Raw genomic sequence first — 56,083 nt, 5'->3', positions numbered from 1 at the left:
TGGTAGGCGCGCAGGCTCTCGGCCTCGTCCTCGTAGGAGGTCTCGTGGCAGGCGATCGGCACCGCCGCGATGCCGGCCGTCCACAGCTCGGGCTGGGTGCCGAGGCCGAGCAGCGTGAGGTAGCCGCCCCAGGCGGTGCCCGTCAGCAGCATTCTGGCGGGGTCGGCGATGCCGCGCTCCACGACGTGCTCGCGTACGGCGGCGACGTCGGCCAGCTCGATGTGGCCGATGTCGCTGTGGAGCGCGTCGCGCCAGGCCGAGCCGTAGCCGGTCGAACCGCGGTAGTTGACCCGCACCACCGCGAAGCCGGCGTCCACCCAGGCCGCGACCTCGGGGGAGAAGGCGTCGCGGTCGTGCGTCGTCGGGCCGCCGTGCAGCAGGAAGACGGTCGGGAACGGCGCGGCGCCGGACTCGGGACGGGAGACCAGCGCGTGGATCCTGCCGCCGGGGCCGGGCACGTCGAGGTCCTCGACGGGCACGCTCGGCGGTGCCGAGGGGCCGCTGGAGTTGAGCACGACCTGGCCGTTGCTGGAGCGGATCACCGGTGGCCGGGAGGCGCTGGACCAGGAGTATTCGACGTTGCCGCCGGGGCGCGGGGCCGCGGCGTCGATCACGCCGTGGGGCGTCTCGAGCAGGGTCAGCCCGCCGCCCGCGAGGTCGTAGCGGTGCAGATAGCTGCGGGCGCGGTTGTCGCGGAGGATCAGCAGGCCGCGGCCGTCGTCGTACCAGCTGGCGGTCAGCTCGCCGGAGTCCTTCATCCAGATCTCGCGCTGCTCGTCGGTCGCCGGGTCCCAGACCAGGGGCGCCTGACGCTGACGGCGCTCGTGCAGGGCGAGCATCCGGCGGTCGCCCGGCACCGGGGCGAACTTGAGGCCGATCACGCCCTTGTCGGGGCCGTCGTAGAGCTCGCCGACGACGTCGCCGTTCGGGCGTACGACGCGGAGCGCCGGATGACGGAAGTCGCCATACTCGGCATGATTTATCGCGATAAGTGAGCCGTCGAGGGACATGTCGGCGACCCAGGCCGCCTCGGCGTGCTCGTACAGCAGGCGAGACGGTTCGCCGGGCCGTACCAGATGGATCCTGAACGAACCCTCGCTGGCCAGGCTGATCGCCGCGTGGCCAGCCATGGACAGGGCGATGCCGCCCGGCTGGCCGGGCTCCAGGTCGGGAGCGACCTGCTCGTCGGGGCCGCCGGTGAACGGCTGGCGCCACCACGTGCCGAACTCATCGCCCTCGGTGTCGGCGAACCAGTAGATCCACTGGCCGGTGGGGTCGATCGCGGCGTGGGCCGTGCCCTTGGGCCGGTCGGTCACCTGGCGGTTGGCGCCGCTGGCACGGTCCCAGGCGTAGACCTCCCAGGTGCCGGTGGCGTTGGAGCGATAGATCGAGCGGTTCGGGGCCAGCCGTGCCCAGGAGGGCAACGTCATGCGCGACGCTCGGAACCTGGCCTGCCAGCGTTCCTCGGCCTTCATCCGGCGCGCCCCCCTCCCTCTCGCCCCGCCTCCGGGCGTGGGTTGCCGTCCAGTATTGCGCTTGTCTCGCGGAAATACTCCGGGAATGTGGGGGAATTTCGGACTAAATGCCCCATCATTAACACGAGTCCCAGATGTCCGTCAAGGAACAGCCCTTGATCGCGGCGGGGCCTCGAAGATAGACAGGTGGAACGCGGCCTTGGCCGCCACTTTTTCCCGCTTTTTCACGGCATCCCGTGACAGATAGTTCGAAATCCGCTCCGCCAGCTCGGCCGCCTCAGTGTGCCACGCGCTCGGTCCCATCCCCACCACACCGGCGACCTCGTCGGGACCCAGCTCCAGATCGAACTCGACCGTTCGCCGCTCGGTCTCCTCGAAGCCTTCCAGGCTCCTGGCCAGCCGCCGCTCCTTCTCCTCATCGACGGAGAGCAGCCCCAGCTCCTCGACGAGCGGGCTCAGATGCGCCTGAGCGGGTGTCACGACGACCACCGCGCCGCCAGGCCGCAGAATGCGCCGGAACTCGGGACCGTTCCGCGGCGCGAACACGTCGATCACCACGTCGGCCACCCCGTCCCTGATGGGCAACGGCCGCCACACGTCGGCCACGAAGGCGCCGGCCCTCGGATGCGACCGAGCGGCACGCCGCACGGCGTGCTTGGAAACGTCGAATGCCATCCCGATGCCACGGTCCACCGCTCTCAGCACCGTCGCCAGGTAGTAACCGGTCCCGGCTCCGGCATCAACGATCACGGGCTCCGGCGCGTGATCGGCGTCCTGCCACGCCGTCCCTGCTCCACGAGCCACTGCGGCACTACGGTACGCCTTCTCGGCCGCCGCGTCCGGCAGTGCCGAGAACCTATCCCTACGGAAAGCATCGTCTTCCCGGCCATTGGCGCCGAATATCCTCAACCGCACACTCTCGGCGAGCGCGTCGGCGAGCGGAGCGTAGTGTCCGGTTCCCAGGAACTCGGCCCGCGCCGCCACCATTGCCGCGCTGTCAGCCGTTCCCGGCGTCCGCGAGCCGACCAGGAGACTCACATAGCCCTGCTTGGCCACGTCGTACGCATGGCCTTCGGCGCAGCGGAGCGTGTCACCCGCCGACCACATCTCACGGGCGCAGACGGGGCAGGCCAGGTATTTGATGATGTCAGCAAGCATGCGCCCATTGTCATGGCCCGGGGGACCTGACGCGCCAGGGGGTCAGGCGCCGGCCTCAAGCAGGAAGGCCGCGTTGGAGGGCGTCTCGCGGAGCTTGCCGACCAGCAGCTCCAGCCCCTGCTGCCGATCGAGCGCGCCGAGCATCCGGCGCAGCTTCCAGACCACCTGCCGCTCGCCGGCCGGCAGCAGGATCTCCTCTCGGCGGGTGCCGGAGATGCCCAGGTCGACCGCGGGGAAGAGGCGTCGTTCGGCCAGGTCGCGGGCCAGGTGCACCTCCATGTTCCCGGTGCCCTTGAACTCCTCGTACAGGCTGTTGTCCATGCGCGACCCCGTGTCCACCAGCACGGTGGCCAGGATGGTCAGGGAGCCGCCGCCCTCCACGTTGCGCGCGGAGCCGAAGAAGCGCTTCGGCGGGTACAGCGCGGTGGCGTCGATGCCGCCGGTGAGCACGCGGCCCCCGCCGGGGGCCAGGTTGTTGTACGCGCGCCCGAGCCGCGTCAGCGAGTCGAGCAGTACCACGACGTCCTCGCCGTTCTCCACGAGGCGCTTGGCGCGTTCGATGGCCAGCTCGGCGACGGCGGTGTGGTCGCGGTCGGGGTGGTCGAAGGTCGAGTAGAAGACCTCGCCCTGGATGGAGGCGCGCATCTCCGTGACCTCTTCCGGCCGCTCGCCGACGAGCACGACCATGAGGTGCGTCTCCGGGTGATTGCGCGCGATGGCCGCCGCGAGCGCCTGCATGACCATGGTCTTGCCGGCCTTGGGCGGGGCCACGATGAGCCCGCGCTGGCCCTTGCCGATGGGCGCGAACAGGTCGATGACGCGGGTGCTGAGCGACTCGGTCTCGATGCGCAGGCGTTCGGTGGGATGGATCGGGATCAGGTCCGCGAAGTGCGGGCGGTACCGCCAGTCGGCGGTGCCGTTGACGGACTCGACCTCGACCGGTTTGCCGCCCGCGACGGTGGCGACGACGTGGTCGCCGGGGCGCAGGCCGAGCTGCTTGACCCGGTCGGGCGGCACGCGGACGTCATCGGGGCCGGGCAGGTGTCCCGCGCGGATGAAGGCGCCCTTCTCCCGTACGTCGAGCAGGCCACTGACCTGCCGAATGGGCGCACCGGAGCGCGGTTTGGGAATGGTTTGAACAGACATGATGAACCCTCCTCGAGGGCACCGCCGAAGAAAGCCGGCGAGTGTGAAGAATGAGCCGGGCCCAGGAACACCGGGCGGGCTATGGGGGAAGTGGCGGAGCTGGAAGCTCAACGCCGCTGGCAACGTATCACACGTTCCGGCCCATACAACACCTAGCCCGCTTGGGCTATTCCCGGGGGGTTCTCGGCTCTTCCGCCTCGCCGCCGGGGGCGCGGCGTAACAATGTTCTCCTCGGTGCCGGAGTGCTGCGAATTACCCGCAGCAGGTGTGCACGACGACACAGATCGCCCATCAACGCACCGGCAACCTGTCAAGTGAGATGCAGGGCCGCTGCAATCCGATGAGGCTTTCATAGAACCACGAACTCCTTGGGGGATCACGATGAAGACCAGCACCCGTTGCCCGCGGTGTCACAACGAGCTCGACGAGGGCCCGATCATCTATCGGTGCGCCCACTGCAGCCGCGCCGTCTACGCCGCCGACGTCGAGAACGAGTACGTTCCGCGCCAGCGCGTGGCCGCCTAATCTGGGCGAATGCCACACAAGCCGCGCACGATCTCCGGCGTCGAAGTGACGCCTCTCTGCGACGCCGTGGGTCCCATGGGCCCGGCGATCCGCCGCCCGCTCACCGAGATGTTTCCGGGGGGAGGGCTCGCGGACGAGCCGTGGATCCTGCACTTCCACTGTTACCTGCTACGTGACCGGGCGGGCCGGGTCACCCTGGTCGACACCGGCATCGGCGCCGCGGACTCACCGGCGTCGACTTGGGCGCCGGTGCCGGGGACACTGCCCGGTGAGCTGGCCGCCGCCGGGGTCGAACCGGCCGACGTCGGCACCGTGATCCTCACGCACCTGCACAGCGACCACGCCAGTGGCGCGGTCGCGGACGGCCGGCCGCTGTTCGAGAACGCCAGGTATGTTCTCCAGCAGGCCGAGGTCGACGCGGCCCACGGCGCGATGCTCGACCAGATCGTCACTCCCATCAAGGGCCAGTTGCAGGTGGTCGACGGCGATTCCCAGGTCGCGCCGGGCGTACGCGTCCAGCTCACCCCGGGGCACACCCCAGGCCACCAGGTCGTCCGGCTGGGCGAGCTGGCGATGACCGGCGACCTGGTGCTGCACCCGGCGCAGCTGGCCGATCCGAGCGTCCGTTACGTCTACGACGACGACCCGGCGGCGGCCGCCGCCACCCGCGCCGAGGTGCTCGGCGCGCTGCGGGCCGAGCGCGCGGTCCTGGCCACCGCCCACTTCAGCGACCCGTTCCTGGACCTCAGCTTTCCGTAGGAGGGTCCTCAGGCGGGTACCGGCTGGTCGGCCAGCAGGTCGGCGGGGAGGCTGACGAGAGCGGTGAGCCCCCCGTACGGCGAGACGTCGAGCGTGACCTTGATCCCGTTCCTGGCCGCCAGCCTGGCCACCACGAACAGCCCCAGCTGGTCACTCTGCGCCAGGTCGAACTCCGGCATCTCGGCCAGCCGCGTGTTGAGCTCGTCGAGCTCGACCCTGGTCAGGCCGAGACCGCGGTCCTCGACCTCGACGGTCACTCCATGCGGGGTGATCGTGGTCCGCAGGTCCACCCGGGTCTGCGGCGGCGAGAAGAGCGTGGCGTTCTCGATCAGCTCGGCCATCAGGTGGGCGACGTCGGTGACCGCCGAGCCGACCAGGGAGACGGGCGGCGGCTGCAGCACCTCGACCCGCGGATACTCCTCGACCTCGGCCACGGCCGCGCGCAGCACGTCGTGGATCGGCACCGGGTTGCGCCAGCCCCGGCCGGGCGCCTGGTCGGACAGGATGATGAGGCTCTCCGCGTGCCTGCGCATACGGGTCGTGAGGTGGTCGAGCTTGAACAGGTCGCCGAGCGTCTCGGGCTCCTCCGCCCCGCGTTCCATGCTGTCGAGCTGCAGCAACTGGCGGTGGAGCAGCGTCTGGTTGCGCCGGGCCAGGTTGACGAAGACCTGGCTGACGCCGTGACGCAGCCTGGCCTGGCTCAGCGCCGCTGTCACGGCCGTGGCCTGCACGTTGTTGAACGCCTGCACGATGTCCAGCACCTCGCTGGTGTCGGTCTTCACCTCCAGCGGCGGCAGCTCGTCGGGCGTCGGCGCGCCGACGTTCGTACGCAGCCGCTTGACCAGCGCCACCAGGCGTACCTCAGCCAGCTCGGTGGCGGCGTCGCGGAGCCCGGCGAGCTCGCGTACCAGGCGGCCACGGAAGCGGAGCGACAGCAGGATGGAGGCGAGGACCGCGAGCAGGCCGACACCGCCCGCAACGCCGATCTTGATCAGCACGTTGACGGCAGCGGGCGTGACGCGCTGCGTGATCTCCCGTACGGCCTGGCGTTGGTTGCGATCGACGGCCATCCACAGGTTGCTGGCGTCGACGGGCCAGGTGGCCGCCGTGGCGGGCAGGCCGTTCGTGGTGGCCTGGCCCATGATGGCGTCCTCCGCGCGCATGAACTCGCGGTAGGCGGGCGAGGAGACCAGCTGCTCGTACGGCCCGCGCAGCTCGGAGTCGAGGTGGGACAGCGCCTGGGTGTAGAGCAGGCGCCTGGTGGCGACCATGCCGGTGAACTCACGGCGCTCAAGGGTGGTCGCCTTGCCCCTGTCCAGGACTACGGCGATGATCGCCCGCTCTCTCGACAGCAGGTCCTTGGCCTCGCCCAGCATGGTGACGGCGCGGGCCTGCCGGTAGAGCGTCATGTCCGGCATGAGGATCATCGCGTCGTACATGCGGAAGGAGGCGTCGGCGATCTGGCTGTAGCCGTCGATCACGTCGAGCGGGGCGGGGTTTCCGCCATCGACCTGGCGGCGGATCGCGGGTAGCGCGTCGAGCCGGTCGTACAGGGCTCTGAGCTGCACGGCCATCCCGGACGAGATGGCCTGCTGGTCGCCTGCCAGCTTGCGGAAGTCCGCGACGGCCTTGTCCGTCCGGGCGCGTTGCCTGGCCAGCTGGGTGGTGCCGCGCTTGGTCGTCAGGAACTCGACGGAGGCCAGCCGCTCGTTCTGGAGCTCGACGTTGATCTGCTCGGACGGGTCGGCCAGGTTCGTCACCAGATCGTTGATCTCCAGCAGGCGCAGGCCGTCGCCGCCGGTCAGTGTCGCCGCGAAGGCCCACAGGCCGACCAACGACGTGAGCGGGACGATCAGCAGGATGAGGAGCTTGATGGCGATGGGACGGCCACGCGTGGGGGGCATGCGACCTCCGGAGGCATGATGAGATCGCCTCGCAGAGTACACCCCCTTTTACCGGGATTTCTGGCGACGGCTCGGCGCGAGGGCCCTGACGCCCCCGCGCCTGCCGCGCTCAGGGCTACCGCCGCCTGGTGTTCTCGGCGCCACCGGCCACGAGCCGGTCGGTCGACTCGGACTCGTTCACAGGCTCGGCCCGGCGTGCGTGCTCAGGCGCGCGCACCTGCTCGGGGACGCGCAGGTTCTGCGTCTCGCGCATGTCCGGCTCACGCGCGTGCTCAGGCTCGCGCGTGGCGGCGTGCTCGTGCTGCAGCTTCCGCTCCAGCTCGCGCTTCTCCTCTTCGAGCCGGGCCACCCGGCTGGAGGCCTCGGCGCTCGCCACGCGCTTCTGGCGGCGACGCTTGGCCGACCGGCGGGAACCGGAGCTGATCATCGCGATGCCCAGCAGCAGCACGGCCGTGGTCACGGCACCGGCGATGAACATGCCGAACGAATTGAATTCGAACGTGTAGCCGAACAGAATGTACCTGGAGGTCTCCTCGGCGGCCACCAAGGCGATGGCGCCACCGGCGAGCAGGACCAGGAGTAGACCCAGCAAGATCATTTCAGCTCACTCCCTGTCGTCAGAGCGAGTCTCTACTGCCCCGGCTCGGGCGGACTATGCCCCGCGATCGCCGATCCGGCCGGGGTTCCCGGTCATCATGGAGATCATGAGACCTGAGCCCGGCCAAGTGCTGCACTTCTCCGAGGACCCGACGATCGAGCTGTTCGTGCCGCACGTGGCGCCGACCTCCGCCCTGCGCGAGCCGTACGTCTGGGCGGTCGGCTACGAGCGCTGTCCCGACTACTGGTTCCCGCGGGCCTGCCCGCGGGCGATGGCCTGGAAAACGGCCGGCACCAGCGAGGCAGACGCCGACCGGATCATCGGCGCGGGCTGCGGCGACCGGGTGCACGCCATCGAGTACGGCTGGCTCAAGGCCCTCATGGACGTCGGCCTTTACGCCTACCGGCTGCCCGCCGGCCCTTTCCGCGCCATCGGCGACGACGGGCACGCGCTCGTGGCCGAGGTGCCGGTGAAGCCGCTCGGCCCGGCTGAGCCGGTGCCGGATCTCTTGGACCTGCACGAGGAGGCCGGGATCCAGCTGCGCGTGCTGGACAACCTCTGGCCGTTCTGGAACGAGGTGACGGCCAGCACGCTGGGCTTCAGCGGGATACGGCTGCGGAACGCTCGTCGATGAGCGCGGCCAGTTCGGCGGCCGACATCGAGCCGGGCGGCAGCTTCTCGCGCGCGTGGCGGTTGGCCTCGCGCTGGAGCACCTCGTTGGCCGGGGTCGGGATCCCGTACTCGCGGCCGAGCAGCACGATCTCGCCGTTGAGGTAGTCGGCCTCGATCGAGCCGCTGGACCTGGCCAGGCTCTGCCAGGAGGATCCCCCGCCGCGTTCGATGCCCTCGATCGGCCGGTTGTCCACCTTGTTGCCGCGGACCTCCGCCTGCTCGCTCGGCGTGGCGTAGGGGATGCCCGCCTCCTCCAGCACGGCCATGCCCTCGGCCCTGGCCTGCTCGGTCAGCGCCTCGCCGCCGGAACCGCTCCGGCAGACCGCGTCGACGGCGTTGTTCAGGTTGCCGAGCAACTTGGCGTACTTCCAGCGCATGACGTCTGGTGCGTCGAGCCCGTACATGCCGCTCTTGTTGAGGTCGGTGACGAGCTGCCGGGAGATTTCATCCACACCCTGTGGATAACGTCCGACATGCAGCATGCCCGAGTACGGGTGGCCGAAGGCCGCGACCGTTCCGGGCTCCAGGTGTGAGGCGGGCAGCCACACGCACATGCCGTAAACCTTCTCGAACCTCCGCAGGACGGTCCGCTCGTTGTCGACGCCGTTCTGGGCGCACACCACCGGCAGGTGCCTGGGCCACGGGTCGAGCGCGCTGATCGTGTCCTGCGACTTGGTCGCCACGATCAGCACGTCGTCGTCGCGCGTCGGCACAGGGCCGTCGGCCACGGGCACGTCCAGGGTCTCGGTGGAGTCGGGCGTGATCAGGCGCAGCCCGCCGCTCTTCAGCGCCTCATAGTGGGCGCCGCGCGCGACCAGCACGACCTCGTGCCCGCCCTGGAACAACCGTGCCCCGATAGTGCCGCCAACTGCTCCTGCTCCGATGACTATGTAGCGCATCGTCCGAGAATGGCACCGTTCACTCGGCGAGCGCCACCTGGGCGTGCGGAGCCATCGCCCCTCTGGTGCGCTCCCGGAGGATCGTCTTGAGTACGCGCCAGCCATCGCGTACGGCGTGCAGGTTGCTCTCGCCGTGGATGCGGGAGTGCTCGTGGCTGGGCACCTCGCTGATGCGGAGTCCGGCCTGGGCGGCTCGGACGTTCATCAGCGTCTCGATCTCGAAACCGTCGCAGTCCAGTGCCATCGCGTCCAGGTGGTGGGCCCAGAACGCGTTGTAGCCGTAGCACAGGTCCGTGTAGTGGGTGCCGTACAGCAGGTTCGTCAGGCCCGTGAGGACCTTGTTGCCGAGCGAGCGCAGCGGGCTGATGTCGTCGGAGCCACCGCCAGGGGCGTACCTGGAGCCCTTGGCGAAATCGGCGCCTTGAACCAGGGCGCTGACGAAGGAGAAAATCTCTCCACCGTCGGTCGACCCATCGGCGTCGATCATGACGATGATGTCGCCACGTGCCGCCGCGAATCCCTCAATGAGGGCGTTGCCCTTGCCGCGTCCCGACTGCGCCACCACGCGCAGGTCGGGCCGGAGCCGCCGGGCCACGGCTACCGTGTTGTCGGTCGAGTTGCCGTCGACGAGGACTACTTCGTCGATCCAGGTGGGCAGCGTCGCGAAGACGTGAGGGAGATTGCCTGCCTCGTTCATCGCAGGAACGACTACAGTGACGCTCACGGCGAAGGGCTTGTTCATGCCCCGAAGGTGCGCTGGCCCGCATGCAAGCCGCTTGACAGCTTCTTGCATCGATTGCGGTTATATGTATATGTCCGCTTATATAGTCCCGGGTTTCAGCCCAACTGAGGCAGCCGGATATTTAGCGGAGCAAAGGAAGCCGCCCGGTGTGGCGCTCCACCGCGGCGCGCGGGCCGAGCAGGCTGACCGCGTAATAGGGCGGGTCCTCGGTGCGAGCGAGCTCGGCCAGGTAGTCGTCGTAGACGTTCGTCCGCTGGGCGATGGCCGCCATGTCGGTGACGACCAGGTCGGGCTCGGCGGCGGCGTCGGCCCGCACCCGGCTGACGATCGCGGCGGGCGCGGCCAGCACCGTGCAGCCGATCCACGGCAGTCCGGCATGCGCGTGGCCGCCGGCGTCGGTGCCGCCCGGGCCGAGGATCGCGGGCACCGTACGGCCCACGGAGGCGGCGAGGCAGGCGGCGGCGTTCGCCTGGAGGCCGCGGGGCAGGTCGCGGTCCATCACCATCACCCACTTCACCGGGAGCTCCCGGGTGGGCAGGTCGCTACGGTGGTCGAGGCGGTCGATCCAGTCGGCGAGCACGGTCATCCATCTCTCCTTCTCCGAACTTATGAGGGGAGATTGCACTTTTCGCTGCTGGATCGACAAGTCGGGGTGGCGGATTCCGAAGAAAGTTCGGAGATTCGTGGCAGGATGCGGGCGTGGACGAACTTGATACGGCCATCGTCGTCGAGTTGCAGCGCGACGGCCGCCAGACCAACCGCGAGCTCGCCGAGCGGATCGGCATCGCGCCCTCGACCTGCCTCGAACGGGTGCGGTCGCTGCGCGGCAACGGGGTGATCGAAGGCTTCCACGCCGAGGTCAACCTGGCCGCCATCGGCCGTCCGGTGCAGGCGCTCATCCACGTACGGCTGCACCCCAAGATTCGAGAGTCGGTCGAGGGGTTCCGCGACTACGTGGCCACGCTGCCCGAGACACTGGCGATCTTCGTGGTGTCGGGCGGCGACGACTTCATCATCCAAGTGGCCGTGCGCGACACGGGCCACCTGCGTGACTTCGTGCTCGACCACGTCTCACGGCACCGCAACATCGCCGACGTGCGTACGTCGCTGGTCTACGACCACATCCGCAAGACCTCGGTCGAGGTCCTGCCGCCTGAACGCCCCAGCCCACCCCGAACCGGCCGCAAGTGACCGTCCGATGGGCCACTGTCTGACGGCGTCCGCCAGGCGGCGACCGCACGACGGCGACCGTCTGATGGCGACTGTGCGACCGCGTCGGTCAGGCGGCGGGCTCCACGTGGACGACGGCCTCCGCGGCCCTGGCGAGGATCTCGTCGACCGTCTCGGCGGGCGTCAGGGGCCAGCACGACCACATGTAGCGGACGGCTCCGGATCAGCCCGGCCAACAGCTCCAGGTCCGCGCCAAGCACCACGGAAGTAGAGATCGGTCGCGGCGGCGGCGAGCCGGTAACGCGGGCGGAGCCGGCTCAAGCGCCGACCAGCTTCCGGACCTGGTCGGCGCCGACGGCCAGGAGGAGGGTGGGGAGGCGTGGGCCGGTGTCGCGGTTGACCAGGAGCCGGTACAGCAGGGCGAAGAAGGCTCGCTGCGCCGTCTTCAGCTCGGGCGTGGCCTTGGCGTCGGGCGCCAGCCCGGCTCGTACCTTCGGCACGCCGTAGACCAGCGTGGTCAGCCCGTCGAGCGACCAGTGTTCGTCGAGCCCGTCGACCAGCAGCCGCAGCGAGTCACGCTCGTCCTCGTCGAGCGCGGCGAGCAACTCGGCGTCGGGTGACTCGCGCACGCGGGTGCGCTGGTCGGTGGGCACCTGGGTGTCGACCCAGCGCTGCGCGCGGTCGAGCCGGGGCCGGGCCTCGTCGAGCGAGGTGAGCTCGCCGTCGACGTCGCGCAGGATCCGTAGCGTCTGGTCGTCGTCGCCCGTGGTGATGTCGACGACGGAGGCCAGCGTCCGGTACGGCACCGGCCGCGGCGTGGCGGTCAGCGGGCCCTCGGCCGTGCGTACGGCCCGCTCGTAGGCGGCCAGCTCGGCGGGTTGGGCCGCGTCGGTGGCGACCTTGCGGCCGAGGCTGTCCCACTCGTCGTAGAGCCGCTGGATCTCCTGGTCGAAGGCGATCTTGAAGGACTGGGAGGGCTTGCGCCGCGCGTACAGCCAGCGCAGCACCGGCGCCTCCATGATCTCCAGCGCGTCGGACGGAGTCGGCACGCCACCCTTGGAGCTGCTCATCTTGGCCATGCCGGTGATGCCGACGAAGGCGTACATCGGGCCGATCGGCCGCTCGCCGCCGAACACCTCGCCCACGATCTGCCCGCCGACCACCCAGGCCGAGCCGGGGGAGTGATGGTCGACGCCCGAGGGCTCGAACACCACGCCCTCGTACGCCCACCGCATCGGCCAGTCGACCTTCCACACCAGCTTGCCGCGGTCGTGTTCGGCCAGGCGAACGGTCTCCCCGAACCCGCACTCGCACACGTACGCCAGCTCGGTGCTGTCGTCGTCATAGGCGGTGACCGTCGTGAGATCCCGCTCGCACAGCTCGCAATAGGGCCTGTAGGGGTAGTAATCCACCGCCTCGGTGCGGGCCGTCTCCTTGGTGCGGTAGCGGGCCAGGACCGCGTTGATCCGTTCCCGCTCGCGCATGGCGAGCAGGATCTGCTCGCGGTAGGTGCCGGCGGAGTATTGCTCGGTCTGGCTGATGCCGGTGTAGGTGATGCCGAGGCCGGCCAGCGCCTCGATCATCGGCGCTTTGAAGTGCTCGGCCCAGTTCGCGTACGGGCTGCCCGGCGGGGCGGGCACCGAGGTCAAGGGCTTGCCGATGTGGTCGGCCCAGGACGGGTCGATGCCCGCGGGCACCCTGCGGAAGCGGTCGTAGTCGTCCCACGACAGCAGGTGCACGCAGTCGAGGCCGCGGCGGCGGATCTCGTCGGCGACCAGGTGCGGAGTCGTGACCTCCCGCAGGTTACCCAGGTGGATCGGCCCGGACGGGCTCAATCCGGAGGCGCAGACGATCGGTTTCCCCGGGGCACGACGCTCCGCCTCGGAGATCACCTCATCCGCGAACCTGGAGACCCAGTCGGTCTCCGTAGTGTCAGCCATCGCGCCATTCTTGCGGCTAGCCCGCGATCAAGCCAACGAAATGGGCGGTTCAGGCCAAGGTCACCTGGCCGAGAGGGGTGTCCAGCACCGCCCGCAACGCGATCTCCGGGCCCTCGGCGATGTCCAGCTCGACGCCCAGCGCGGTCAGGTCGCGGCGGAGCGCGGAGGGCTCCGGGTGTACGGCGCTGAAGGCCGCCAGGCCCAGCCGGGGCAGTCCCGACGCCGCGGGATGGGTGGTGCCGCCCCAGTCGATGAGGAACGGCACCGGCCTGACCGGCGCGGAATCGTCCCGCCTGGTGAGCCGCCACTCCAGCAGGGTGCCGTCGGGGGTGCGCCGGGACAGCGGCTCGACGTCGCCGGGGTCGTAGCCGTGCTCGCGGGCCTGCCGTACGGACTTGTCGAGGTCGGTCGGGTGTACGGCCCAGGTGATGAGCCGTGGCTCGGACAGGGTCTCCAGGTCGAAGACGGAGCGCTGGAGGCCGTCCTCGGCCTCCGGGTCTGGCCCGATGATCTCCAGGTAGGAGGTATCGCCGAAGGAGACCAGGTAGTTGGCGGTGCCGCCGGGGTGACGGCCTCCGGCCGCCGGGGTGACTCCGGTGCGCGCGGCGAAGTCGGCGACGCCGAGCAGGAGGTCGGGTACGGCGTAGACGAGGTGGTCGAGGTGCGGATCGGTCACTGGTCTGCCTTCCGGTCGCTGGTGGGCTCTCCTAGCGAGAGCATGAGCCGGTTCGCCCAGTTGAAGAAGGCCGCCGCGTGAATCGTGTCGCTGATCGCCAGATCGTCCAGCCCGGCCGCGCGTAGCGCCTCGATGTGCTCGGCGCCGAACTCGGACGGCGTGGCCGCCAGCGCCACCGAGGCGTCGATGACGGCCCGCCACCGCCCGTCCTGCGGCGCCGCCACGCCCTCGTCGAGCAGCCGTCGTACGTCGTCGGGCCGTTTGGAGTAGTGCGCCGCGAACCGCGCGTGCACAGAGGCGCAGAAGACGCACCCGTTGCGGCGCGAGGTGGCGGTGGCGGCCAGCTCGCGCTCCGGGCGCGGCAGGCCGCCCTTGGTGTTGTAGAAGATGTCGTTGTCGGTCTTGGTCCGTGCGTGCAGGATCTCCGGGTCGCGGGCGAGCAGCCTGAAGTACGGGGATGCGGCCCGGGACGCGTCTACCAGGGCCTCTCGGTGGGCCTCGGTCAGCTCGTGTTCGGCCAGCGGCGCCAGCCACGGCTTCCAGCCCAGTTGGTCGGTGGTGAAGCCGGTCATGCGGTGGTCTCCTTCTGGGCGGCGCCGAGCAGCCGCAGGCCCGCGACCACCCGGATCTGGAAGCTGAGGAAGGCCACGAGCTGCGAGAGCGTCACGATGGCCGCGTCGCTCCAGCCCGCGTCCGCGAGCGCCCGCAGGTCCTTGGGGTCGGCCTCGCGCGGGCGGAACACCAGCAGGTGCGCGTGCTCGAAGGCGGCGGCGAGCCGCGCCCCGAGCGCTTCGGGCTGCCGGGCCCGGTAGCGCAGCCCTTCGTCGCTCTCGGCGGCGAGCGGTCCGTCGGCGGGGTAGGCGCCGTAGGGGCCGGTCGTACTCCCGGCCTCGATCTCCAGCCGGACCGCGCCGAGCAGTTCGGGAGCCAGCTCGGCGAGCCGGTCGGCGTAGAAGCGGGCGGTACGGGGATCGCTGTGCAGGCCCGTCACGAAGGCCGCCACCGCGTCCCGCTCGACCAGCGAGACCGCGCCGGGCACGTCAGGGGTGAGCAGCGCGTCGAAGCCGCGCTGGGCGTGCTCGCGGGCGTCCGGCCGCCGGTCACGCAGGCGATCGAGCGGGGAGTCCGGCTCGATCCCCACCAGGTGGTCGATCACGTCGATCATGTGGTGCTCAATTCCGTGGTGTTCGGGGCCCAGCCGAACGCGGGGGCGACCTCGGTCGCCAGCAGTTCGATGGAGCGGAGGATCAGCGGGTGCGGTGGGTCGACCGAGTGCACCTGCAGGACCAGGTCGGTGACCCGGTCGAGCGTGGGATCGGCCTTGAGGCTGTCGATGACGTCCTGCGGGGTCCCCACGTGCACGTCGAAGGCGGTGATGCGGTCGCGGGAGGTCTCGAAGGGCAGCCGGGCGCGGCTCAGCCCGCGTTCGGCGTACCGCAGCGCCTCGGCCCGGCTGTCGGCCACGAACGCGGTCCGCGACGCCACGATCCGGGGCGCGGTGCCCGCCGGCAGGTTCTCGTAGTAGGCGTCCACGATGGGCCGCTGGATCTCCGCCAGCGTCGCCTCGGGATGCTCCTCAGGGCGTGGCTGGGTACGCGACAGCATCAGCCCGTTGCCCGCCCGCCCCGCCCTGGCGCCGCCGCTCACCGAGAACGTCGCCTCCCAGACGGCGTCGAGCAGGCGCGGCGCCGCGGGATAGAGCCGGTTGCCGCCGCCGAGGTCGCGGCCCGACCAGGCGTCGACGAGCACCGCCAGATGCTCGGCGTAGACGGCCGCCCGCCGCGCGCTCTCCTTCCCGAACGCGGTGAACGACGACGGCGTGCCGCCGCTGCCGACGCCCACTTCGAGCCGGCCGCCGGTCAGCAGATCGAGTACGGCGGTGTCCTCGGCAACGCGTACCGGATGTTCGAGCGGCAGCGTGATGATGCCGGTGCCGAGCCTGATCCGGCTGGTACGCGCGGCGACGTGCGCGAGGAAGACCAGCGGCGCGGGCAGCCCGCCCTCCGCGCCGTCGAAGTGGTGCTGCGCCACCCACGCCGTGTCGAACCCGAAGGACTCCGCGTGCCCGATCTGCTCGGCGGCCAGCCGGTAGCGCTCGTCAGCGGGCACCTCGTCGAGCAGTCGGCTGAAGAATCCCAGCCTCATCGCACCGGCTCCGGGATCGCGGCCAGGAGTTCGCGGGTGTAGTCGTGCTGTGGGTCGGTGAAGACCCGTTGTGTGGTTCCGAATTCCACTATGCGTCCCTTGTTCATGACGGAAACGGTGTGTGAGATCTGGCGCACCACCGCGAGGTCGTGCGAGATGAACAGATAAGTCAGCCCCAGGTCACGCTGGAGCTCTTCGAGCAGGTCCAGGATCTGCGCCTGTACGGTCACGTCGAGCGCGGAGACCGCCTCGTCGAGCACCACGACCCCCGGATCGACGGCCAGCGCGCGGGCGATGGCCACGCGCTGCCGCTGGCCGCCGGACAGCTCACGTGGCCTGCGGTCGAGCAGGCTCTCGGGGAGCGCCACACGTTCCATCAGATCACGCACCCTGCGGCGGCGGGCGGCGCGGTCCCCGAGCCGGAAGTTGCGCAGCGGCTCCTCCACGATCGCGGCGATGGACTGCCGGGGGTCGAGCGAGCCATAGGGGTTCTGGTAGACGAGCTGCACGTGGCGCCGGAAGTCGCGCCCCGCTCTCCCCCCGACGACCGTTCCCGCTCCGGCGATCGTGACGGTGCCGGAGGTGGGCTCGGCGAAGCGTACGACCATGCGGGCCGTGGTCGTCTTGCCCGATCCGGACTCGCCCACGAGAGCGTGCGTGGTGCCGGGGCGTACCTCGAAGGACACCCCGTCGACAGCGCGGAACGGACGTCTCCCGACGCGGAACTCCTTGACCAGGTCGCGGACCACGATCGCGGGCTCCTCGTCAGTGGCCTCCGCTACCGCGCGGAACTCGCGCACGGACAGCGCGGGCGCGTCGCGCAGCAGCTGCCCGGTGTAGGCGGCCTGCGGAACTGACAGGACCTGGCTCGACGGGCCCTGCTCCTCGATCCGGCCGTCCTTCATGACGATCAGGCGGTCCGAGCGGTTCGCGGCGATGCCCAAGTCGTGGGTGACCAGCAGCACCGCCGTACCGAACTCGGCGCGCAGGTCGTCGATGAGATCCAGGATGCGCCGCTGCACCGTGACGTCCAGTGCGCTCGTCGGCTCGTCGGCGATGACGAGCCGCGGTTCCAGGGCGATGGCGATGGCGATGAGGACCCGCTGACGCATCCCGCCGGACAGCTCGTGCGGGTATTGGCGGGCGCGCGTCTCTGGGTCCGGCAGGCCGACGCGGGTGAGCAGGTCCACGACGCGGCGGGAGATCGTACGACGGTCGCCGCGTTTGTGGATGCGCAGGACCTCGCCGATCTGGGCGCCGACGGTCTTGACCGGGTTCAGGGAGTTGGACGGGTCCTGCGGGATCAGGCCGATCTGGGCGCCCCTGATCGATTCCATCCGGCGGGTGGACCAGGTGGCCAGGTCGGAGTCGCCGAGCAAGATCTGGCCGCTGTCGAGGGTGGCGTTAGGGGGCAGCAGGCCGATGATCGAGTGGGCGGTGGTCGTCTTGCCGGAGCCGGACTCGCCGACCACCGCGACCACCTCGCCGGGCTCGACCGTGAAGGAGATCCCCTGGACCGCCGGCCGGGCGTCGTAGGAGACCGCGAGGTCGCGTACGTCCAGGAGGCTCATTGGTTGGGGCCTCCAATCGACCAGCTCATGTCGTGTTCCTTCCGATCGACCCGCTCATTGCGCGGGCCTTCCGAGCGACCAGTTCATTGCGTGGGCCTTCCGATCGGTGGCTCATGTCGTGTTCCTTCCGATCGAGCGGCTGATTCGGCTCGCGGCCAGTACCACGGCCACGACCACCACGCCGGGCAGCGTCGTCAGCCACCACGAGGTGGCCAGGTAGTTGCGGCCCTCGGAGATGAGCAGTCCCCACTCGGGCGTCGGCGGCTCGGCGCCGTAGCCGAGGAAGCCGAGCGTCGAGATGGCCAGGATCGCCACCCCGAACTGCAGGGCGGCCAGCGCGATGACCGGGCCGAGCGAGTTGGGCAGGACGTGCCGCCAGAGCACGGCCGGGAACCGGCCGCCGCTGCCGAACGCGGCCTCCACGTAGTCGGACCGGCGCACCCGTACGACCTCCGAGCGCGACAGGCGGGCGAAGGCGGCGACGGACCCGATGCCCACCGCGATCGCCACGTTGACCGTGCCGGGACCGAGCAGGATGATCACCGTCAGCGCCAGGAGCAGGCCGGGCACGGACAGCAGGACGTCGGCCACCCGCATGACGGCGTCGTCGAGCAACCCGCCGGTCGACCCGGCCAGCAGACCGAGCAGCGTGCCCGCGAGCAGACCCACGGCGACGGCGACGAACGCGCCCGACAGGGAGTGCACGGAGCCGTGCACCACGCGGGCGAACAGGTCGCGGCCCACGGCGTCGGTGCCGAACAGGTGCTCGGGGCTCGGCGGGCGCAGCTTCTCGGCCGGCACCCCGGCCAGCGGGTCGTACCCGGTGAACAGGGCGGGCACGACGGCCCAGAGCACGACGAGAGCGATCGTCAACCAGGACAGGATCTTCACGCCGCCGCCTTCAGCCGGGGGTCGAGCACCGGGAACAGCAGGTCCACGCCCAGGTTGACCAGGACGAACACGGTGCTCGCGAGCACCACGACGGCCAGCATCACCGGCGTGTCCTGCGCGTTGACCGCCTGCTCGGTCAGCCGTCCGATGCCGTTGCGGCCGAAGACCGTCTCGGTGACGACCGACCCCGCGATGAGCTCGCCGAACGTCATCCCGGCGACGGTCAGCGCGGGCAGCACCGCGTTGCGAGCCACGTGCCGCCACAGGATCCACCACCGCGACGCGCCCTTGGCGGCCACGACGGGTACGAACGGCTGGGTGTACACCTGGTCGATGCCGCGTGCCAGCACCTGCGCGATCGGCGCCGAGATCGGCACGGCCAGCGTCAGCACCGGCAGCAGGAGTTGCTGCGTCGGGCTGCCGCCGATCACCGGCACCAGCCCGAGCCGGAAGGAGAACACCTGGATCAGCAGGATCCCCAGCCAGAAGGCGGGCACCGAGACGAACAGCGACGGCACCGCCAGCAGCGCCCCGCGCAGCCAGGACGTACGGCTGTACCCGGCGGCGAAGGCGAGCACCACGGCGATCAGCAGGGCCAGCGCGAACCCCGCCGTGGCCAGCTTGGCCGTCTCCGGCAGCGCCTCGGCCAGCCGTTCGACCACCGGCGTGCCGGTGTCGATCGAGTAGCCGAAGCCGCCGCGCAGGAAGCCGAGCAGCGTGTGGAGGTAGCCGATGATCGGCGGGTCGCCGCCGCCGTAGTAGGCGCGGATCTCGGCGATCTGCTGGGGCGACAGCCCGAGCTCCGGGTTCTGGAACTTGATCAGGATCGAGTCGCCGGGCAGGAGCTGGAGGAGTACGTAGCCCGCCGTGAAGGCGGCCCACAGCACCAGCGCCGCCTGCCCGACGCGCAGCAGGACGTATCGGGTCACCGCTTCGACAGCCAGACCGAGTAGAACGTGGGCCTGGCCACCGCCTCGAAGGCGACACCCTGGACGTACGGGGCGGCGCCGTAGACCTGCGGCTCCTCGAACAGCGGGATCGCGTAACCCTGGTCCACCACGTAGCGCTGGATCTCGCCGACCTTGGCGTCGCGGGCGGCCTTGTCCGCCAGGGCCGACTCCTCCTCCAGGAGCTTGTCGAGCTTGGTGTCCTTGGACAGGATGACGTCGCGGTTCTGGCTGTGGAAGTGGCTCTTGATCACGTCCTCGTCGGCGCGGCCGACCATCGAGTGGGCGATGGCGGTCTTCTCCGCGTTCTTGATGTCGACGGCCTGGGTGCCGGCGTCGGCGGGGCGGATCTCCAGCTTCACGCCGATCTTGGTCCACTGCTGGGCGATGAGTTCGAGGGTCTGCTTGGACAGCGGTTGCGGGCCCGAGACGAAGACGCCCAGCTGGAGCGGCTTGCCGTCCTTGGCGCGGATGCCGTCGGCGCCGCGCGCCCAGCCGGCCTTGTCGAGCAGGGCGTTGGCCTTGGCCGGGTCGTAGGCGAGCTCCTTGGACAGGTCGACGTACCCATGGGCGAGGTGGCTGAGGACCGAGGTGGCGACCGGGTAGCTCGGGGTGAACAGGGTGTCGACCACCTCCTTGGCGTTGGTTCCGGCCTGGAGCGCCTTGCGTACGTCGAGGTCGCTGAGGATGCTGTTGCCGGGCCGCAGGTAGAGGCCGTTGTTCACGCCTCTGGTCGGCTCCGCATAAATCTTGAAATTCGCGTCCTTGACGGTTTTTTCGTCATAAGCCTGGACGTAGCGGACGTAGTCGGCTTGGCCGGAGGTGAGCGCGCCCACCCGCACGTTGTCCTCGGGCGTCACGATGATCTTGATGGTGTCGAGGTACGCGCGGCCCTGGTGCTTCGACGACGCCGGCGCCCAGTTGTAGTCCTTGCGGGCGGTCAGGTCGATCTCCTTGTCCACGACCTGTTTCGCCACGGTGAACGGGCCGGACCCGATGACGTTCTTGAGCTGGCACTGCTGTTCGTACGGCAGCGAGATCGTCTTCTTCGACACCAGGCCCGCGCCGATGACCGAGGTTCCTTGCAGAAAACCGGGTGACGGCTTCTTGAAATGGAAGCGCACGGTTCTGTTGTCGATGACCTCACTACGTTCGTAGTTGTTGACGAACTCGGCCGGGGGCAGCTTGAGGTCGGTGTCGCCGAGGCCGTACACGTCGAAGTTGGCGGCCACGGCCGAGGCGTCGAGCGGGCTGCCGTCGCTGAAGGTCACGCCGTCGCGCAGGTGGAAGGTGTATTCGGTGGCGTCCTTGTTCACCTCCCACTTGGTGGCGATCCACGGCTCGATCCGCAGCGTCTTCGGGTCCTGCCAGGTCAGCTTGTCGGTGAGCTGGTTCAGCACGCCGCCGTTCGGATAGAAACCGGCGGCGGGCAGGTAGAGGCAGGTGGGCGGCTGATGCTCCAGGTAGGTCAGCGTGCCCCCGTAGACGGGTGCCCCGCCGGCGGCCTGCGCCTGGACGGCGGGACCGCTGCTGCCACAGGCGGCGAGGAGCCCCGAGACGGCCAGCCCCGAGGCGGTGAGCATGGTGAGCGCGGCGGAACGCATGGGACATCCTTCACGGTGGTCGCTGGAACTAAAACCACCATATCCTACCGAGATAGTAGGTATATAACCCACCTCTGCCCTCTCAGCGGCCTGGCTGAGCGCCGCGTGCTCAGTGGCCTGATCGAGCGCCGCGTGCTCGGCGGCCTAGCTGAGCGCCGCGTGCCGGGCGGGGGACGTCAGCGGGGGACGCTATTCGCCCGTCACACCGTCGATCTGCTCACGCAGGATGTCGGCGTGGCCGTTGTGGCGGGCGTACTCCTCGATCATGTGGACGAGGATCCACCGGTGGGAGCAGTCCTGCCCGTGGCGCTGCTGCTTGCCCAGGGCGTCGAGCGGCACCCCGGCCGACACCTCGCGGGCGTGCTCGATCTCGGTCTGCCAGGTCTTGAACGCCTCGTCGGCCGAGGCGGTGTCGACGTCGTCGAAGTCCGCGTCTTGGTTGGTGTCCTTGCCCCACAGCTTCGGGACGTCCTCGCCGTTCAGCACCCCCCGGTACCAGGCCCGCTCCACGTGAGCCATGTGACGGACCAAGCCGAGCAGCGACATGGTCGACGGCGGGGCGGAACGCTGCCGCAGCTGCTCCTCCGACAGGCCCTCGCACTTGACGGCCAGGGTCTCGCGATGCCAGTCGAGCCAGTTGGTGAGCATGGCGCGCTCGTCGGCGATGAAGGGGGGCGGGATGCGATTGTCACTCATGCTGCGCAAACGTAGCTGACCGGCCGAGTTACCGTCGAAGTAGACCATCCAGGATGGTCTGTTTGGCGAACCAATAGCTGGAACGAGGAGTCGAACGGGTCAGGGGCGGAAACGGCGGGGGGTCGTGATCATGAGGGGTCTGGTGGCCGCATTGGCGGTGGTCACGTTGACATCGACATCGTGCGGGGGGATCGGGCAGGCGTCCGAGGTGTGGCAGGCCTCCGTCCGCTCGGAGGACCCGGTCGTGACGGTCGCGCCGACGTGGATCCGCGGGCTGCGGGTGGTTCGCGACAACGGCAACGAGGGATCCTGTGCCTGGTCGACCACGTACCCGCAGGTGCCGGGCGCGCAGCCGCTGACGGACGCGCTGCGCCGGCTGGTCGAGGCGCGGCGGGCCACGTTCCTGAAGTGGGCGCGGGAGAGCGGGTGCGGCGAGCAGGACGGGAAGGCGCCCGAGCTGAACGTCGGGTTCGGCTTCGTGGCGGCCTCGGGCGATGTGATCGGGGTCCGGTTCACCGTCTACCAGCTCGGGGGCGCGGGCGACGGCAAGTCGACGACGTCGCTCTGGTACGACGGGGTCAAGGGCCAGGTCGTGCCCGCCATGTCGCTCATCGACGCGGCGTCCATGAGCGGGTTCGAGGCGCTGACGGAGAAGGTGCTGACCGAGAAGGCGCTGACCGAGGAGGCGCGGCTCGCCGACCGGAGCGCCCAGACGCTCGACGACCTGGGTTTCACCAAGGACGGCGATCTGGTCGTGACCTTCGACGAAGGGGAGGTGGCGGCGGGGGCCGTCGGCCAGGTGCAGGCCGTGTTGCCGCGCGCCGAGGTGGAGCCGCTGCTGTCGGACTTCGGCCGGCGGGCGCAGGCCCAGGTCATGCGTCCGTCCGGCCGCATGGCGCTGCCCGGATATACGGCGGACGGCTCGGTCGACTGCCGCCGGGTCAAGTGCGTGGCGCTCACCTTCGACGACGGCCCGAGTCCGTACACCCCCAGGTTGCTCCAGTATCTGGCCAGGTACCGGGCGCGGGCCACGTTCTTCGTCGTCGGGCAGAACGTGGTCGCCCGCCCCGGCGTGGTGCGCGGCGCCCTGCGGGCCGGGCACGAGATCGGCAACCACAGCTGGTCGCACCGCGACCTGACCAGGCTGTCCGCCCGTGCGGTGCGAGCGGACCTGGCCAGGACCGACCAGGCGATCCGGAAGGCGACCGGGGTGACGCCCACGCTGGTCCGCCCGCCGTACGGTGCCTTCGACCGCGTCGTACGCAGGCAGTCGCCGCACCCGCTGGTGCTGTGGAGCGTGGACACCCTGGACTGGTTGTACCGCAACAGCGGCCATGTGACCCGTGCCGCGGTCGGCCCAGCGCGACCCGGATCAATCATTCTTTTTCATGACATCAGGCCGACCACCGTGGCGGCGATCCCCCAGGTGCTGAAGAGGCTGTCCAAGCGCGGCTTCCACTTCGTGACGGTCAGCGAGCTGTACGGTGGCCGTCCCCCCGCGGTCGCAGTCCAAGGCCCGAGCCCGAGGCATCCATGACCCCTCAGAGGTGGACGTACTCGTAGTCGAGCGGCCGGCCGTTGATGCCGTTGCGCGGCGGGGCCAGCCAGGCGGCGATCTTGCCGGGTTCGTAGACCGGCCGCATCAGGCTGTGGACGTACGCCTTGTCGGCGGGAGTGGGCAGCCAGCGGTCCCGGTCGCGCTCCCAGGTCGCCTGGTCGACGAGGCGGCCGTCCGGGGTGAGGTGGTGCCCGGCGAACGCGCCGACCTGGCGGTTGAAGCCGACATGCGGCAGGTAGAGGGTGGCGACGCCGTCCAGGATGCGGTTCCACCGGGTCAGGCCGGTGGCGCAGTCGGCGATGTACTCCCCACGCAGGTCGGCGTTGAGCGCGGTCAGCGCGGGCAGGCGCACGTCGGCCAAGCGGCCGTCCACGACCTGCTGGACGGTGGTGGCCGCCTCGGTGAGCAGGTGGTCGTCCTTGCGCCGTTCCTCCTGCCAGCGGCCCTTGAGTCCGGCCGTGTAGTAGTTGGCCACGTTCGTGGAGGTCTCGCCGCCGAACAGGTCCAGGCTGACGCTGTAGTGGAAGTTGATGTACTTCTGGATGACATCAAGCGGGATGCCGCCATATTTCTGGATGTCGTCGGTGTCGTGCTCGCGCATCAGCGTCGCGGTGCGCTCCACCACCCGGTCCACGCCGGTGGTGCCGACGAACATGTGGTGGGCCTCCTCCTTCAGCATGAACTCACACGTACGGCTGAGCGGATCGAACGCGCTCTCCTTCAGCGTGCCCAGCTGGTACTTGCCGTCGCGGTCGGTGAAGTAGGTGAACATGAAGAACGACAGCCAGTCCGGCGTCTCCTCGTTGAAGGCGCCCAGGATGCGCGGCGAGTCCTCGCTGCCGGAGTTGCGCAGCAGCAGCGCGTCGGCTTCGTCGCGACCGGCGCGGCCGAAGTAGGCGTGCAGCAGGTAGACCATGGCCCACAGGTGCCGGCCCTCCTCGACGTTGACCTGGAACAGGTTGCGCAGGTCGTACAGGCTGGGCGCGGTCAGCCCGAGGCGGCGCTGCTGCTCCACGCTGGCCGGCTCGGTGTCGCCCTGCACCACGATGAGCCGCTGCAGCTCGGCGCGGAACTCGCCGGGCACCTGCTGCCAGACCGGCTCTCCCCGGTGCTGGCCGAAGGCGATGCGCCGGTCGGGGTCGCGCTCGGCCAGGAAGATGCCCCACCGGTATTCGGGCAGCGCCACGTGGCCGAAGTGCGCCCAGCCCTCCCGGCCCACCGCCACCGCCGTACGCAGGTAGACGTCCTGGGTCGGCAGCGCCGGTCCCATCTCGCCCCACCAGCGCAGGAAGCCGGGCTGCCACGACTCCAGCGCCCGTTGCAGCCGCCGGTCCTCGGCCAGGTTGACGTTGTTCGGGATGCGCTCGCCGTAGTCGATGGACATCTCACACTCGTTTCCGGTCGAAGGCGGGCCGCTGCCCGGTGCCGTAGCGGCGCAGCGCGCCCTCGGGACCGGCGGCGTTGGGCCGGTTGAACACCCAGTTCTGCCAGGCGGTGAGCCGGGCGAAGATCTTCGTCTCCAGCGTCTCGGGGCCGGCGAAGCGGTGGTTGGCCTCCATAGCGGTCAACGCGTCCGGGCTCAGGGCCGCCCGCTCCTCCAGCGCGATGCGTACCTCGTCCGCCCAGTCGATGTCGTCGAGCGCGAAGGTGACCAGGCCCTGCTCCTCCGCCTCGGCGGCGTCGATCTCGCGGCCGGTCTCCTGCCGCAGCTTGGCGAGGTGGCCGGGATCGCCGAGGAAGCGGGCGGCCAGCCGGGACAGGCCGTTGCCCATGGGGAACGCGCCGAAGTTCGCCTCGGTGAGGGTGATCGCCGTGCCCTCTTCGTCGTACATGTACTGGCGGTCACAGGCCAGCGCCAGCTCCAGCAGCGGCCCGGCGAAGCAGCTGCCCGGCTCGATCAGCGCGATCAGGCTGCGGCTCGTCACGTCCAGGCGTTTGAGCGTGCGCTTGAAATAGTGCCGGATCTCGTCGGCCGGCCAGCCGTCGCCCTCCCAGGCTTCGAGTACGCGCCGGGCGTCGCCCTCGGTCTTGATCACCCAGGTGCCCAGCTCCAGTTCGTTGGTGCGCAGCCGCAGGATCAGGTCGTCCAGCTCCCTGGTGAGCGCCAGTGGCCAGGACTCGATGTCCTGTCGAGGGCCGTACGCCGTGATGGTGACCAGCCCGTTCGCCCGGTCCAGGTCCGCGGTGACGTTCGGGTAGCGGATCGCGTCGGCGCTCACCTCGCGCTCCAGCGGGGTCAGCGTGATCCCCTTGGCGTCGCGCGGGCGGGTGGAGCGGGCGGCGGCCTCGGCGGCGCGCTGCCGTACCGTCTCCTCGAACCTGCTGCGCGGCACCGCCTCGTCGACCAGGCCCCACTCCACCGCGCGCGAGCCGCGCACGCCCTCGCTGCGCGTGGCGAACACGTCCGCCAGGTCCTTGCGTACGCCGCGCTTGTCGACCAGCCGGGTCAGGCCCCCGGTGCCGGGCAGTACGGCGAGCAGCGGCACCTCCGGCAGCGACACGGCCGTGGAGCCGTCGTCCAGCAGGATGATCCGGTCGCAGGCCAGCGCCAGCTCGAAGCCGCCGCCGGCCGCCGTGCCGTTGATCGCCGCGAGGTAGGTCTGGCCGGAGTTCGCGGTCGCGTCCTCGATGCCGTTGCGGGTTTCGTTGGTGAACTTGCAGAAGTTCACCTTCCAGGAGTGCGATGACCCGGCCAGCATCCTGATGTTGGCGCCCGCGCAGAACACCTTCTCCAGGCCGCCGGTGATGATCACGGCGCGGACCTCGGGGTGCTCGAAGCGCAGGCGCTGGACCGCGTCGTACAGCTCGATGTCCACGCCCAGGTCGTAGGAGTTGAGCTTGAGCTCGTAGCCGGGGACCAGGCCGCCGTGCTCATCCACCTGGAGGACGATGCGGGCGATCTCGCCGTCGTACTCGACGCGGAGGTGGCGGTAGCGGTCGGGGTGGGTGTCGAAGGACACCTCGGGCGCTGTCTCGGACACGTCCCTATTTCGACATCCTTTTTTCGCTGCGTCAAGCATGTGTAGCATTTAATAGGGTGGCTGGGAAAGCGCTTCCCGCCGCCGGAGGTCCGATGCCCGCGCACCGCATTCACGACACAGAGCCCGCGCTGACCTGGGAGGACGCGTTCCTTTCCGGCAACGGCGAGTACGGGATCATGGTCTACGGCGAGCCGCACGCCCAGCGCGTGGTGTTCGACCATCACCGCTTCGTCCTGCCCAACGGCTCCCGCGACCTGCGCCCGCCCGCCATCGCCGACCGGCTGGAGGAGATCCGCGAGCTGATCCTGTCCGGGCGGGCCGCCGAGGCGCAGCGGGTGGTGGCCGATGGGCGGAGTCTGGCCTGGACGCAGGCGTTCCATCCGGGGTACGAGCTGGTCGTCGAGGGCGCGTTCGCCGCCGGGCCGTATCGGCGGGTCACCGACTTCGCGACCGGGGAGATCGCGGTCACGTCGGGTGGGCGCGCACACCACGCGTTCGTCTCGCGGGCCGACTCCGTCGTGGTCCAGCGGCTGACCGGTGAGCTGAGGCTGCGTCTGACGGGCGAGCTGCCGGGCAAGCCCGACGACGTCCTCTACCAGACCACTGCTTACGAGAAGGATGGGCACGTCTTCCTGAGTGCTCGCGGCGCCTATCCGGCCGGGCTGGGCGCCGCCGGGTTCGAGGGGCTGACGCTCGTCCTGGCCGCCGACGTCTCCGTGTCCGGCGACGCGGTGGTGACGCGGGGCGAGACGCTGCTGCTGACGAAGCTGGACCGGTACGAGGAGCCCGGCTGGGGCACCGACCGGCTGGAGGCCGCTCTCACAACCTTGGCCGGGCATCGGTACGACGAGCTGCTGGCGCGGCATGTCGCCATCCATCGGCCCATCTACGAGCGGGTCACCCTCGACCTGGGTGTGGCCGGGGACCCGCCGGTCCGCGAGCTGATCGCTGAGCCTGGTCCCGCGTTGGTCGAGCGGTTGTTCCACTCGGGCCGCTACCTGCTGCTCAGCTCATCGGGCGTGCTGCCGCCCCGGCTCACCGGTCTCTGGCTCGGCGCGTGGGGAGCGGCCTGGTCGGGCGACTTCACCACCGACGCCAACCTCAACCTGCAGATGGCCGGGGTGAACATCGGCGCGATGCCCGAGCTCATGGCCGGGTACGCCGCCCTGATCCGCGACCAGATCGACCACTGGCGGGTCAACGCCCGCGAGATCTACGGCGTCGACGGCATCCTCGCGCCGAGCCGTACCGACGGGGAGAGCGGCTACCTGTTCCATTTCGACGAGGACTGGCCGTGGACGATGTGGCTGGCCGGGGCCGACTGGCTGCTGTACCCGCTCCACGAGCACCACCAGGTCACCGGTGACCTGCCCGAAGAGCTGCCCGGCTGGCTGGCGGAGGCGGCGGCGTTCTGGGAGGAGTTCCTGGCCGGGTCCGACTTCGTGATCGTGCCGTCGTTCTCGCCCGAGGTGGGTCCCGAGGGCTCCTCGTACGCGAGCGTCAACGCGACGATGGACATCGCGGCGGCCCGGCACGCCCTGGGCCTGGCCGGATCACCGCTGGCCGAGCGGCTGCCGCCGTACCGGATCGACGAGCGGGGCGCGCTCACGGAGTGGGCGTGGGACGCGGCCCCGCACGAGGATCACCGGCACGTCAGCCACCTCTATCCGGTGTGGCCGCTGCACGAGATCAACCCCGACGACGAGCCGGAGCTGGCCGCGGCCGCGCACCGCGCCCTGGAGCTGCGCGGCGACGAGAACCTGTCGGCCCACGGCAGCCTGCACCGGGCGCTGGCGGCGGCCCGGCTGAAGGACGCGGGGCTGGCCCAGGCGAACCTGATGAAGATCCTGGGCATGGACATGCTGTTCCGATCGCTCATGACCGCCCACAATCCGAGCCGGGAGATCTACAACGCCGACGCCGCGCACACCCTGCACGGGCTGGTCATCGAGCTGCTGGTGGACTCCCGGCCGGGGGTCGTGGAGCTGCTGCCCGCCGTGCCCGAGCTGCTGCCGAAGGGGACGATCCGCGGCGTCGCCTGCCGGGGGCGGGTCGTCGTCGAGGAGCTGACCTGGGGAGAGGGGAGGGTGCGGGCGGTGCTGCGCTCGCCCGTGGACCAGCGGATCACCCTGATCCACCGCGCCTCCGGGCACCGGGAGGAGGTCGAGCTGGTCGCGGGCGAACCGCACCTGGTGGCCATCGACGGCTGAGGGCCGTGAAAGCAGATCGCCCCATCGGTTGAGTACAGGTGTGACTGCCAACATGACGGCTCGGCTCCGGCTCGTTGATCCCTCGGGGGCGATCAGCGACGCGGACCTGGTGGAGGCGTCGTACCGAAAACCCGAGCGGTTCGGGGAGCTCTACGATCGCTATATCGGGGAGATCCACGCGTACCTGGGCAGGCGGCTCGGTCAGGAGGCCGCCGACGACCTCGCCGCCGAGGTGTTTCTCACCGCGTTCAGGAAGCGCACCACGTTCGATCGCGAACGCGGGGAGGTGCGTCCCTGGTTGTACGGCATCGCTTCTAATCTGATCGCGATCCATCGCCGTACCGAGACCAGGAAGCTGGCCGCGCTGCGCCGCAGCGCGGCCGCTCCCGCGGGCACGGACCACGGTCACGAGGAACGCGTGGTCAGCCGCGTCGACGCCGCGAACGAGCAGGCGCGGCTCACGGCGGAGCTCCAGGCGCTCTCGGACGGGGACCGGGACGTGCTGCTGCTGAGCGCCCTGGGCGAGCTGAGCCATGGGGAGGTGGCCGAGGCGCTGGGCATCCCGTACGGCACCGTCGGGTCCCGTCTGTCACGGGTGCGCAGGAAGCTTCGTGCCGCCCTGGGCGGCGTCAATCCCTTGCTTGGAGGCTCTGATGGATGATTACCGGGCGGTGCGCGAACTGCTGCCCGCGCCGCCGCTGTCGCCGGAGGTCCGGCGGGCCGGGCGCGAACGGCTGGCCGGCGCGTTCGCTCACGAGGGGGCTCGGCGGCGCCGCAGGGCCGCCAGATGGAGCACGCTGGGGCTCGGCCTGGCCGGGGCGGCCGCCGTGGCCCTGCTGGCCACCACCTCCGTGTCGCCGGGCGGGTCGCCCGCCACGCACAGTGCGGTCGCCCCGATGAGCGCCAACCAGATCCTGCTGGCCGCCGCGACCTCGGTGGCCGCGACGCCCGACGCGGGCTCCTGGTGGGGCAGCAAGGTGGTCGACGGCCGCGAGTTCTACGACCCGGGCCACCACTACCTGCTGCGGCAGAGCAAGTCGATGGAATCCTGGATCCCAGCGGATCCGGAGGCCCTTACCTGGTACCGCGAGACCTACCTCGGCGCCGTGCCCGTGGGCTCCGAGGGCGCGGCCGCCTGGCGGGCGGCCGGCGCGCCGACGACCTGGATCTACGGACAGGGCAAGACGCCCGGCCTGATCACCGACGACCGGGCCGAGGGCATCGTCCGGGCGGCGCGGGGCAAGCCGTGGACCTTTTCCAGCGAGGACTGGGACTTCCGCATCCTCCTGGCCGATAAGCCGCTGACCAGGATGAACGAGGTGCCGACGACTCCCGAGGGGCTGCGTGCGCTCTTCTCCGACGTGGACGATCGGGTGCTCGTCGACAACGCCGTGAGCCTGCTCGTGTACGCGCCGGTGACGAGCGAGACCCGGGCCGCCGCCTACCGGTTGCTCGCGTCGCTGCCCGGGGTCTCGGCCGTCGGGCAGGTGACGGACACGCTCGGGCGTATCGGGCAGGCCCTTGAATACCAGTCCGCGCAGCGTCCCGTGACCGAGTACGCGGGGGGCACCCGTACCCGGCTGGTGATCGATCCGGCCACCGGGAAGCCCCTTTCGATCGAGACGCGCGCCACGGACGATGGCCGTCTCCTGGAGTTCACCGCGATCCAGGAGAGCGTCTGGACAGATGACAACCCACTGAAGGAGCACAAGTGAGATCGCTGATCGCCGCAGTCGCCGGTTTGGCCTTCACCGGAGCGCTCGCCGTACCCGCGCAGGCGACCCCGCCCGAGGGCAAGTACTGGCGGGTCGACACGATCCTGAGCAGGACCCATCCGCGTCCGGTCGGCAGCGGCTACTGGCTGGCGGAGCGGCAGGCGTCCACCGTCTGGCAGTCACCTGAGGGCAAGAGCTGGTTCGGTTTCCGGCCGCTCGGGGCTCGGCCCAAGACCGAGAAGGACGAGGCGGCCTGGCGCGCCGACGGCTCCCCGACCTCGTGGACCTACCGTACGGAAGGCATGAAGATCTCCCTGTCCACGGAGCCCGGTGAGGGGCACGTGGGGCCGACGAAAGGCGCCCCCAAGGGCTTCCGCCTGGGCGAGAGGTACGTGACGTACCAGCAGCTCCAGGATCTGCCGTCGGATCCGGTCGCCCTCAAGAAGTATGTCGTCGCCGGCGTGAAGACCTGGATCAAGGAGGCCGCGGACGAGGCGAAGACCACCGCCCCGAATTCCAAGATCGAGGACTGGGAGTCCCACCTCGACCGTTACGTGGCCATCGATCTGAGCCGGATGCTCTGGGAGAACCCGGTCCCGCAGAAGGTCAGGAGCGCCGCCTTCCAGGCGTTCAAGACCACCAAGGGCGTCACCGACGTCGGGCGGGCCCGGGATCCGCTGAACCGCTCCGGGCAGAAGTTCGCCCTGCCGACGCTCACCACCAAGGGCACGGTGCTCAAGCAGCAACTCCTCATAGACGCCAAGACCATGACGCTGCTGGCCGAGTACACCGACACCACGGTCGACGGGAAGCCGTTCCCGGCCAAGACCAAGGTGGAGACGTACAAGGTGGGCTGGACGAACGAGCAGCCCGCCGTCCCGGACGGCAAGTAGGGCCACGAGGACTCGCCCGTCAGGGCGAGTCCTCGTCAGGCATCAGCGCACGACGGTGCAGCCGACCCACTTGATGACGTGCTTGTCCTTCTTCGTGAAGAACTCCGCGCCCTTCTTGCTCTTGAAGGCGCGCTTGTGCAGAACGCCCTTCTCATCGCGGAACCGGACATTGACCCGGCCGCCTTCGCGGTGCTTGACCACGCACTTCATCTTCTCGTCCGGCCCGCAGGCGTCGTCCTCGGGGCCCAGCCGCTCCGAGAAGACGCGCATCTTCTTACCCCTGATGAGCTTGCCGTCCTCATCCTCGAACCGGCCGTCCTTGAGGCTGATCCTCTTGCCCTCCTCGCCCTTGAACATGACGTCGGGCTCCGAGCACTCCAGGATTGGCGCGACCTGGTCGCTGGTGATCAGCTGGGGCTGTGACGGGTCGTCCGAGGCGAATGCGGGGGCGGATACGGCAGCGGTGGTTCCGAAGGCCGCCACGGCGATGATGGCGGCACCGAGTGCGCGTCTCATGTGACTCTCTTCTCTGACGGTTCTCTGAGGGTTGTGAGCTGTGACGACCGGCCGGTCACGATGAAGACTGCCGGGCCGGGTGTTAATTCCGTGTATGACAAAAATTGACCGCCCGTATTGACGATCTCGCAGGCGGCGGCTAGCGTCGTCTCATAATTGACAGGAAACTTTCCTATAAGTTTCTTGTCGGGCCTCCCACCCACCCCCAAAACCGCCGGAGGTCGGACCACCATGAGACACACGATCCTGAAGAAGGGCCTCGCGGTCCTGGCGGCGCTGCTCCTGCCGCTGACCGCGACGGTCGCCGCACCTACCGGCGCGTACGGCGCCAGCTCGGTCGCCTTCGCCGCCGCCTGGGCCCCGTGGACCGCGTACACGGCAGGGACCCGCGTCACCTACAACGGCGTCGACTACGAGTGCGTCCAGAGTCATACGTCCCAGCCCGGCTGGGAGCCGCCGAACGTACCCGCCCTGTGGAAACCGGTCACCGGTGGCGGCACCGACACCACCGCGCCGTCCGTGCCCGGCAACCTGCGTTCGACGGGCACCACCTCCAGCAGCGTCTCGCTGGCCTGGGACGCCGCCACCGACAACGTCGGCGTCACCGGCTATGACGTCTATCGCGGCTCGACGCGGGTGACCACGGTCACCGGCACCTCCTACACCGACAGCGGGCTCGCGGCCGCCACCAGCTACACCTACACGGTCCGCGCCCGTGACGCCGCCGGGAACGTCTCGGCCGCCGGCAACTCCGTCACCGCCACCACCTCGGGCGGCACCGGCGCTCCCGGCCAGCCCGGCCCGCCCAGTGTCACCGGCACGACCGGCAGCTCGATCGCCCTGTCGTGGGGCGCCTCTTCCGGAACCGTCACCGGTTACCGCGTCTACGAGGGGAGCACGGTCAAGGCGACCGTGACCGGTACGTCGGCCACCATCGGGTCGCTGGGCGCCTGTACGTCGCACACGTACACGGTCAGGGCGTACAACTCGGTGGGCGAGTCCGCGGCCAGCGCCCAGGTCACCGGCGCGACCACCGGGTGCACCGGCGGCGGCAACAAGGTGCTCGGGTACTTCGTCCAGTGGGGCGTCTACCAGCGCGGCTACCACGTCAAGAACATCGACACCAGCGGCTCGGCCGCCAAGCTGACCCACATCAACTACGCCTTCGGCAACGTGACGAACGGGCAGTGCGCCATCGGCGACAGCTACGCCGACTACGACCGCTTCTACCAGGCGGGCGAGAGCGTGGACGGCGTCGCCGACACCTGGGACGCGGGCGCGTTGCGCGGCAGCTTCAACCAGCTGCGCAAGCTCAAGAAGAAGTACCCGAACCTGAAGGTGCTGTTCTCCTTCGGCGGCTGGACCTGGTCCGGCGGCTTCGGCCAGGCCGCGCAGAACCCGACCGCCTTCGCCAACTCCTGCTACAACCTGGTCGAGGACCCGCGCTGGGCGGACGTGTTCGACGGCATCGACATCGACTGGGAGTACCCGAACGCCTGCGGTCTCAGCTGCGACAGCAGTGGCCCGGCGGCGTTCAAGAACGTCATGTCGGCCCTGCGCTCCCGCTTCGGGTCCGGCAACCTCGTCACCGCGGCCATCACGGCCGACGGCACCAGCGGTGGCAAGATCGACGCGGCCGACTACGGCGGCGCCGCTCAGTACGTCGACTGGTACAACGTCATGACGTACGACTTCTTCGGCGCCTTCGCGGCGCAGGGCCCCACGGCCCCGCACTCGCCGCTCACCTCGTACGCGGGCATCCCGACACCGGGCTTCTACTCCGACAACGCCATCCAGAAGCTCAAGAGCAAGGGCGTGCCGTCGAACAAGCTGCTGCTCGGCATCGGGTTCTACGGCCGCGGCTGGAGCGGGGTCACGCAGTCCGCCCCCGGCGGCACGGCGACAGGGCCGGCGCCCGGCACGTACGAACAGGGCATCGAGGACTACAAGGTGCTCAAGACCCGCTGCCCGGCCACCGGCACCGTCGCCGGCACCGCGTACGCCTACTGCGGGGGCCAGTGGTGGAGCTACGACACCCCGAGCACGATCGGCGGCAAGATGAGCTACTCGAAGAGCCAAGGCCTGGGCGGCGCGTTCTTCTGGGAGCTCAGCGGCGACACCACCGGCGGTGAGCTGATCACCGCCATGAAGAGCGGCCTGGGGTGACCATCCTCACCTTCTGAGGGCCTTGTCCGGGCCGGTTCCGCGTCGCGGGGCCGGCCCTTTCGGCTTTCCTGCCCGGTTGGAGGGTTGACCCGGGAGCTGCGTGGAAATCTTGAAGTCATAACGCTTCGTGATCGCCCACTAACTGTCAGCTCATGATCTCCGGGGGTGATGATGATGGACATGCTTCCGCCGTCAGCGTTCATTCGCAGGACACCGACCCCGCCACGACGGCGGTGGGGATCGGCGTGCATGGCGCTGGCGCTCGCCGGGGCCATGGGCTTCGGTAGCGGGCTCGGATACTCGGTGGGCCGGACCGTACAGGAGCGTCAGTCGTCGCTCCGGCCACGGGTGGCGGCGATGTCGGTCACGACCGGTGAGGCCGCGCCGTCAGCCCCTGAGCAGGTCAACGCGGCGCCGAAGCCCGCTGCCCCTCCCGCTGCCCGCCCAGCTGCCCGTCCGGCTGCTCATCGAGTTGCTCATCGGGTAGTTCGGAAGGCTGCCCATCCTGCTGTCGAGCGGAAACATCGCGTCAAGACCGCGAAGACCCGCCATCATGTGAGGGCCGAGCACCGCTCGGCTTGCGTCCGACTGCAGGGACTCAGGGCACGACTGTGCAGGACCCTGTTCAAAGAACACTGACCGCCGGGGGCCGCCGGGCGAAGAACACGAACTCCAGGCCGGGCCGGTCGGGCGCACCACGGACTTCCTCCACGGTGTACCCATGGGCGACCAGCGCCGCCTCGACCTCGTCACGCTCGCGGAAGCGCAGCGTCGAGTGCGAGGTCAGCACCTGCCCGTCCGAGCCGAAGACGTGCGTCCCGCGGAAGGTCACCAGCGGCCCGCTGACGTCGAGCACATCGCACCAGCTCTCCACCGCGCCGACGCCCTGAATCTCGGTGACCTTGTGCGTCGCCGCGCGATCCCACCCCTCCCAAGCGCGTTTCGCCGGATCCCGGGTCTCGAACACGAGATGTCCACCGGGCCGCAACGCGTCGTAGACCCCACGTAACGTCCCCTCCCAATCGCGCGGGTCCATGATCGCTTGGGCGACATTTCCCGTCATGGTGGCCAGATCGACTTGCATCGGGGGAAGGGCCGTCGCGTCACCGTGGAGCCAGCGCACCCGCTCGCCGTTCGGCTTGGCCCGCGCGACATCGAGCGACGCGCGGGCCGGGTCGACGCCTATGACGTCGACGCCGCGACCGGCCAGGAGCAGCGCGAACGTCCCCGTCCCGCACCCCACGTCCAGCAGGGTACGGGCACCGAGCTCATGGACGATGGCCACATACGCGTCCAGATCACCACGGTCGGGGTCGAGCGCGTCATAGATCGAGGCCAGACGCGGATGTTCGAACATATCGTCAGCCATCAGGCCACGGTATGCCGCAGAGCGTGCTCGGCTGTACTCAGTTTCCGGCCAGCTTCTTGGCGAGCTCCTCATCGGAGTTCGCCTTCACGAGCCGGCAGGGCGCGATCGGGCTGCCGGCCTTGGCCAGATAGGGGAGGAACGCATAGTCCATTCCGGCGTAGTTACCCGGTCGGAACTCCAGGACGAGCGTCTCCTCCGGGCGCATGAAACGGGGGGAGATCACGAAGGTGTCCTTGTTGATCGGCGCGGCGACGTCTCGGGAGCGCCAGTTGTCCGGCTTGTCGAACTCCTTGCGCTGCTGCTCGGTCATGTTCTTGGTGCTCGGCGGGTCGTAGGCCAGGTCCGCGCCGACGAAACGCCCACGGGCGCACTGCTTGTCCGCTTCCGTGAACGTCACGTCAGCCACGATCCCCGCGCTCCTGAGCATGGCCTCCAGCCCGTCGGGGTCCCGGAACTCCTTGACCGTCACCTGAACGGTGCCGTCGGCGTTCTTCACCACCGCGTACGCCGCACTCGGCGCCCCGGAGACCAACGGCACGGCCACCAGCGCGGCCGCGGCGATGCCCGCGACGGCCACCCCCGCCAGCACGGGACGACGCATCGGCGTCCAGGAGGGCCGACGGCGGGCGGGCGGGGTCGCCACGATCTCCGCGAGGAGGTCCTGAACGCCCTGGCCCATGGAAGGCTCGGCGTACTCGGCGGCCGGATCGATGGCGGACACCATGCGGTCGATCTTGTTCATCGGGTTTCTCCCCTCAGCGCGGTCATCACGGTGACCTCGTCCGTCGCGGTCGTGTCGAGCAGCCGAGCCAGTCGTTTGCGGGCCCGATGCAGCCGGAGCCGGGCGGCGGTGCTGCTGCAGCCCAGTACCTTGGCGATCTGCGGGCCGGTCAGCTCCTCCCAGCAGGCCAGGGCGAGCACGTCCCGGTCGGCCGCGTTCAGGGCGGCGAAAGCGGTGCGTACGGTCTCGGTCCGTGGGTCGGCGGCCGTCTGCCCCTGTCCGACGGCCAGTTCGCCACGGAGCCGCGAGGCCAGCGCGGTACGGCGCGACTCGCCGCGCCGGTGATTGGCCAGGACCCGCCGGGCCGCGCCGTACAGCCAGAGCACGGCGGCCTCGCCCTCGGGTACGTCATCCAGCCGCCGCCACGCGGCGAGGAAGGTCTCCGCGATCACATCGGCGACGTCGTCCACGGAATCGGTACGACGTATCGCATAGCGATGTACCGCCGGATAACAGGCGAGATAGAGCGCCTCGAAACGATCTCGCGTGTCGGGTGGCACGCGTTGATCCTGCACGGGTGTCTCCTAACCGAAGAATGCCGGAACACCTCACTAGGTGTCCGGCATCTCCGCAAGTGTTTCCACCCGTGCCCGGGGGCCCCTTGCGTCTGAATAACAGATAACGGTTGAAGAACGCGGCATGGCGATGCGGTGTGCAGTAGAGCAGCATTGAGGTTGTGGCAGGGATCTCCGTCTGGCGGCGGGCGAGTCTGCGTCACGGGCCCTATGTGGCCCGGGCGATGGCCGAGCTGCGCTCCTGGCCGGCTCTGGCGGTCAGCGACACCCGGCGCGGCGTGGCCTTCGCGGTGCGGGGCACCGAGATCCTGCGCCCGTCCGGCCGGGACGAGGTGCACCTGCGTCTGACGGCGGCGGCGATCGACCGGCTCGAACCGCATCTGCGGGTCTGCGACCAGGTGCACGCCTGCGCCGACAGCGCCTGGGTGGCCGTGCAGGTGGACGCCGAACCCGACCTCGAACTGCTCCTCGCCCTGACCAGCGTGGCGATCAAGGCACACGCCTCGTAAATCTGGAGCCGACTGGCCGCCGCTAACAGGAGGCCGACGTCAGGCCGCCGCGTGAACCCGCAGACCGGCCTTCCGCCACACCTTGAACAGCCGCCTGGCCGAGCCACCCACCGGCCCGACCGCCTCATAGAGCACCTTCGACGAGACCGGCTCGGCAGTCTCCACGGCGGTCATCCTCGAACCCGGCGTCGAGCAGCAGGTTGCGATAGGAACGGGCGGCCCGGGGGCTGGTCACCTGGTCGGCGCGCGCGTGGACGATGGTCCGCGTGAGCGCCGGGTCGTCGGAGTCGATGACGAGGGTGTCCCAGTCCTGCCCGATGAGCACGATCCGCCCGCCCGGCGCCGCACCCGACATCCACCACGGCGGAGCCGTGCGGAAGATCAAGCAGCTCGTACGACCGTGCGCGCAACCCGACAGCGTCCGGCAGGGCGTCGACGACGTCCAGCAGCCGGATGAGCGATTCCTGTTGTTCGGAAGACATGGGGGCAAGCATGCGACTTCATGTCGACATGAAGTCAAGTACCAGCATGAGCAGCGGATGAGTCCTGGGCAGGCTCCTATGGCTGGGCCTGCTCGGCCATCATGCTGGTGATGGCCTGCTCCGCGGTGGTGTGGATGTTCAGGGCCGATGACAGGCCGGTGATCTCGAGGATGCGAGCGGGTGCGCCGCGTACGGCCGCCAGATGGAGTGCGGCACCCTGTTCGCTCAAGGCCGCGTTGAGGCGTATCAGCAGGTGCAGGCCCATGCTGTCGAGGAAGGTCAGCCCGCCCAGGTCGAGCAGCAACGGCTCGCCGGCACGGACCTGCCGACTGAGGTAGGTCTCCAATTGGGCGGCGTTGGTGGTGTCCACCTCGCCGGTCACGGTGATCAGCACGCCGGTGATCAGGCGTTGGCTGTCCAGGCTCAAAGGGGGCATGGCGGCTTGACGGCCCGCTCAGCAGGCGGCCGACTGCGGCACGACGGTCATGACGTCCTCTCAGGGCTGGCCGAGTACGGGCGCGATTCCTTCCTCGCATCCGAACTTTAATCCCGAAGACCGATACCGGAAAGACTTTTCCCCATAGGATCTTCTGGGAAGAGAGGGTACAGTCCGCCCCGCAGCTGCTGTTAACCGCCGGGGGCGGAGAAGGTGAAGACCCGTGAGCGCATCCGACGACCGTTCGTCCACTTGGACGTTCCTGACCCATCACGCCCGCGTCCTGCTGGAGATCGCCCGCGACCCACAGGCGCGGATGCGCGACATCGCCGCCGGCATCGGCATCACCGAACGCGCCGTGCAAGGCATCGTGACCGACCTGCACCAGGCCGGCTACCTCTCCCGCGACAGAGTCGGCCGCCGCAACCACTACAGCCTCAACCTCGACGAGCACTTCCGCTACCCGACCGAGGCCGGCCTGCCGATCCGGCTGCTGATCGACATGTTCACCCAGCACGACCTGCCCGGGCGCCCCACCACCCCACAACCACACGAGTGACGCACGGGTTTCTGGTGGCTAGCGTTCGTCGGCATCGGCGGGGTAGTCGGCCGAGCGGCTGACGTCGGCCCATTTCTCGGTCTCGGCGGCGCGGATCTCGGCGGCCTTCTGGGCGAGGGCGACGGCGTCGCTACCGAGGAGGAGCCGCCGAGGTGGGTCGTCGTCCCGGACCACGTCAATGATGATCTTGGCGGCGCGGGCGGGGTCGCCGGGCTGGGTGCCGTCGGTGTCGCGTCGGAAGCGGTGGATGGCGCCCACGGTCTGCTCGTAGTCGGGGCCGACGGGGTGGATCTCCATGGAGGAACCCTGCCAGTCGGTACGGAACGCCCCCGGCTCGACGATGATGACCTTGATGCCGAAGGGTGCGACTTCGTTGGCGAGGACTTCGGAGAAGCCTTCGACGGCGAACTTCGCGGTCTGATAAGCGCCCATTCCGGGGGTACCGCCGACACGTCCTCCGACGGAGGAGAACTGTACGAAGACTCCTGATCCTTGGGTGCGCAGGACGGGCAGGGCGGCCCGGGTGACGTTCACGACGCCGAAGAGGTTGGTCTCGATCTGGGCGCGGAAGTCGTCTTCGGCCATCTCTTCGATCGGTGCGCTGTTGCCGTAGCCGGCGTTGTTGACGACCACGTCGAGGCCGCCGAAGGCGTCGGTGGCCGCCTTGACCGCTCGGGAGGCCGCGGCGGCGTCGGTGACGTCGAGTGCGACCGCTCGGATCCGGTCGCCATGGCGGGCCACCAGGTCATCGAGTTGTTTGGGGTTGCGTGCGGTGGCGATGACCTGGTCGCCCGCTTCGAGGACGGCTTCGGTGAGGCGGCGTCCGAGGCCGCGTGAGGCGCCAGTGATGAGCCATGTCTTGGCCATGGGTGGTTCCTTTGCTCGATTAACTGTCACATCAATATAGCACTTGCTGACTTAATCGCCGCATAACTGTGAAGCAAAGCTATGCCATGTGCTACGCGAGGGGGGTATGTTGGGCAGGTGAGAGCAGACGCGACACGCAACCTGGAACGCGTCCTGAGCACGGGCGCCCGCATGCTCGCAGACGACCCCTCAGCGACCATCGCCGCCATCGCCGCCGAGGCGGGGGTGGACCGCCGCACGGTCTACCGCCGCTTCGCCTCCCGCGAAGACCTCATGGCCGCCGTCTACGGAGCGCGCTACGACGCGGTCGAGCAGGCCATCGAGGCCGCCAGACTGCGCGAGGCCCCGGTCGCGGTCGCGCTGCATCGCTACGTCGAGGGCATCATCGCCGTCAACCGCAAATGGCCCGTGGAAACGAGCCTCATGCTCCGCGAGATGGCGATCCGCGAGCGTCGCCGCAATCTGATCGACGAGGTCGACGCCTTCCTGCGGCGCGCCACCGACGAGGGCCTGCTGCGCTCCGACCTGCCGCGCGGCTGGGTGGCCACGGTCCTGCCGTCGCTGATGGAACACGCCGCGGCGAACCTGTCCGAGCTGAGCGCCGCACAGGCCGCCGACATCGTGGTCGACACCCTGCTGCGAGGAGTCGGCACCCCACCGGCCCGCTGACCCGGCTGCTTACCGGGCTGCGCGAGAAGAAGTGGCAGACGGCCGACGCGCTCTGGCCCCGACGGCTGCTACGGTGATAAACGCTCGTGTTCAGACCTTAGGAGACCAGACATGGCAGGTGACGACGACATCTCCGGGTGATACCGGAGGTTGACCGGCCCCGGCAGGCGCGCATGACCGCCGCCGACGTGGCCCTCGTCGTCGTACCCCCAACCCTGTCCCTTTGCCGGGCCCATTCGCGCGCCCGGGTCTCGTATCGAGGTCTGTCGCATGTCCGATGCGTTCATCATCTGTTCCGGCCTGTCCTTCTCCTGGCCTGACGACACCCCTGTCTTCAACGACCTGTCCTTCACCGTGGGCGGCGGCCGTACCGGCCTCGTCGCCCCGAACGGCGCGGGCAAGAGCACGCTGCTCAAGCTGATGGCCGGCGAGCTGCGGCCCTCCTCCGGCGGCGTCGCCGTCGAAGGGGTGCTCGGCTACCTGCCGCAGAACCTGCCCCTCGTCGGTGAGCCGACCGTGGCCGAAGTGCTCGGCATCGCCCCGGTGATCGCCGCGCTGGATGCCATCGAGTCAGGCGACGCGAGCGAGGAGCACTTCACCACGATCGGCAACGACTGGGACATCGAGGAGCGCACCCGTGCCCAGCTCGACCGGCTCGGCCTCGCGGATATCGGCTTCGACCGGCGCCTGGGCACGCTCAGTGGTGGCCAGGTCGTCTCGCTCGGCCTGATCGCGCAGCTGCTCAAAAGTCCCGAGGTACTCCTGCTCGACGAGCCGACGAACAACCTCGACCTCGGCGCGCGCCGCAGGCTCTACGACGTACTCGGCGAGTGGACCGGCTGCCTGCTCGTCGTCAGCCACGACCGGGCCCTGCTCGACCGCATGGACCGCATCGCCGAGCTCGACCGAGGCGAGGTCCGCTTCTATGGCGGCGACTTCACCGCGTACGAGGAGGCCGTACGCGCCGAGCGGGAAGCCGCCGAACGGAACGTGCGCAGCGCCGAGCAGGACCTCAAGCGCGAAAAGCGGGAGATGCAGCAGGCCCGCGAGCGGGCCGAGCGCCGGGCGGGCAACGCCGCCCGCAACCTCAAGAACGCCGGGCTACCGCGCATCTTCGCCGGGAACATGAAACGCGGCGCCCAGGAGTCGGCCGGCCGAGCGGGCCAGATGCACGCCTCACGGGTCAGCGACGCCCAGGCCCGGCTCGACGAGGCCGGGTGGGCGCTGCGCGACGACCAGAGGATCGCGCTGGAGCTGCCGGGGACGAACGTACCCGCCGGACGCACGGTCTTCCTCGGCGAACACCTGCGGACTCGCGGCCTGTTCGCCGAGCCGGGCGTCGACCTGACCGTACGCGGCCCCGAGCGCATCGCGCTGAGCGGCCCCAACGGTGCGGGCAAGTCCACCCTGCTGCGCCTGATCAGCGGCGAGCTGGAGCCGGACGGCGGCACGACCAGGCGGGCAGACGGGCGGGTCGCCTACTTGTCGCAGCGACTCGACCTGCTCGACGTCGAGCGCACCGTGGCGGAGAACCTGGCCGCCTTCGCCCCCGGCATGGCGGCGGCGGAGCGGATGAACCTGCTGGCCCGCTTCCTGTTCCGCGGCGCGCGTGCGCACCTGCCGGTGGCGGCGCTGTCCGGCGGTGAACGGCTGCGGGCCACCCTGGCCTGCGTGTTGTACGCCGAGCCCGCGCCTCAGCTCCTGCTGCTCGACGAGCCGACGAACAACCTCGACCTGGTCAGCGTGGCGCAGTTGGAGGGCGCGCTCATCGCGTACCAGGGAGCGTTCGTGGTGGTCAGCCACGACGAACGCTTTCTCGCCGCGATCGGCGTACAACGGTGGCTGGAGCTGGCGGACGGTCGCCTCCTGGAGACCGGAGGTCCCGCCGGTGAGTGACGCGCTGGTTGCGCGCCCGCTGGCAGGGCCACCACATTCGCCTGCCATGAACGTCCTCAGGAAGCCCGGACGAACGCGGGGAGCGCCTGCTTGAGCTGGGACGAGAACGGCAGGGGTTCTGTGTAGTGGGCTGCGGTCCGGCTGGGGTCCTCCTTGAGTACGTGGTTGATCCCGGTCAGGCGGATGAAGTCGGTGGCGGCGGGGGCCTTCGCCAGCCCGGCGGCCAGGTGCTCGACGTCGTCGCAGCTCACCTGGATGTCCGCATCGCTGCAACTCAGCAGAACCGGGGTGTGCGCCTTGAGCCGGGCCGCCACTTTGGCCGGGTCCTCGCGGTCGACCTCCGACAGGAATTTCGCGTTCGCCGGGGACAACACGTTCGACAATCCGCCGGGCAGGTTCGCCGCGACCGTGCCGTTGGCGCGCAGCGACGCGACAGCCCTGGCCAGGGCGTCCTCGACCTCGGCCGCCTGAGCGCCGGTGATCGTACCTGCCTGCTGTTGGGCCTTGATCTGGGTGGTGATCTGACCGCTGAGGATGTCGAGGTATCGGCGGCTCAGCGGTTCGAGCAGGCCCAGGCTGCTGACGCCCGTCTTCGATCTCGATTTCGTGGCGAGCAGGAGGGCGAACAGGGCGCCCTCGCTGTGCCCGATGACCGTGAGCCGCCGCTTGTCGGTCTCGGGCCGCCGGGCCAGGAAGTCCAGCGCCGCCCTGGCCTCGTGTTCGAATGGGGCGATGCCGATGTCGGCGATCTTGGACGCGTACGGCCCGAGGCCGGTCTTGCCGCTCCCGAGCTTGTCGTAGCGCAGGCTCGCCACGCCGCCGGCAGACAGCACCCCGGCTAGGGTCTTGTACGTGTCGATCCCGCTGAGCCCGGCGCTGTTGCCGTCGCGGTCGGTGGGACCGCTGCCCGCGATGATCAGGGCAGCCGGGACCTTCGCGCCCGGCCGGGCCGGATGGCGCCAGGTGCCGTAAACGGTCATCCCGTCCACCCGGAAGCTCACTTCCTCCTCGACCCAGGCGGGGGTCGTACGAGAAACGGCGGCCATGGGGGAGGCGGTTACGCGGGTGGCCGACCCGCTCCCGCACCCGCTCACCAGAAGGGCGAACGCGCACAGACCGGCGCCCAGACGCGGCGCGCGATCATTCCGTGCGCGTACGAACTCACGTAAGAACATCACAGGGTCACTTCATCTCTTTGATTCGAGTGGTTTACGCAGTGTCGGGACGCCGGAGGAAAAGCCCGGCGACCTTGCCGTCCCCGTCGTAGGCGACGCGGGCGGTCAGCTCGCCCGCCTCGAAGGAAAGCGGGATGTCCACGATGGTGTGGTCACCCGCCTGGTGGGGCACCGGCTCACCCATGCCTTCGTACGCGCCGACCATGCCGACCGCCTGTGCCCAGGTCGCGGCCAGTTTGGTCGCGCTCAGGCCGGCGGCGACCGTCTCGTCGAAGTCGCGGCGTACTTCCTCCCAGCGGCCGTCGGTCAGGTCCGCGACCAGGGCGGCAGCGCGGTCGGCGGCGCCGGGCAGAATCTTGTCGATCATGGGTGTTCCTGTCCTTGGGTCGAGTGGCCGGCCGAACCGCTGGAACGCCGCCTGCCGGCTGGAGCCGAGCACGTCGCCGATCTCCTGCCAGGTGTGTCCCGTCGCGCGTGCTCTGTCGACCGCTGCCCGCATGGCCTGGTCGACCGCACGCGCGAGGTCCCGGGTGACGACCACCGCGTCCAGCGGGGACGCATCCGGAGCGCTCAGTCGCTCCACCAGCCTCCGGGCTGTGTCCGCCAGGTCGGTCGGTGCCGCCACTTCCGTCACGTCGTCAATATTTGCTTTACGAGATGAGAATGTCAAGCTTTCATTTACATCCTTGGCGCGGTCGCGGATGCGTCGCGCGGCGCTACGGCAGGTGGAGTCGCAGTATTCACGCCTGCGTCCACGTGCTGACTGGGAGGAGAAGGGTTTTCCGCAATGCTGACAGACCTCGGTGCCACGCGGTTTCAGCACGCTGGTGCTCCTTAATATCGTGCTGTTTTCTGTGGCACGTAATAATACGCTGCGGCAGCACGAAAAGCATCCGGCGACTGATCGCCTGGGGAAGGCCGCGCTTGAACGGACCGATCCGCACCGGACTTCAGGAGTCGTAGACGTGCACCAGATCCGCGTCGTCCGCGTGCAGCAGGGGCCCGTAGTGCTCGCCGAACAACTTGGCCACCAGTTCGCTGCGGCTGCTGACGTTCACCTTGGCGAAGATCGCCTTGGGGTAGTCGCGCACGGTGCGCGGCGACAGGTGGAACTGCGTGGCGATCTCCGACGTGCTGAGCCCGCGGGCCACGCATTCGGTGACCTCTCGTTCGCGTGGCGTCAGCGAGTACGCCTCCACGATGATGGGCACGATCTGTGCCGAGGCCGCGGTTCGATCACCACCGAGACCGGTCCCAAGCGACGAAGAACTCCGCGAGTACGTCAAGCTGGCGACGGGTTCGTTCTTTCAGCACGTGGGAACCTGCGCCATGGGCACTGATGAACGTGCCGTCGTGGATCTGGAGTTGCGTGTCCGGGGCATCGTGGGTCTGCGGATCGCCGACGGGTCGGTCATGCCCTCGATCGTGGCCGCCACTAACCTAGACCTCCCACGTCGTGAAGGCGATCTCTAGCTCGACTGGCTCGTATGAGACCCGCATGACGCTCACCAGCGCCACCTTCTTCTCGTTCGTCTCAACGCAGACCTTGGCGCCCTGCTTGAGATCGTCCATCCGAACCTCGAGCTGCCGGTAGTTCTCATGCGCAAGCAGGTTCACGCAATCGTCGGCACTGGCGGCCGTGCCGGGAGCAATTACGAAGCGCCGGGTCGTGTCGGGCCCGTGGATGTGGTCATCTTCGAGAATGATTTCGGCCAGTCCGCCCTCCCTGGCTGCTCCCACTTGGATGGAGGAACTGCCGTGCCCAGGGGTGCCAGTGTCAAGGTCCACCTTGTCGCCGTCGTTGCAAACGATGGTCCACGAGCAGGGTTTCAGCAGATAGTCGTTGCTGCTCGTGGCCACGGACGATGGATCTGGGGAGGGAGGTTTCGCCGAAGCGGGGCCGGGCGAGGCGGGGGCAACGAGAGTCCAGACTGCTGCGATCCCAGACACGATGCTGAAGAGCCACCCGATGCGCTCCATCCACGTCCAGAACGATGACGCGGGTTGGTCTGCCTCCTGTCTCCTGCTTCCGGCGGCGCTGACCCGCTTCTTGCGTACGTACCGGATCGTAAAGATGAATGATCCTGCTGCCACGCAGGCAATCAGCCAGATGATGGGCGATGACATGAATGTCTCCGTTGGAGTTGTTCACTGGTGTCTACTGAGGCGTCGCAAGAGCCACAGGGTGGCCCCCGCAAAGCAGGCGAGCGTCACTATCCCGAGCGCGAAGAGGTCGAACAGCCACTGGTGGAGGTCGTGCCGCCACAGTGCGTCTTTCGGCGTTCCGGGACCGGTCAGGGCACGCAGATCGAGCGAGGAGGCTGCGGCGGCCAGTCCCCACCGGTCTGGAAGAAGGGCGGACAGGGCGGTCAAAGGCTGGCTGCCGGACAGGTCAGCCGTGACGCCATTCAGCGCGATCTGCGCGACTGACGTTGCTGTCACCAGCGCGACGGCCTGTTCCAGCCTTCGTGCGACCACCGAGATAAGCAAGCCGAGCGACATCGCCGCCACGGTGAGGGCTGCCAGGCTGACGAAGAGCTCCACCGCTGGCCCGAAAACCAGCGAGTGCGCGGGCCCCGGCCTGATCCAGACGAACAGCGCGGCTATCAGCAGCGCCTCCGCCACAGCGACGACGGCGTAGACCAGCCACCGAGCCAGCAACACGGCCAGTGTCAACGTCCCGGTGCGGCGCTCCCTTCGAATGATCGGGTAGTCCGAAACGATGTCGCTATAAGTGAGCGCCTGGCCGCTGAGCACGCAGAGTGTGGTGAGCAGGCTCAGGGCCGTCGGCGCCGCGCTGCCGCCAAGGCCGGATTTGCCGGTCACGCAGCCGGCCAGCGCCGCCGAGATGCTGGCGATGATGAACGGCGCTAGGACCACCCTGCTCCTGCCCGTCCACTCGATGAGCTTGCGATCGTCATCGCCGCGATTCCTGGACGCGCCACGCGTGGCCAGGAGGGAAATCTGGCGCAGGACGAGCACCGAGAGCTGTCGAATGAAGGTCCGGGCCGTGCCGCGATGGCGCATGCGGGGTGGAGGGGCCGTCGACATTCTCGCGCGTTCAGCCTCCGCGACCGCCTCGGCGGCTTGGCTGTCGTCGGCGTACCGCAGGGCGGGCGGCAATGGATTGTGGGTGAGCGACTTCATGAGGTCGGCGTAACTCTCGGCCTCAAGCGTGCTCCTGACTAGTTCCGGCGGCCCCGAGTAGACCGGCCGACCGTCCTGGACGACGACGAGCACGTGCCCTGCCCTGTCCAGGTGTTCGGTCGCGTGAGTGATGACGATGACGGTATTGCCGTCGTCGGCGTACTCGCGCAGCAACGTCATGAGCTCGCGGTCCATGCCGGGGTCGAGACCAGAGGTGGGCTCATCCAGCATGAGAAGACGAGGTTTGGTGAGCAGTTCCAGCGCGATCGAGACGCGTCTGCGCTGCCCGCCGGAAAGCGTTGTGATGAGCTGGTCGATCTGCTTTTCGAGACCGAGTTGGGCGCACACCTCCTCGACGCGCCTATTGCGCTCGGGCCGCCGCCAGGGGCTGCGCAGCCATGTTGAGTACTGCAGCAGACGCCGTACCGTGAGTGTCTGATACAGCTCGATCTCCTGTGGGACGAAGCCGAGCTGTTCCCGGATCTGCCGGGCGTGGGTTTTGAGGTCGAGATTGCGGAAGAATATGTCGCCGCCATCCGTTTCGAGCTCTCCGAGCAGAGCTGAGAACAGCGAGCTCTTACCAGCGCCAGAGGGGCCGAGGATCGCGAGCAGGGTGTTGTCCCGCTGAACGAACGACATACGAGTGAGGCGCGACTTGTCGCCACTCTTGGCGTACACCTCTGCGACGACGAGGGCGCAGCCGCTGAGAGGAGTTTCCTCCAGGCCGGAGCCGTCTTCGCTAATGCGGTAGCGGTGGTCGGCGAAGTCGAAATAGTCGCCCGGCGAGAGCATCGCAGACTTGACGGGCTGCCCGGCGATGTACGGCCCGTGCCCGTGCCCGTGGTCCAATAGGCGAAATCGGGCGCCCTCCCGCCGCAACGTGAAATGTCGCGTCGCGGCCGAGATCGCGTCGAGCACGACATCGGCGTCTGGATCGGTGCCGAAGACCGTAATGTCACCCAGGGGGATTAGCTGCAACGTCGGCGGCTCGTCAGGTGATGGCCCCTCCTCCCATCGCGGTCGCGGTGCGTTGGTGGGCACGGGAGCGGGCGGGCCGAGCAGCGCCCAGCCTGGGATCTCCGGGGATGGGGAGCTGAGCACGTCGTTGACCCAGGCACCATGCCGGTGCGTACGCACTAGCCTTCGCCGATACACGGCGAGCCTGCGATGAGTGTGCTCGTGGATGCGCCGTATACGTGCTGTGGTCACACTGAGGGCCCCGTCGGCCTCCTCGGATGCCGCGGCGATCTGCCCCTCAAGAGAGGCGAGCTCCGCGTGCGCGTCGTGGACGGCGTCCTGCGCAGCGCGCACCTGCCGGCCCTGCTCGCGCAGCCGACGGGCAACCACGATCGGGTCATCGTGGCGCTCTTCTCCGAGACGTCGTTGTGTTTGCATCTCGGTGGACAGCGGAGTGGATACGGCGGCCAACTGTTTCTCGGCCCGCGCGGCTCGGTCCTGGACATGCGGTTTGACCACCGACACTGCGGCTCTGCGCGCCAGCGCCCTGGTGCGGGCCGTTTCGTAGCGGAGTCGTTCGTGTTCGAAGGCGTCTTGTGCGCGGCGTATTAAGGCATCTCGGTGTGGGGTGGTGACAGGTCGGCCCCGCGAACCGTGGACAGCTGGGGAGGGAATTTCCGCCCAGCCGTCGCGCCAGCCGTGATACCAGTCGGTCAGTCGAGCGAGCGGACCGTAGGGGATCGGTTTCATGTGGATGGGCAAGTCAGTTGGGCGATGACCTTGCGATTGCGCGCGGCAGGGCCTGGTAGCAGCGTGCCGTCGGGCGCGACGTCGTCGATCCGGTTCTGCCCCTTCTCACCATGGCCCTCGGCGGTGATACTTTCAGCGGACACACCGAGCTTGATGAGCTCCTGCTTCACCGCATTGGCACGTTCCTTGGAGAGCCTGAGGTTGTGCTCCTGCGAGCCCTCCGATGAGGTGTTGCCGATGAGTTTTACCCGGAGGTCGTCTTTGCGAATGGTGCTCGCGAGGTTGGTGAGTGTTTTCCTCGCCTCGGCGGGTTCGCGGAACTCCGACCTACCCTGCAGGAAGCCGACGTGGTTGCCGTCGCTCAGATCCGCCTGGCTGCAGGCGGTGAATGTGTCGGGCACGGATGGCAGGGGAACGACGCTGACGGCCGGGACACCTGTGGGGGCCGCCTGGTCGTTCGGCTTGCCGTCTATCGCGACGCAGGCGGCCCCGCCGGCCTGTGCGATTGCCTTCCAGATAGCGATGATGTTCTGGTAAAGGCGGGAATCTGGTTTGGGCTGAGGCGAGGCGGTGTCGCCCAGCCCCGAGAGCAGGACCTTGCGACCGGTGAGGTCAGGGATGAGCTGCTGCTTGCGCAAGTGCGCGACCACTTCGGACGGTTCCGCGTCGATTACTTCTCGGAAATCGAGAGGCTTCGTGGTCTGCAGACCGGGATCGATGAGAACGACATTGCCGCCGGGCTCGGTGCTACGGGCCGCCCGTGATAACGCGGACAGCACATTCACTTCCGGCGCCTTAGCAGGAACGTCACCCTTGATCCTCTGCTCGACCGCGGTGAGGTAGGAGTTGATGTCGTCCTCCAGGCTGACGTCGTTTCCTGCGCTGCTAGTGAAGGGGATATCGAAGACCACCTCCGGGGCGCCGTCGACCCGTACAAGGACGATGTTGTGCCGGGCCTTGACGCTCTGCTTCATCAGATCGACCAGGGCGGGATCTATGCGGGGCGCAGGGGCGTTCGCGTGTGAGCCCACAGCCAGCGCGAGCGTGCCGCTGCCCGATATTTCGCAACCCAGCGAGGCCGTTGCGGGCGTGGGAGACGGGCCTTCCCAATCCTCGGAACAGGCGCTGAGCGACAGGCCGAGGAGCGCGACGACAGAGAGGAAGGTCGCGGACGAGCGTACGGATGGATGCATCAGCGTGTCTTCCAGAAGGGATTCGATCAGTAAGGAGGTCCGGGTCGGTCACGAGGTTGATCGGGCCGACGGAGTGTTGTTTGCAGTGCCTGGCCGCCACTCGTAGGGCCGTAGATCGGGTTCGAGGATGGCGTCGGTGACGGCCGGGTCCTGCGCCCGCTGCGCGATCAGCACACGAGCCATCTGTTTGAGCCGCTCGGCGAGGGCTAGGCGGACCTGAAGAGAGTGCAGCAGGGTTTGACGTGCTGCGATGAGCTCGCTCGCGTGGGCGGACCGGTTAGTCTCGGCCAGAGCGAGGTCGCGGGCTGAGGCGATGGATCGCCGAAGTACGCGCTCGTGGACGCGCAGCGCTCGACCATAAGCTGACCGGAGGGGGTTATGGGTGAGATATGCCCCCACGCCCGCGACTATGCCGGTGCCGAGGAAGAAAGCCAGGAAGAACAGCGCAGAAAGGAGGTGGTCGTCCGCTTCCTGCGGACCGAACGCCTGGGACGGCTTGGAGAGCACGAGGCGAGCCGCGAAGGCTGCGGTACCGAACGCGACCCACGCGAACACGCAGAGGAGGGGCAGAAAGCGACTCGCTCCCGCCGATCCTGCCCTGATGTCGCGGAACATCACGCCGGCGGAATGCGCGAGCCAGACCACGATTCCCGTGAACCCGGCCACCACCAGGGACGTGGTCGGGCTGGACTCCGAGGGCATAACCCGCTTCACCACCTGTAGGAAAGCGGCCCAGTCGGCGCCCACGGCGATGGTCAGCGCCGCAGTGTGGAGCAGCAGTGGCACCCGCGGCCACCCAGCCAGTAGCGCGGGATCCGAATGTCCCCGATCACCCCAGCGCACAAAGCGGCCTACGCCCGCCGAGCCGTTGTCGATCATAAGGTGGGGTTCGCTCGTCGGGTCGTCGTTGCGTGAGAGGTCGGTATCGCTGGCCGGGTCACCCTTACTCATGGGACCCACAATGTTTGAGGAACCGTCGTCCCCCTGCACCAGGCGAGAGCGGGCCGCGTTGAGGGCGAGGCACGCGTCCGCGAGGCGTTGGCGGTCGTCGGCCTCTGCTGGTTGGCGCTCAATCACGGCCGCATTCGCCATGCCTACGAGCCTGGCGGCCTCCGCGCTGTACGCGGCGAATTCCGCCTGGACTCCCTGCTCCCAGCCCGCCAGCATTGAGTTGATGAGGTTGTCGAGGGAGTGCCCAGTTGCTTCGTCCACCCCGCCAGGCGCCAGTCCCTCCACCAGACGCGTGATCTCCGCGAGCGCAGCATTCTCGTCGACATCCGAGGGGACGAACCGCCTGGGCTCCGGCGCGCGCCGCAGGCGGAAGCCGCCGCGCCTAAGGTGCCACCATGCCATTCGCAGTCTCTCCTCCTGTTTGATGCCGTGCAGATTCCTCAGGAACTGGATTTGAGCCGTAGAGCTCAGTCGGTTCGTGGGCCCACCTCGGCAGGTCGGGTCCGAGCAGTTCGAGGTGGGCGTTGAGATCGGGCCCATGTGGGTGGGTTCGGACGAGTTGTTGCAGGTACGAGGCTGCGCGTCGGCTTATGAACTCGTGCACGCGCCGCGCCCGCGACCGGCTGGCCGCCTCCTCAAATGCGATCTGCTGCCTCAGTCCCTCAACTGCTTGCACCGCTGCGGCTAGGTCTTTCTCCGCTTTGGCCCATTCGTTCTCGGCCGTGGTCCGCCTCCTATCGCGGTCGGCCAGTCGACGTGCCCGTACCAGGGAGTCCGTCCGCCCTTCCCGGAAAGACTCGGCCAGCCGCCGCTCTTTGAGGTCTTCCTCTGGTACTGGCTCGCGTGCCTCCTCCCATCGCTGCCGGGCCATGTGAACTTGGCGCTCGGCCGACTTTCGTCGTTCTTCGGCACCAGCCAGCTCCGGCTGGAGGCATCCAGTGCGCGACAGGAGTGCGCTCCGCTCCTGATCAATCTGATCCCGGGCGAGGTGGCGCAGGTATTCCAGCTTTGGGGTGATCACTCGGACTTCCGAGGCCGTTTTAGAATCAGATTCAGATTCGGTGGCATGAGACATCGAAGGAATGCGGCGGCGCCCGTCCTGAAAGCCTTGATAGGCATCCCATAGCCGCAGCAAGAACCCGTAACGGAGGGCCCTGGCGGGTGGGCCCATCCATTCATCCAATCCGACACCTCCAGCCCATGAAGATCGCAATGCGGGCATGAGTGAATCCGACATATGGTGCCGAAGGTCCGGAACGTGGATAATATAACGTCCAGGCTGGAACATATGCCCAAAATGCCCCAATAAGACATGTCATCGCCGGGGTCCGGGATTCATGCCGATTTGTGCGTGCTGGAACACTATGTGCGATACGCGAGCCGCGGATGAACTACGATCCCGCTCAGCGGGAATCGTGCGGGCTGACCTGGCTTAATGGCAGGGTCGCAACTGACTGGAGACTCAGTGGCGGGGAGCGGCAAGAACTCCGGACAGTCGGGCGTTGCCCGGGCGATGTCGATCTTGAAGGCGTTCGCCGGTGATCAGATCGAACTGTCTCTCACAGAGATCTGTGAGAGAACGCAGCTCGCGTCGAGCACCGCGCATCGCTGGCTCCAAGAGCTTGTGACACAAGGCGCTCTGGAGCGACTGCCGTCTGGGCGCTACTGCCTGAGCAGGCTTATCTGGGAGATCGGTACGCGGTGCCCGCGCGCCTCGATTCTGCGCGATATCGCTATGCCAGTTCTGCAAGACCTGTACCAGTCAACTCGTGGGCACGTGGTGCTAGCCATGCCTGCCGATGACAAGGCGTTGGTTGTGGAGCGGCTCCTCAAGAACATTTCTGTCCAGCCTGTAGGCCGCGTGGGCGGTCGTTTACCGCTGCACGCCACGTGCGTGGGAAAGGCCATTCTCGCATATGCACCTGCTGAGGTCAGGAAAAGAATCCTCCAGAGCAAGCTTGCGTCGTACACTTCTTATACGATCACCTCTCCTCAGTGTTTGAAAGATGAGCTCAACGATATTCGGAAATATGGCTATGCCGCCTGTCATCAAGAACGGACGATTGGGCTAAACTCGTACGCGGTCCCTGTTCTCCAGCACGGAAGCGAAAACATCCTCTTGGCTGCGGTCGCCGTCCTGATAGAGGTGGGCCCCAAAGAAGCAGATGGGCTGCTCAACGCCCTCCGACCAGCGGCGGTTCAGATCTCTCGCGCCTTGCGGAAGGCGCCAATAAAATATCCGTTTGATGGTGTTTAGCGTTGTTTTCGGTCTTTAGCTTGTGCTGTCTTCTTGGCGGTCGTACGCAAGATCGCATCGGCTTAACCCGATTCTTCGGTGGGCTGTGTTGTGCGAGTGGTCCCGCAGTTCGCCCGTAAGCCACGGGCCCTGCCCCAAGGCCGGGTAGTTAAGGCGCTCGTGGCGCTGTCAAGCACGTGAGGTCTCAGGACTTGGGACGGAGATCCAGTAAAACTGGTGATCTTCCATAACCAGCCGTCGAAGAACTGGATCTCCGTTGATTGCCGAGTCTGTCGGCTCTGCTGTGTCCGCGCTATCGAGATTTCAGCCGCGCCGGTGACAGCAGGGCCGCCGCCTCGGCCTCACGCGGCTCCTGGCCGCGCCAGGACTCGGAAGGGCTGCGCGACGCCGCCGCCGAACAACAGTACCCCGAGCGGAAGAGAATGTGCAGCGCCCGGCCGCTGGGTGAGGACAGCAAGATTCCCGCCGTCACCGCCTGGAACAGCAGTGCGACGACGTGCAGTGTCACAGCGGCACAGAGCGCCTGAACGGTCCAGGAAGAAGGAGCGGCAACGGTCGGGCGCGAGGTCGTGATCGATCTCCTGCGAGTGCTCGGGTGATGAGGGATTCGGTGTGCTCAGTGGTCGTGATCGCGCCGCGAGGCTGTTCAGGAGCGGATCCGGCCGGCGTCCGAGGCGCCGTCCGTCAGGCGGCTGGGCGGGGCAGCGTGCAGTCGGGAAGGGACAGGTCCAGCACCGAGCCGGGTGCCAAGCAGGCGGGCACGGCCGCGACCTGCTGCCCATAATGGGCGCCCTTGCGCACCGTCACGTGGCCGGCCGCGTCCACTTCACACGGATTGTTCTCCGTGCAGCTCTTCCCGTCGTCGTTGCTCGTGCTGTGCAGCCCGACCACGGTCTGCCCGTCCGGGGCGATCAGCGGTGACCCCGAGGCGCCATGCCCCGGTTCGCAGGCGCTGGTGTACGTGAGCGCGTTCTCCTGCTCGTACCCGCCCTCACGCAGCCCCGGCAGCACGGCCTGCACCGCGCAGCTCCAGCGGCGGCCCCAGTTGCCGGACAACAGGTCCACCCGGTCACCGGCCGCGGCCGGGGTCGTGGTGAGGTCGAAGACCTTGGCGTCGGCGGCGGCCAGCTCCGCGTAGGTCCGGTTCAGGCGGTACAGGGCGATGTCGGTGCCGGTCATGGTGGCGTACACCAGCCGGGTCGTCCTGGCCTCGACCTTGGGGTAGCCCTCGCGGTCGGTGATCGTGACCGGCTGGGCGGCCGGTTGATCGACCAGCGCCGACCCCGGCGCGGGGCGGGTGCCCTGGACGCAGTGGCCGTTGGTGAGGAGCAGGGCCGGATCCTCCGCCCGGTCGCTCCCGGTGCGGACCACGGCGCCGGAACATTCACCGAACTGCGCGGCACCCTCCAGGGACGGCATATGCGGTTCCGGCGGAACCGCGCTGCCCGTGACGATGCCCCGGATCCACTTCCGATACACCGACACGTCGCTGTACACGGTCGGTGTGTCATTGCTGTTGCTGCCGCTGACCGCCCCGGCCAGCAGCCAGCTGCCACTGCGGCGGACCAGCGCCGGGCCGCCGGAATCCATGTTGGTGGCCGAGATGCTTCCGTCCGGGCTGCCCACGCACAGCTCACGCTTCGCGGTGATGCCGCTCACTTCACATTTCGAGTCGGGCTGCACCACGGTGTCGGCCTCGCGCAGGCGGTCCGGATAGCACTTCGGCGCGCGCTCGTCACAGGTCACGCCCCAGCCGATGATGCGGGTGGCGGTTCGGTCGGCCGGCGTGACCGGCGCGATCCGCGCCGGCTTCGCCCGAACCGGGGTACGCAGGTGCAGCAGCGCGAGATCCTTGCCGTAGACCTCGGTGGAGTACCGATAGAACCTGTCGACCTCGGCCAGTTCGCCGCCGGAGGTCACGCTCAGGGAGCCGACGCGCACCCGCCAGCCCCGAGGGGTGCCGACCGGCGCCTGATTGGGCGTACGGGCGCAGTGGCTCGCGGTGACCACCCACTGCGGCGCGATCAGTGTGACTCCGCAGACATGGCCGTCCGCGCGCGGGGACTCGGCGCGTTGTAACGAGCCCATGAACGAGTACGGCCGTACCGACTCGACGCCGCCGCGCAGGGCGAACGACGGAGTCGCGGTCGCCGCCAGCGCGGCCAGCGCCACGGGGACGACGAGAAGAAGACGACTTCGCATTTGCGACACCCTGCGCGGTACAGGTGTCCATGCGGCGGCGGTCACGTATCGGAGGCCGCTTGGCTACGTATTGGGGGTGTATCAGGGGCTGACACACACTCGATACGTAGCCAAGCGGTCGTGGATACGCGACCGCGACAGCGCGGACACTCGCACCGCGCAGGGTGGCCAACCATGCCCAACACACTTCACCTCCCTCGTACTCGCGTCGCATTCGCGGCTTTCGCCTGCCTCGCGGGCCTGCTGGCCGGTTGCGGCGACGCCAACGGGTCGAGCGGGCCGCCGAACAACTCGTCGGCTTCCGCCGTTACGGCCGACCAGAAGTACACCGAATGGGAGGTCAAGTTCCGGTCGTGCCTGAGTGACAAGGGCTTCGTGCTTCCGAAGGAGGCCGGAAAGATCGACTTCGGCGACCGGCAGGACGCGTACGAGGTAGCGAGGGACGCCTGCATCAAGGAGATCGGCAAGCCGCCCACGGCCTCTGACGACCAGCCGAAGATGTCCGACAAAGAAGCGAAGGAGAAAGAGCTCAAGACCCTCCAGTGCCTCCGCGATCACGGGTACAAGGTCAAAGACCCCGCTCCAGGGCAGGCCGCACAGGTCGAGGTGCCTGATGGCGTCTCGCAGGACGGCTTGACGGAGTGCTACCGCAAATGACCTCCGGAAAGCCAGAGCGCGCCCTGCGGGGACACGGCCGCACGTAGGGGCCGGCGATCACACCCCTCGCTGGCATCGCCCTCGGCGCGGTCGCGACCTTGACGGTGAAAGACCGTCATGAACCTCCTCATCAGTGACTCTCCGAGAGGCGGCTCCGGGGACGTGGTGTCTGTCCGCCGGACCGCCCCGCATCATGGCCGTTGGGTGGTGGCCCCAGGTCGGCTGTTAACGCTCACACGTCTTCTTCTCGGTCGCGGTTCCTTTTCTGTCAGATGGTCGTGGTGACAGGTCGGAGCCAATACGAGAGGAAGAGGCGACGTCAAGGACGGCACTTCGCGCCCATGAGGGGGCGGCGGACGGGCGTGCGGCTCATCAGGCGTTATCGGGGGTCGCCGCCCGTGACGGCAGGAGCGTCACTCTGAAACTTTCGCCGAAACCTTGACACATTTCGGGATGGTTTCCAGACTGTGGCCCAAGGCGGCCTCCTCCTGCTCGTGGTGGTGCGCGGCGAGGACCGCCGTTCGCGATGCCCTGGTGGTGTGCGTTCCCTGATCACGGGACGCGGCGTCGATCGTGCGGGATGACCCCCGCGTGTCCGCTTTCTCGTGATTCAGTCTGGAGCAGCCAGTCATGGGGATCAAAGCCATACTTCCGCCGCGGCCTCTCAGGAGCCCGCGGGTGCTGATCGCCGCCGCCGTCGGCGTCCTCGGCGTGGTCACCGCGGTGATCGTACCGACCATGCCGGCCGGAGCGGCGGCGAGTACGCTCGGCGCGGCCGCCGCGCAGAGCGGGCGATACTTCGGCACCGCCATCAGCGCGGGCCGGCTCGGCGACTCGCAGTACACCACGATCGCCGGCCGCGAGTTCAACATGGTGACGGCCGAGAACGAGATGAAGATCGACGCCACCGAGCCCAACCGGGGCCAGTTCAACTTCGCCAACGGGGACCGGGTCTACAACTGGGCCGTGCAGAACGGCAAGCGGGTGCGCGGGCACACGCTGGCCTGGCACGGCCAGCAGCCCGGCTGGATGCAGTCGCTGTCGGGCAGCTCGCTGCGCCAGGCGATGATCGACCACATCAACGGCGTCATGGGCCATTACAAGGGCAAGATCTACGCCTGGGACGTGGTCAACGAAGCCTACGCCGACAGCGG

At 68.8% G+C, this 56,083-nt stretch carries 54 protein-coding genes (1 of these 54 cut by a window edge); 18 read left to right on the top strand and 36 right to left on the bottom strand.

From position 1 onward, the window contains the following. From AB0C30_RS49290 to rho, 3 genes are all read right to left on the bottom strand, one after another. Positions 1-1,475, bottom strand: partial view of a prolyl oligopeptidase family serine peptidase gene (locus AB0C30_RS49290; protein ID WP_357957478.1) — the 5' portion only. The gene continues 292 nt to the left of window position 1, outside the view; the window shows 1,475 of its 1,767 coding nt (coding positions 1-1,475); its start codon is at positions 1,473-1,475; the stop codon falls past the left edge of the window. Between the two features lie 141 nt (positions 1,476-1,616). Then, on the bottom strand, positions 1,617-2,633 hold the full coding sequence (locus AB0C30_RS49285) for a putative RNA methyltransferase (protein ID WP_357957476.1): 1,017 nt from the start codon (positions 2,631-2,633) through the stop codon (positions 1,617-1,619). 42 nt (positions 2,634-2,675) lie between these two features. Beyond that, positions 2,676-3,779 (bottom strand): transcription termination factor Rho, encoded by a 1,104-nt coding sequence (rho, locus tag AB0C30_RS49280; RefSeq protein WP_357957475.1) that lies wholly within the window; start codon positions 3,777-3,779, stop codon positions 2,676-2,678. Between the two features lie 381 nt (positions 3,780-4,160). Between rho and AB0C30_RS49275 the strand changes: the two genes are divergently transcribed. Then, the gene (locus AB0C30_RS49275; protein WP_357653584.1) at positions 4,161-4,304 is read left to right on the top strand and encodes a hypothetical protein; all 144 of its coding nucleotides are present in this window, start codon (positions 4,161-4,163) and stop codon (positions 4,302-4,304) included. Between the two features lie 9 nt (positions 4,305-4,313). Next, positions 4,314-5,063, top strand: coding sequence for an MBL fold metallo-hydrolase (locus AB0C30_RS49270; protein ID WP_357957473.1), 750 nt, complete (start codon positions 4,314-4,316; stop codon positions 5,061-5,063). An 8-nt stretch (positions 5,064-5,071) separates the two neighbouring features. Here AB0C30_RS49270 and AB0C30_RS49265 read toward each other — a convergent pair whose 3' ends face one another. Continuing rightward, the gene (locus AB0C30_RS49265) at positions 5,072-6,967 is read right to left on the bottom strand and encodes a nitrate- and nitrite sensing domain-containing protein (protein WP_357957471.1); all 1,896 of its coding nucleotides are present in this window, start codon (positions 6,965-6,967) and stop codon (positions 5,072-5,074) included. Between the two features lie 115 nt (positions 6,968-7,082). Then, positions 7,083-7,565: a hypothetical protein gene (locus AB0C30_RS49260; RefSeq protein ID WP_357957470.1), complete on the bottom strand. Its 483-nt coding sequence runs from the start codon at positions 7,563-7,565 to the stop codon at positions 7,083-7,085. Positions 7,566-7,671: 106 nt separating this feature from the next. Here AB0C30_RS49260 and AB0C30_RS49255 point away from each other — a divergent pair, with 106 nt between their 5' ends. After that, positions 7,672-8,199, top strand: coding sequence for a DUF6886 family protein (locus tag AB0C30_RS49255; protein ID WP_357957468.1), 528 nt, complete (start codon positions 7,672-7,674; stop codon positions 8,197-8,199). On the opposite strand, the gene AB0C30_RS49250 is transcribed toward AB0C30_RS49255, so the two are convergent. The 3 genes from AB0C30_RS49250 to AB0C30_RS49240 all read right to left on the bottom strand — a co-directional run bounded on the left by AB0C30_RS49250 (position 8,165) and on the right by AB0C30_RS49240 (position 10,464). Next, positions 8,165-9,136, bottom strand: coding sequence for a 2-dehydropantoate 2-reductase N-terminal domain-containing protein (locus AB0C30_RS49250; RefSeq protein WP_357957466.1), 972 nt, complete (start codon positions 9,134-9,136; stop codon positions 8,165-8,167). The two genes, AB0C30_RS49255 and AB0C30_RS49250, sit on opposite strands and share 35 nt — an antisense overlap. Positions 9,137-9,155: 19 nt before the next feature. After that, positions 9,156-9,878 carry a glycosyltransferase family 2 protein gene (locus AB0C30_RS49245; protein WP_357957465.1) on the bottom strand — a complete coding sequence of 241 codons (723 nt, stop codon included), beginning with the start codon at positions 9,876-9,878 and terminating at the stop codon, positions 9,156-9,158. A gap of 121 nt (positions 9,879-9,999) precedes the next feature. Next, positions 10,000-10,464 carry a DUF2000 domain-containing protein gene (locus tag AB0C30_RS49240; RefSeq protein WP_357957463.1) on the bottom strand — a complete coding sequence of 155 codons (465 nt, stop codon included), beginning with the start codon at positions 10,462-10,464 and terminating at the stop codon, positions 10,000-10,002. A gap of 113 nt (positions 10,465-10,577) precedes the next feature. Here AB0C30_RS49240 and AB0C30_RS49235 point away from each other — a divergent pair, with 113 nt between their 5' ends. Further along, positions 10,578-11,069 (top strand): Lrp/AsnC family transcriptional regulator, encoded by a 492-nt coding sequence (locus AB0C30_RS49235; protein WP_225300123.1) that lies wholly within the window; start codon positions 10,578-10,580, stop codon positions 11,067-11,069. 296 nt (positions 11,070-11,365) lie between these two features. On the opposite strand, the gene lysS is transcribed toward AB0C30_RS49235, so the two are convergent. The 10 genes from lysS to AB0C30_RS49185 form a co-directional block, all read right to left on the bottom strand. Beyond that, positions 11,366-12,988 carry a lysine--tRNA ligase gene (gene lysS / locus AB0C30_RS49230; protein WP_357957461.1) on the bottom strand — a complete coding sequence of 541 codons (1,623 nt, stop codon included), beginning with the start codon at positions 12,986-12,988 and terminating at the stop codon, positions 11,366-11,368. A gap of 49 nt (positions 12,989-13,037) precedes the next feature. Then, positions 13,038-13,664 carry a VOC family protein gene (locus AB0C30_RS49225; protein ID WP_357957459.1) on the bottom strand — a complete coding sequence of 209 codons (627 nt, stop codon included), beginning with the start codon at positions 13,662-13,664 and terminating at the stop codon, positions 13,038-13,040. Beyond that, positions 13,661-14,236: an alkylhydroperoxidase domain protein gene (locus AB0C30_RS49220; RefSeq protein WP_357957457.1), complete on the bottom strand. Its 576-nt coding sequence runs from the start codon at positions 14,234-14,236 to the stop codon at positions 13,661-13,663. Before AB0C30_RS49220 ends, AB0C30_RS49225 begins: the two co-directional genes overlap by 4 nt. Beyond that, positions 14,233-14,829: a CMD domain protein gene (locus AB0C30_RS49215; RefSeq protein WP_357957455.1), complete on the bottom strand. Its 597-nt coding sequence runs from the start codon at positions 14,827-14,829 to the stop codon at positions 14,233-14,235. Before AB0C30_RS49215 ends, AB0C30_RS49220 begins: the two co-directional genes overlap by 4 nt. After that, positions 14,826-15,809 carry a putative FMN-dependent luciferase-like monooxygenase gene (locus tag AB0C30_RS49210; protein WP_357957454.1) on the bottom strand — a complete coding sequence of 328 codons (984 nt, stop codon included), beginning with the start codon at positions 15,807-15,809 and terminating at the stop codon, positions 14,826-14,828. Before AB0C30_RS49210 ends, AB0C30_RS49215 begins: the two co-directional genes overlap by 4 nt. Continuing rightward, positions 15,806-17,380 carry an ABC transporter ATP-binding protein gene (locus AB0C30_RS49205; protein WP_357957452.1) on the bottom strand — a complete coding sequence of 525 codons (1,575 nt, stop codon included), beginning with the start codon at positions 17,378-17,380 and terminating at the stop codon, positions 15,806-15,808. The genes AB0C30_RS49210 and AB0C30_RS49205 overlap by 4 nt, the downstream gene beginning before the upstream one ends. A 111-nt stretch (positions 17,381-17,491) precedes the next feature. Continuing rightward, the gene (locus AB0C30_RS49200; protein ID WP_357957450.1) at positions 17,492-18,271 is read right to left on the bottom strand and encodes an ABC transporter permease; all 780 of its coding nucleotides are present in this window, start codon (positions 18,269-18,271) and stop codon (positions 17,492-17,494) included. Beyond that, entirely contained in the window at positions 18,268-19,200 is a 933-nt protein-coding gene (locus AB0C30_RS49195; RefSeq protein WP_357957448.1) for an ABC transporter permease, read from the bottom strand. Before AB0C30_RS49195 ends, AB0C30_RS49200 begins: the two co-directional genes overlap by 4 nt. Then, entirely contained in the window at positions 19,197-20,822 is a 1,626-nt protein-coding gene (locus AB0C30_RS49190) for a TIGR04028 family ABC transporter substrate-binding protein (protein ID WP_357957446.1), read from the bottom strand. The genes AB0C30_RS49195 and AB0C30_RS49190 overlap by 4 nt, the downstream gene beginning before the upstream one ends. Positions 20,823-21,011: 189 nt before the next feature. Then, complete coding sequence (locus AB0C30_RS49185) at positions 21,012-21,518, bottom strand: DinB family protein (RefSeq protein WP_357957445.1); 507 nt, start codon at positions 21,516-21,518, stop codon at positions 21,012-21,014. A gap of 130 nt (positions 21,519-21,648) precedes the next feature. On the opposite strand from AB0C30_RS49185, the gene AB0C30_RS49180 reads away from it, so the two are divergent. Continuing rightward, the gene (locus AB0C30_RS49180; RefSeq protein ID WP_357957444.1) at positions 21,649-23,055 is read left to right on the top strand and encodes a polysaccharide deacetylase family protein; all 1,407 of its coding nucleotides are present in this window, start codon (positions 21,649-21,651) and stop codon (positions 23,053-23,055) included. A gap of 4 nt (positions 23,056-23,059) precedes the next feature. Here AB0C30_RS49180 and boxB read toward each other — a convergent pair whose 3' ends face one another. After that, positions 23,060-24,460 carry a benzoyl-CoA 2,3-epoxidase subunit BoxB gene (gene boxB / locus AB0C30_RS49175; protein ID WP_357957442.1) on the bottom strand — a complete coding sequence of 467 codons (1,401 nt, stop codon included), beginning with the start codon at positions 24,458-24,460 and terminating at the stop codon, positions 23,060-23,062. A gap of 1 nt (position 24,461) precedes the next feature. After that, positions 24,462-26,057: a 2,3-epoxybenzoyl-CoA dihydrolase gene (boxC, locus tag AB0C30_RS49170; protein WP_357957441.1), complete on the bottom strand. Its 1,596-nt coding sequence runs from the start codon at positions 26,055-26,057 to the stop codon at positions 24,462-24,464. A 92-nt stretch (positions 26,058-26,149) separates the two neighbouring features. Between boxC and AB0C30_RS49165 the strand changes: the two genes are divergently transcribed. Genes AB0C30_RS49165 through AB0C30_RS49150 form a run of 4 tightly spaced genes read left to right on the top strand, consistent with a single transcriptional unit; the run spans position 26,150 to position 30,875 of the window. Further along, on the top strand, positions 26,150-28,267 hold the full coding sequence (locus tag AB0C30_RS49165; RefSeq protein ID WP_357957439.1) for a glycoside hydrolase N-terminal domain-containing protein: 2,118 nt from the start codon (positions 26,150-26,152) through the stop codon (positions 28,265-28,267). 52 nt (positions 28,268-28,319) lie between these two features. Next, positions 28,320-28,928, top strand: coding sequence for an RNA polymerase sigma factor (locus AB0C30_RS49160; RefSeq protein WP_357957438.1), 609 nt, complete (start codon positions 28,320-28,322; stop codon positions 28,926-28,928). Beyond that, the gene (locus tag AB0C30_RS49155; protein WP_357957436.1) at positions 28,921-29,982 is read left to right on the top strand and encodes a CU044_5270 family protein; all 1,062 of its coding nucleotides are present in this window, start codon (positions 28,921-28,923) and stop codon (positions 29,980-29,982) included. The genes AB0C30_RS49160 and AB0C30_RS49155 overlap by 8 nt, the downstream gene beginning before the upstream one ends. Next, on the top strand, positions 29,979-30,875 hold the full coding sequence (locus tag AB0C30_RS49150; protein WP_357957435.1) for a hypothetical protein: 897 nt from the start codon (positions 29,979-29,981) through the stop codon (positions 30,873-30,875). Before AB0C30_RS49155 ends, AB0C30_RS49150 begins: the two co-directional genes overlap by 4 nt. Positions 30,876-30,917: 42 nt before the next feature. On the opposite strand, the gene AB0C30_RS49145 is transcribed toward AB0C30_RS49150, so the two are convergent. Then, positions 30,918-31,391 carry a hypothetical protein gene (locus tag AB0C30_RS49145; RefSeq protein WP_357957433.1) on the bottom strand — a complete coding sequence of 158 codons (474 nt, stop codon included), beginning with the start codon at positions 31,389-31,391 and terminating at the stop codon, positions 30,918-30,920. Positions 31,392-31,622: 231 nt separating this feature from the next. Here AB0C30_RS49145 and AB0C30_RS49140 point away from each other — a divergent pair, with 231 nt between their 5' ends. Continuing rightward, the gene (locus AB0C30_RS49140; RefSeq protein ID WP_357957431.1) at positions 31,623-33,557 is read left to right on the top strand and encodes a glycosyl hydrolase family 18 protein; all 1,935 of its coding nucleotides are present in this window, start codon (positions 31,623-31,625) and stop codon (positions 33,555-33,557) included. A 625-nt stretch (positions 33,558-34,182) separates the two neighbouring features. On the opposite strand, the gene AB0C30_RS49135 is transcribed toward AB0C30_RS49140, so the two are convergent. From AB0C30_RS49135 to AB0C30_RS49125, 3 genes are read right to left on the bottom strand one after another with little or no spacing between them, the layout of a single operon-like run. Further along, a complete protein-coding gene (locus tag AB0C30_RS49135; RefSeq protein WP_357957429.1) occupies positions 34,183-34,926 on the bottom strand; it encodes a class I SAM-dependent methyltransferase in 744 nt (247 codons plus the stop codon). A 37-nt stretch (positions 34,927-34,963) separates the two neighbouring features. Continuing rightward, a complete protein-coding gene (locus AB0C30_RS49130) occupies positions 34,964-35,668 on the bottom strand; it encodes a hypothetical protein (protein WP_357957427.1) in 705 nt (234 codons plus the stop codon). Continuing rightward, entirely contained in the window at positions 35,665-36,222 is a 558-nt protein-coding gene (locus AB0C30_RS49125; RefSeq protein WP_357957425.1) for an RNA polymerase sigma factor, read from the bottom strand. The genes AB0C30_RS49130 and AB0C30_RS49125 overlap by 4 nt, the downstream gene beginning before the upstream one ends. 161 nt (positions 36,223-36,383) lie before the next feature. Between AB0C30_RS49125 and AB0C30_RS49120 the strand changes: the two genes are divergently transcribed. Continuing rightward, positions 36,384-36,731, top strand: coding sequence for a luciferase family protein (locus AB0C30_RS49120; protein ID WP_357653615.1), 348 nt, complete (start codon positions 36,384-36,386; stop codon positions 36,729-36,731). A gap of 124 nt (positions 36,732-36,855) precedes the next feature. Here the strand turns inward: AB0C30_RS49120 and AB0C30_RS49115 are convergent, their stop codons facing one another. Together AB0C30_RS49115 and AB0C30_RS49110 are read right to left on the bottom strand one after the other, a co-directional pair. Next, positions 36,856-37,116 (bottom strand): hypothetical protein, encoded by a 261-nt coding sequence (locus AB0C30_RS49115; protein ID WP_357957423.1) that lies wholly within the window; start codon positions 37,114-37,116, stop codon positions 36,856-36,858. A 173-nt stretch (positions 37,117-37,289) separates the two neighbouring features. Further along, positions 37,290-37,640, bottom strand: a complete 351-nt coding sequence (locus tag AB0C30_RS49110; protein ID WP_357957421.1) for an STAS domain-containing protein — start codon at positions 37,638-37,640, stop codon at positions 37,290-37,292. Between the two features lie 232 nt (positions 37,641-37,872). Between AB0C30_RS49110 and AB0C30_RS49105 the strand changes: the two genes are divergently transcribed. Next, positions 37,873-38,208, top strand: a complete 336-nt coding sequence (locus AB0C30_RS49105; protein WP_357957419.1) for a helix-turn-helix domain-containing protein — start codon at positions 37,873-37,875, stop codon at positions 38,206-38,208. An 18-nt stretch (positions 38,209-38,226) separates the two neighbouring features. Here AB0C30_RS49105 and AB0C30_RS49100 read toward each other — a convergent pair whose 3' ends face one another. Further along, the gene (locus tag AB0C30_RS49100) at positions 38,227-39,075 is read right to left on the bottom strand and encodes an oxidoreductase (protein ID WP_357957417.1); all 849 of its coding nucleotides are present in this window, start codon (positions 39,073-39,075) and stop codon (positions 38,227-38,229) included. Between the two features lie 117 nt (positions 39,076-39,192). Here AB0C30_RS49100 and AB0C30_RS49095 point away from each other — a divergent pair, with 117 nt between their 5' ends. Then, the gene (locus tag AB0C30_RS49095) at positions 39,193-39,744 is read left to right on the top strand and encodes a TetR family transcriptional regulator (RefSeq protein ID WP_357957415.1); all 552 of its coding nucleotides are present in this window, start codon (positions 39,193-39,195) and stop codon (positions 39,742-39,744) included. 270 nt (positions 39,745-40,014) lie between these two features. Continuing rightward, positions 40,015-41,640, top strand: coding sequence for an ABC-F family ATP-binding cassette domain-containing protein (locus tag AB0C30_RS49090; protein ID WP_357957413.1), 1,626 nt, complete (start codon positions 40,015-40,017; stop codon positions 41,638-41,640). A 56-nt stretch (positions 41,641-41,696) separates the two neighbouring features. On the opposite strand, the gene AB0C30_RS49085 is transcribed toward AB0C30_RS49090, so the two are convergent. From AB0C30_RS49085 to AB0C30_RS49075, 3 genes are all read right to left on the bottom strand, one after another. Next, entirely contained in the window at positions 41,697-42,818 is a 1,122-nt protein-coding gene (locus tag AB0C30_RS49085; protein WP_357957411.1) for an alpha/beta hydrolase, read from the bottom strand. A 31-nt stretch (positions 42,819-42,849) separates the two neighbouring features. Then, a complete protein-coding gene (locus AB0C30_RS49080) occupies positions 42,850-43,449 on the bottom strand; it encodes a DUF3887 domain-containing protein (protein ID WP_357957409.1) in 600 nt (199 codons plus the stop codon). Between the two features lie 316 nt (positions 43,450-43,765). Further along, on the bottom strand, positions 43,766-44,026 hold the full coding sequence (locus tag AB0C30_RS49075) for a helix-turn-helix transcriptional regulator (RefSeq protein ID WP_357957407.1): 261 nt from the start codon (positions 44,024-44,026) through the stop codon (positions 43,766-43,768). On the opposite strand from AB0C30_RS49075, the gene AB0C30_RS49070 reads away from it, so the two are divergent. Continuing rightward, on the top strand, positions 44,016-44,288 hold the full coding sequence (locus AB0C30_RS49070; RefSeq protein WP_357957405.1) for a GMC family oxidoreductase: 273 nt from the start codon (positions 44,016-44,018) through the stop codon (positions 44,286-44,288). The two genes, AB0C30_RS49075 and AB0C30_RS49070, sit on opposite strands and share 11 nt — an antisense overlap. Here AB0C30_RS49070 and AB0C30_RS49065 read toward each other — a convergent pair. From AB0C30_RS49065 to AB0C30_RS49050, 4 genes are read right to left on the bottom strand one after another with little or no spacing between them, the layout of a single operon-like run. Then, complete coding sequence (locus AB0C30_RS49065) at positions 44,256-44,942, bottom strand: hypothetical protein (RefSeq protein WP_357957402.1); 687 nt, start codon at positions 44,940-44,942, stop codon at positions 44,256-44,258. The two genes, AB0C30_RS49070 and AB0C30_RS49065, sit on opposite strands and share 33 nt — an antisense overlap. A 21-nt stretch (positions 44,943-44,963) precedes the next feature. Then, positions 44,964-47,669 carry an ATP-binding cassette domain-containing protein gene (locus tag AB0C30_RS49060; protein WP_357957400.1) on the bottom strand — a complete coding sequence of 902 codons (2,706 nt, stop codon included), beginning with the start codon at positions 47,667-47,669 and terminating at the stop codon, positions 44,964-44,966. Beyond that, positions 47,666-48,862 carry an OmpA family protein gene (locus AB0C30_RS49055; RefSeq protein ID WP_357957398.1) on the bottom strand — a complete coding sequence of 399 codons (1,197 nt, stop codon included), beginning with the start codon at positions 48,860-48,862 and terminating at the stop codon, positions 47,666-47,668. The genes AB0C30_RS49060 and AB0C30_RS49055 overlap by 4 nt, the downstream gene beginning before the upstream one ends. A gap of 48 nt (positions 48,863-48,910) precedes the next feature. Further along, positions 48,911-50,215, bottom strand: coding sequence for a hypothetical protein (locus AB0C30_RS49050; protein ID WP_357957396.1), 1,305 nt, complete (start codon positions 50,213-50,215; stop codon positions 48,911-48,913). Positions 50,216-51,278: 1,063 nt separating this feature from the next. Here AB0C30_RS49050 and AB0C30_RS49045 point away from each other — a divergent pair. Then, positions 51,279-52,070: an IclR family transcriptional regulator gene (locus AB0C30_RS49045; protein WP_357957394.1), complete on the top strand. Its 792-nt coding sequence runs from the start codon at positions 51,279-51,281 to the stop codon at positions 52,068-52,070. 292 nt (positions 52,071-52,362) lie between these two features. On the opposite strand, the gene AB0C30_RS49040 is transcribed toward AB0C30_RS49045, so the two are convergent. Together AB0C30_RS49040 and AB0C30_RS49035 are read right to left on the bottom strand one after the other, a co-directional pair. Then, positions 52,363-52,578: a hypothetical protein gene (locus tag AB0C30_RS49040; protein ID WP_357957392.1), complete on the bottom strand. Its 216-nt coding sequence runs from the start codon at positions 52,576-52,578 to the stop codon at positions 52,363-52,365. Positions 52,579-52,754: 176 nt separating this feature from the next. Beyond that, on the bottom strand, positions 52,755-54,272 hold the full coding sequence (locus tag AB0C30_RS49035; RefSeq protein WP_357957391.1) for a trypsin-like serine protease: 1,518 nt from the start codon (positions 54,270-54,272) through the stop codon (positions 52,755-52,757). A gap of 174 nt (positions 54,273-54,446) precedes the next feature. Between AB0C30_RS49035 and AB0C30_RS49030 the strand changes: the two genes are divergently transcribed. Both AB0C30_RS49030 and AB0C30_RS49025 read left to right on the top strand, forming a co-directional pair. Beyond that, positions 54,447-54,929 carry a hypothetical protein gene (locus tag AB0C30_RS49030; protein WP_357957389.1) on the top strand — a complete coding sequence of 161 codons (483 nt, stop codon included), beginning with the start codon at positions 54,447-54,449 and terminating at the stop codon, positions 54,927-54,929. 678 nt (positions 54,930-55,607) lie between these two features. Then, a partial coding sequence (locus AB0C30_RS49025) for an endo-1,4-beta-xylanase (protein WP_357957387.1) occupies positions 55,608-56,083 on the top strand: 476 nt, incomplete at its 3' end.

The organism is Nonomuraea sp. NPDC048901, from assembly GCF_040649695.1.
In the GTDB taxonomy this organism is placed as follows: Bacteria; Actinomycetota; Actinomycetes; order Streptosporangiales; family Streptosporangiaceae; genus Nonomuraea.
This window is presented reverse-complemented; position numbering and strand designations above follow the sequence as displayed.

Coding starts and splice junctions, on each gene's coding strand:
- AB0C30_RS49285 (WP_357957476.1), bottom strand. CDS start 2,633: ATGCTTGCTGACATCATCAAATACCTGGCCTGCCCCGTCTGCGCCCGT.
- rho (WP_357957475.1), bottom strand. CDS start 3,779: ATGTCTGTTCAAACCATTCCCAAACCGCGCTCCGGTGCGCCCATTCGG.
- AB0C30_RS49275 (WP_357653584.1), top strand. CDS start 4,161: ATGAAGACCAGCACCCGTTGCCCGCGGTGTCACAACGAGCTCGACGAG.
- AB0C30_RS49270 (WP_357957473.1), top strand. CDS start 4,314: ATGCCACACAAGCCGCGCACGATCTCCGGCGTCGAAGTGACGCCTCTC.
- AB0C30_RS49265 (WP_357957471.1), bottom strand. CDS start 6,967: ATGCCCCCCACGCGTGGCCGTCCCATCGCCATCAAGCTCCTCATCCTG.
- AB0C30_RS49260 (WP_357957470.1), bottom strand. CDS start 7,565: ATGATCTTGCTGGGTCTACTCCTGGTCCTGCTCGCCGGTGGCGCCATC.
- AB0C30_RS49255 (WP_357957468.1), top strand. CDS start 7,672: ATGAGACCTGAGCCCGGCCAAGTGCTGCACTTCTCCGAGGACCCGACG.
- AB0C30_RS49250 (WP_357957466.1), bottom strand. CDS start 9,136: ATGCGCTACATAGTCATCGGAGCAGGAGCAGTTGGCGGCACTATCGGG.
- AB0C30_RS49245 (WP_357957465.1), bottom strand. CDS start 9,878: ATGAACAAGCCCTTCGCCGTGAGCGTCACTGTAGTCGTTCCTGCGATG.
- AB0C30_RS49240 (WP_357957463.1), bottom strand. CDS start 10,464: ATGACCGTGCTCGCCGACTGGATCGACCGCCTCGACCACCGTAGCGAC.
- lysS (WP_357957461.1), bottom strand. CDS start 12,988: ATGGCTGACACTACGGAGACCGACTGGGTCTCCAGGTTCGCGGATGAG.
- AB0C30_RS49220 (WP_357957457.1), bottom strand. CDS start 14,236: ATGACCGGCTTCACCACCGACCAACTGGGCTGGAAGCCGTGGCTGGCG.
- AB0C30_RS49215 (WP_357957455.1), bottom strand. CDS start 14,829: ATGATCGACGTGATCGACCACCTGGTGGGGATCGAGCCGGACTCCCCG.
- AB0C30_RS49210 (WP_357957454.1), bottom strand. CDS start 15,809: ATGAGGCTGGGATTCTTCAGCCGACTGCTCGACGAGGTGCCCGCTGAC.
- AB0C30_RS49205 (WP_357957452.1), bottom strand. CDS start 17,380: ATGAGCCTCCTGGACGTACGCGACCTCGCGGTCTCCTACGACGCCCGG.
- AB0C30_RS49190 (WP_357957446.1), bottom strand. CDS start 20,822: ATGCGTTCCGCCGCGCTCACCATGCTCACCGCCTCGGGGCTGGCCGTC.
- AB0C30_RS49185 (WP_357957445.1), bottom strand. CDS start 21,518: ATGAGTGACAATCGCATCCCGCCCCCCTTCATCGCCGACGAGCGCGCC.
- AB0C30_RS49180 (WP_357957444.1), top strand. CDS start 21,649: ATGAGGGGTCTGGTGGCCGCATTGGCGGTGGTCACGTTGACATCGACA.
- boxB (WP_357957442.1), bottom strand. CDS start 24,460: ATGTCCATCGACTACGGCGAGCGCATCCCGAACAACGTCAACCTGGCC.
- AB0C30_RS49165 (WP_357957439.1), top strand. CDS start 26,150: ATGCCCGCGCACCGCATTCACGACACAGAGCCCGCGCTGACCTGGGAG.
- AB0C30_RS49160 (WP_357957438.1), top strand. CDS start 28,320: ATGACGGCTCGGCTCCGGCTCGTTGATCCCTCGGGGGCGATCAGCGAC.
- AB0C30_RS49155 (WP_357957436.1), top strand. CDS start 28,921: ATGGATGATTACCGGGCGGTGCGCGAACTGCTGCCCGCGCCGCCGCTG.
- AB0C30_RS49145 (WP_357957433.1), bottom strand. CDS start 31,391: ATGAGACGCGCACTCGGTGCCGCCATCATCGCCGTGGCGGCCTTCGGA.
- AB0C30_RS49140 (WP_357957431.1), top strand. CDS start 31,623: ATGAGACACACGATCCTGAAGAAGGGCCTCGCGGTCCTGGCGGCGCTG.
- AB0C30_RS49135 (WP_357957429.1), bottom strand. CDS start 34,926: ATGGCTGACGATATGTTCGAACATCCGCGTCTGGCCTCGATCTATGAC.
- AB0C30_RS49130 (WP_357957427.1), bottom strand. CDS start 35,668: ATGAACAAGATCGACCGCATGGTGTCCGCCATCGATCCGGCCGCCGAG.
- AB0C30_RS49100 (WP_357957417.1), bottom strand. CDS start 39,075: ATGGCCAAGACATGGCTCATCACTGGCGCCTCACGCGGCCTCGGACGC.
- AB0C30_RS49090 (WP_357957413.1), top strand. CDS start 40,015: ATGTCCGATGCGTTCATCATCTGTTCCGGCCTGTCCTTCTCCTGGCCT.
- AB0C30_RS49070 (WP_357957405.1), top strand. CDS start 44,016: ATGATGGGCACGATCTGTGCCGAGGCCGCGGTTCGATCACCACCGAGA.
- AB0C30_RS49065 (WP_357957402.1), bottom strand. CDS start 44,942: ATGTCATCGCCCATCATCTGGCTGATTGCCTGCGTGGCAGCAGGATCA.
- AB0C30_RS49060 (WP_357957400.1), bottom strand. CDS start 47,669: ATGAAACCGATCCCCTACGGTCCGCTCGCTCGACTGACCGACTGGTAT.
- AB0C30_RS49055 (WP_357957398.1), bottom strand. CDS start 48,862: ATGCATCCATCCGTACGCTCGTCCGCGACCTTCCTCTCTGTCGTCGCG.
- AB0C30_RS49050 (WP_357957396.1), bottom strand. CDS start 50,215: ATGGCATGGTGGCACCTTAGGCGCGGCGGCTTCCGCCTGCGGCGCGCG.
- AB0C30_RS49035 (WP_357957391.1), bottom strand. CDS start 54,272: ATGCGAAGTCGTCTTCTTCTCGTCGTCCCCGTGGCGCTGGCCGCGCTG.
- AB0C30_RS49030 (WP_357957389.1), top strand. CDS start 54,447: ATGCCCAACACACTTCACCTCCCTCGTACTCGCGTCGCATTCGCGGCT.